The organism is Polaribacter sp., assembly GCF_024639685.1.
Taxonomy (GTDB): Bacteria; Bacteroidota; Bacteroidia; order Flavobacteriales; family Flavobacteriaceae; genus Polaribacter.
In genome coordinates, this window is record NZ_JAHEHX010000002.1 from 1 (window position 1) to 57,671 (window position 57,671).

General features: G+C 31.0%; 48 protein-coding genes, 1 tRNA gene and 1 riboswitch (1 of these 50 running past the window's edge). Of the genes, 16 read left to right on the top strand and 33 right to left on the bottom strand.

Annotated elements, in window-relative coordinates:
• Nucleotides 1-267 precede the first annotated feature (267 nt).
• From thrS to Q0L44_RS01325, 5 genes are all read left to right on the top strand, one after another.
• Nucleotides 268-2,211, top strand: coding sequence for a threonine--tRNA ligase (gene thrS, locus Q0L44_RS01305; RefSeq protein ID WP_296634208.1), 1,944 nt, complete (start codon nt 268-270; stop codon nt 2,209-2,211).
• Nucleotides 2,212-2,317: 106 nt separating this feature from the next.
• Nucleotides 2,318-2,836, top strand: a complete 519-nt coding sequence (gene infC, locus Q0L44_RS01310; protein WP_296634701.1) for a translation initiation factor IF-3 — start codon at nt 2,318-2,320, stop codon at nt 2,834-2,836.
• A gap of 96 nt (nt 2,837-2,932) precedes the next feature.
• Nucleotides 2,933-3,130 carry a 50S ribosomal protein L35 gene (gene rpmI / locus Q0L44_RS01315; protein ID WP_015480931.1) on the top strand — a complete coding sequence of 66 codons (198 nt, stop codon included), beginning with the start codon at nt 2,933-2,935 and terminating at the stop codon, nt 3,128-3,130.
• Between the two features lie 99 nt (nt 3,131-3,229).
• Nucleotides 3,230-3,574, top strand: a complete 345-nt coding sequence (rplT, locus tag Q0L44_RS01320) for a 50S ribosomal protein L20 (RefSeq protein ID WP_296634216.1) — start codon at nt 3,230-3,232, stop codon at nt 3,572-3,574.
• Nucleotides 3,575-3,655: 81 nt separating this feature from the next.
• Nucleotides 3,656-4,234 carry a hypothetical protein gene (locus tag Q0L44_RS01325; RefSeq protein ID WP_296634219.1) on the top strand — a complete coding sequence of 193 codons (579 nt, stop codon included), beginning with the start codon at nt 3,656-3,658 and terminating at the stop codon, nt 4,232-4,234.
• A gap of 87 nt (nt 4,235-4,321) precedes the next feature.
• Here the strand turns inward: Q0L44_RS01325 and prfA are convergent, their stop codons facing one another.
• The 3 genes from prfA to Q0L44_RS01340 form a co-directional block, all read right to left on the bottom strand.
• A complete protein-coding gene (prfA, locus tag Q0L44_RS01330; RefSeq protein ID WP_296634221.1) occupies nt 4,322-5,398 on the bottom strand; it encodes a peptide chain release factor 1 in 1,077 nt (358 codons plus the stop codon).
• A 903-nt stretch (nt 5,399-6,301) separates the two neighbouring features.
• The gene (locus tag Q0L44_RS01335) at nt 6,302-7,483 is read right to left on the bottom strand and encodes an AIR synthase related protein (RefSeq protein ID WP_296634224.1); all 1,182 of its coding nucleotides are present in this window, start codon (nt 7,481-7,483) and stop codon (nt 6,302-6,304) included.
• A 69-nt stretch (nt 7,484-7,552) separates the two neighbouring features.
• Nucleotides 7,553-9,736 carry a glutamine synthetase III gene (locus tag Q0L44_RS01340; RefSeq protein ID WP_296634226.1) on the bottom strand — a complete coding sequence of 728 codons (2,184 nt, stop codon included), beginning with the start codon at nt 9,734-9,736 and terminating at the stop codon, nt 7,553-7,555.
• Nucleotides 9,737-9,900: 164 nt separating this feature from the next.
• On the opposite strand from Q0L44_RS01340, the gene Q0L44_RS01345 reads away from it, so the two are divergent.
• The gene (locus tag Q0L44_RS01345; protein ID WP_296634228.1) at nt 9,901-10,926 is read left to right on the top strand and encodes a glutamine synthetase beta-grasp domain-containing protein; all 1,026 of its coding nucleotides are present in this window, start codon (nt 9,901-9,903) and stop codon (nt 10,924-10,926) included.
• A gap of 70 nt (nt 10,927-10,996) precedes the next feature.
• Here the strand turns inward: Q0L44_RS01345 and Q0L44_RS01350 are convergent, their stop codons facing one another.
• Nucleotides 10,997-11,536, bottom strand: coding sequence for a DUF4136 domain-containing protein (locus Q0L44_RS01350; RefSeq protein WP_296634230.1), 540 nt, complete (start codon nt 11,534-11,536; stop codon nt 10,997-10,999).
• A gap of 168 nt (nt 11,537-11,704) precedes the next feature.
• Here Q0L44_RS01350 and Q0L44_RS01355 point away from each other — a divergent pair, with 168 nt between their 5' ends.
• From Q0L44_RS01355 to pruA, 5 genes are all read left to right on the top strand, one after another.
• Nucleotides 11,705-15,136, top strand: coding sequence for a methylmalonyl-CoA mutase family protein (locus tag Q0L44_RS01355; protein ID WP_296634233.1), 3,432 nt, complete (start codon nt 11,705-11,707; stop codon nt 15,134-15,136).
• A gap of 19 nt (nt 15,137-15,155) precedes the next feature.
• Complete coding sequence (locus Q0L44_RS01360; RefSeq protein ID WP_296634234.1) at nt 15,156-15,596, top strand: FKBP-type peptidyl-prolyl cis-trans isomerase; 441 nt, start codon at nt 15,156-15,158, stop codon at nt 15,594-15,596.
• Nucleotides 15,597-15,728: 132 nt separating this feature from the next.
• A complete protein-coding gene (locus Q0L44_RS01365) occupies nt 15,729-16,616 on the top strand; it encodes a dienelactone hydrolase family protein (protein WP_296634237.1) in 888 nt (295 codons plus the stop codon).
• A 7-nt stretch (nt 16,617-16,623) separates the two neighbouring features.
• Nucleotides 16,624-17,445, top strand: coding sequence for a class I SAM-dependent methyltransferase (locus tag Q0L44_RS01370; protein ID WP_296634239.1), 822 nt, complete (start codon nt 16,624-16,626; stop codon nt 17,443-17,445).
• 139 nt (nt 17,446-17,584) lie between these two features.
• Nucleotides 17,585-19,210, top strand: a complete 1,626-nt coding sequence (gene pruA / locus Q0L44_RS01375; protein WP_296634243.1) for an L-glutamate gamma-semialdehyde dehydrogenase — start codon at nt 17,585-17,587, stop codon at nt 19,208-19,210.
• A gap of 51 nt (nt 19,211-19,261) precedes the next feature.
• Here the strand turns inward: pruA and Q0L44_RS01380 are convergent, their stop codons facing one another.
• A complete protein-coding gene (locus tag Q0L44_RS01380) occupies nt 19,262-22,591 on the bottom strand; it encodes a reprolysin-like metallopeptidase (RefSeq protein ID WP_296634247.1) in 3,330 nt (1,109 codons plus the stop codon).
• Nucleotides 22,592-22,658: 67 nt separating this feature from the next.
• Here Q0L44_RS01380 and lipB point away from each other — a divergent pair, with 67 nt between their 5' ends.
• Nucleotides 22,659-23,363: a lipoyl(octanoyl) transferase LipB gene (gene lipB / locus Q0L44_RS01385; RefSeq protein WP_296634250.1), complete on the top strand. Its 705-nt coding sequence runs from the start codon at nt 22,659-22,661 to the stop codon at nt 23,361-23,363.
• Between the two features lies 1 nt (nt 23,364).
• Here lipB and Q0L44_RS01390 read toward each other — a convergent pair whose 3' ends face one another.
• Both Q0L44_RS01390 and Q0L44_RS01395 read right to left on the bottom strand, forming a co-directional pair.
• Nucleotides 23,365-24,417, bottom strand: a complete 1,053-nt coding sequence (locus Q0L44_RS01390) for a nucleoid-associated protein (protein ID WP_296634252.1) — start codon at nt 24,415-24,417, stop codon at nt 23,365-23,367.
• A gap of 127 nt (nt 24,418-24,544) precedes the next feature.
• Nucleotides 24,545-25,144: a ribonuclease HII gene (locus Q0L44_RS01395; RefSeq protein ID WP_296634255.1), complete on the bottom strand. Its 600-nt coding sequence runs from the start codon at nt 25,142-25,144 to the stop codon at nt 24,545-24,547.
• A 153-nt stretch (nt 25,145-25,297) separates the two neighbouring features.
• Between Q0L44_RS01395 and Q0L44_RS01400 the strand changes: the two genes are divergently transcribed.
• Nucleotides 25,298-27,217 carry a putative porin gene (locus Q0L44_RS01400; protein WP_296634257.1) on the top strand — a complete coding sequence of 640 codons (1,920 nt, stop codon included), beginning with the start codon at nt 25,298-25,300 and terminating at the stop codon, nt 27,215-27,217.
• Nucleotides 27,218-27,224: 7 nt separating this feature from the next.
• Nucleotides 27,225-27,467 carry a hypothetical protein gene (locus Q0L44_RS01405; RefSeq protein WP_296634258.1) on the top strand — a complete coding sequence of 81 codons (243 nt, stop codon included), beginning with the start codon at nt 27,225-27,227 and terminating at the stop codon, nt 27,465-27,467.
• 7 nt (nt 27,468-27,474) lie between these two features.
• Here the strand turns inward: Q0L44_RS01405 and Q0L44_RS01410 are convergent, their stop codons facing one another.
• On the bottom strand, nt 27,475-28,944 hold the full coding sequence (locus Q0L44_RS01410; RefSeq protein ID WP_296634260.1) for a Na+/H+ antiporter NhaC family protein: 1,470 nt from the start codon (nt 28,942-28,944) through the stop codon (nt 27,475-27,477).
• Between the two features lie 83 nt (nt 28,945-29,027).
• Nucleotides 29,028-30,224: an aminotransferase class I/II-fold pyridoxal phosphate-dependent enzyme gene (locus Q0L44_RS01415; protein ID WP_296634262.1), complete on the bottom strand. Its 1,197-nt coding sequence runs from the start codon at nt 30,222-30,224 to the stop codon at nt 29,028-29,030.
• A gap of 158 nt (nt 30,225-30,382) precedes the next feature.
• Here Q0L44_RS01415 and Q0L44_RS01420 point away from each other — a divergent pair, with 158 nt between their 5' ends.
• The gene (locus Q0L44_RS01420; RefSeq protein ID WP_296634264.1) at nt 30,383-30,844 is read left to right on the top strand and encodes an Lrp/AsnC family transcriptional regulator; all 462 of its coding nucleotides are present in this window, start codon (nt 30,383-30,385) and stop codon (nt 30,842-30,844) included.
• Nucleotides 30,845-30,975: 131 nt separating this feature from the next.
• On the opposite strand, the gene Q0L44_RS01425 is transcribed toward Q0L44_RS01420, so the two are convergent.
• The 7 genes from Q0L44_RS01425 to Q0L44_RS01455 all read right to left on the bottom strand — a co-directional run bounded on the left by Q0L44_RS01425 (nt 30,976) and on the right by Q0L44_RS01455 (nt 37,176).
• Nucleotides 30,976-31,620, bottom strand: a complete 645-nt coding sequence (locus Q0L44_RS01425; RefSeq protein WP_296634266.1) for a YceI family protein — start codon at nt 31,618-31,620, stop codon at nt 30,976-30,978.
• Between the two features lie 93 nt (nt 31,621-31,713).
• Complete coding sequence (gene dtd / locus Q0L44_RS01430) at nt 31,714-32,169, bottom strand: D-aminoacyl-tRNA deacylase (RefSeq protein ID WP_296634268.1); 456 nt, start codon at nt 32,167-32,169, stop codon at nt 31,714-31,716.
• A gap of 5 nt (nt 32,170-32,174) precedes the next feature.
• A complete protein-coding gene (gene rsgA / locus Q0L44_RS01435; RefSeq protein ID WP_296634271.1) occupies nt 32,175-33,137 on the bottom strand; it encodes a ribosome small subunit-dependent GTPase A in 963 nt (320 codons plus the stop codon).
• A gap of 89 nt (nt 33,138-33,226) precedes the next feature.
• Nucleotides 33,227-34,309 carry a bifunctional 3-deoxy-7-phosphoheptulonate synthase/chorismate mutase type II gene (locus Q0L44_RS01440; RefSeq protein WP_296634273.1) on the bottom strand — a complete coding sequence of 361 codons (1,083 nt, stop codon included), beginning with the start codon at nt 34,307-34,309 and terminating at the stop codon, nt 33,227-33,229.
• A gap of 21 nt (nt 34,310-34,330) precedes the next feature.
• Complete coding sequence (locus Q0L44_RS01445) at nt 34,331-35,182, bottom strand: prephenate dehydrogenase (RefSeq protein WP_296634275.1); 852 nt, start codon at nt 35,180-35,182, stop codon at nt 34,331-34,333.
• A 30-nt stretch (nt 35,183-35,212) separates the two neighbouring features.
• Nucleotides 35,213-36,355, bottom strand: a complete 1,143-nt coding sequence (locus Q0L44_RS01450; protein ID WP_296634278.1) for an aminotransferase class I/II-fold pyridoxal phosphate-dependent enzyme — start codon at nt 36,353-36,355, stop codon at nt 35,213-35,215.
• Complete coding sequence (locus Q0L44_RS01455) at nt 36,352-37,176, bottom strand: prephenate dehydratase (RefSeq protein ID WP_296634280.1); 825 nt, start codon at nt 37,174-37,176, stop codon at nt 36,352-36,354. Before Q0L44_RS01455 ends, Q0L44_RS01450 begins: the two co-directional genes overlap by 4 nt.
• Before the next feature lie 349 nt (nt 37,177-37,525).
• On the opposite strand from Q0L44_RS01455, the gene Q0L44_RS01460 reads away from it, so the two are divergent.
• A complete protein-coding gene (locus Q0L44_RS01460; RefSeq protein ID WP_296634286.1) occupies nt 37,526-37,897 on the top strand; it encodes a DUF2237 domain-containing protein in 372 nt (123 codons plus the stop codon).
• Nucleotides 37,898-38,744: 847 nt separating this feature from the next.
• Here the strand turns inward: Q0L44_RS01460 and Q0L44_RS01465 are convergent.
• From Q0L44_RS01465 to cysD, 17 genes are all read right to left on the bottom strand, one after another.
• Entirely contained in the window at nt 38,745-39,893 is a 1,149-nt protein-coding gene (locus Q0L44_RS01465) for a hypothetical protein (protein WP_296634287.1), read from the bottom strand.
• Between the two features lie 191 nt (nt 39,894-40,084).
• Nucleotides 40,085-40,158, bottom strand: a tRNA-Asp gene (locus Q0L44_RS01470).
• 65 nt (nt 40,159-40,223) lie between these two features.
• Nucleotides 40,224-41,141: a DUF58 domain-containing protein gene (locus tag Q0L44_RS01475; RefSeq protein WP_296634289.1), complete on the bottom strand. Its 918-nt coding sequence runs from the start codon at nt 41,139-41,141 to the stop codon at nt 40,224-40,226.
• The gene (locus Q0L44_RS01480) at nt 41,141-43,699 is read right to left on the bottom strand and encodes a M1 family aminopeptidase (RefSeq protein WP_296634292.1); all 2,559 of its coding nucleotides are present in this window, start codon (nt 43,697-43,699) and stop codon (nt 41,141-41,143) included. The genes Q0L44_RS01475 and Q0L44_RS01480 overlap by 1 nt, the downstream gene beginning before the upstream one ends.
• A gap of 181 nt (nt 43,700-43,880) precedes the next feature.
• Nucleotides 43,881-44,198: a thioredoxin gene (trxA, locus tag Q0L44_RS01485; RefSeq protein ID WP_015480982.1), complete on the bottom strand. Its 318-nt coding sequence runs from the start codon at nt 44,196-44,198 to the stop codon at nt 43,881-43,883.
• Nucleotides 44,199-44,320: 122 nt separating this feature from the next.
• Nucleotides 44,321-45,274, bottom strand: a complete 954-nt coding sequence (gene metF, locus Q0L44_RS01490; protein WP_296634297.1) for a methylenetetrahydrofolate reductase [NAD(P)H] — start codon at nt 45,272-45,274, stop codon at nt 44,321-44,323.
• A gap of 193 nt (nt 45,275-45,467) precedes the next feature.
• On the bottom strand, nt 45,468-48,140 hold the full coding sequence (gene metH / locus Q0L44_RS01495) for a methionine synthase (protein ID WP_296634300.1): 2,673 nt from the start codon (nt 48,138-48,140) through the stop codon (nt 45,468-45,470).
• On the bottom strand, nt 48,140-49,144 hold the full coding sequence (locus tag Q0L44_RS01500) for a homocysteine S-methyltransferase family protein (protein ID WP_296634303.1): 1,005 nt from the start codon (nt 49,142-49,144) through the stop codon (nt 48,140-48,142). Before Q0L44_RS01500 ends, metH begins: the two co-directional genes overlap by 1 nt.
• 45 nt (nt 49,145-49,189) lie before the next feature.
• A riboswitch (SAM riboswitch) is annotated at nt 49,190-49,314 on the bottom strand.
• Nucleotides 49,315-49,376: 62 nt separating this feature from the next.
• Complete coding sequence (gene cysM, locus Q0L44_RS01505) at nt 49,377-50,264, bottom strand: cysteine synthase CysM (RefSeq protein WP_296634306.1); 888 nt, start codon at nt 50,262-50,264, stop codon at nt 49,377-49,379.
• Between the two features lies 1 nt (nt 50,265).
• Nucleotides 50,266-51,042 carry a serine O-acetyltransferase EpsC gene (epsC, locus tag Q0L44_RS01510; protein WP_296634308.1) on the bottom strand — a complete coding sequence of 259 codons (777 nt, stop codon included), beginning with the start codon at nt 51,040-51,042 and terminating at the stop codon, nt 50,266-50,268.
• A gap of 6 nt (nt 51,043-51,048) precedes the next feature.
• Nucleotides 51,049-51,378, bottom strand: coding sequence for a 2Fe-2S iron-sulfur cluster-binding protein (locus tag Q0L44_RS01515; protein WP_296634311.1), 330 nt, complete (start codon nt 51,376-51,378; stop codon nt 51,049-51,051).
• 57 nt (nt 51,379-51,435) lie between these two features.
• Entirely contained in the window at nt 51,436-52,491 is a 1,056-nt protein-coding gene (locus tag Q0L44_RS01520) for an NAD(P)/FAD-dependent oxidoreductase (RefSeq protein WP_296634314.1), read from the bottom strand.
• A 15-nt stretch (nt 52,492-52,506) separates the two neighbouring features.
• Entirely contained in the window at nt 52,507-53,082 is a 576-nt protein-coding gene (locus Q0L44_RS01525) for a bifunctional precorrin-2 dehydrogenase/sirohydrochlorin ferrochelatase (RefSeq protein WP_296634316.1), read from the bottom strand.
• A 9-nt stretch (nt 53,083-53,091) separates the two neighbouring features.
• Nucleotides 53,092-53,862 (bottom strand): uroporphyrinogen-III C-methyltransferase, encoded by a 771-nt coding sequence (gene cobA / locus Q0L44_RS01530; RefSeq protein ID WP_296634319.1) that lies wholly within the window; start codon nt 53,860-53,862, stop codon nt 53,092-53,094.
• A gap of 5 nt (nt 53,863-53,867) precedes the next feature.
• A complete protein-coding gene (locus Q0L44_RS01535) occupies nt 53,868-55,970 on the bottom strand; it encodes a HEPN domain-containing protein (RefSeq protein ID WP_296634321.1) in 2,103 nt (700 codons plus the stop codon).
• An 86-nt stretch (nt 55,971-56,056) separates the two neighbouring features.
• Nucleotides 56,057-57,304, bottom strand: a complete 1,248-nt coding sequence (locus Q0L44_RS01540) for a GTP-binding protein (RefSeq protein ID WP_296634324.1) — start codon at nt 57,302-57,304, stop codon at nt 56,057-56,059.
• Nucleotides 57,305-57,414: 110 nt separating this feature from the next.
• On the bottom strand, nt 57,415-57,671 hold the end of the coding sequence (gene cysD, locus Q0L44_RS01545) for a sulfate adenylyltransferase subunit CysD (protein ID WP_296634327.1). Its footprint extends 649 nt past the window's final position; only the last 257 of its 906 coding nucleotides appear in the window; its start codon lies off the right edge, out of view; it ends in the stop codon at nt 57,415-57,417.

The window sequence follows — 57,671 nt, forward strand, 5'->3', positions numbered from 1 at the left end:
AATATACAACTCATTTCTATTCTCACAACTATTTCATAATAAAAAATTAAACCTTTTTTAAAACATAACCACAAAACACTCTAAAAATGAAGCTTATAACATTAAAAAAAAATGAAAAATAATCGACTTTAAGAATTTACAGGCCACTTAGATTACTACGAGAAAGATATACCTAGTTTAATTGGCTTTATTTAGAATATAAGTATAGATATATATTGTATTAAAATTTGTTTTCTAATACCTTTGCAAATCAAATATTAAATATTCATGATTAAGATTACGTTACCAGACGGAAGTATTAAGGAGTTTAAGTTAAATAGCACTCCTTTTGATGTTGCTAAAAGCATTAGTGAAGGATTGGCTAGAAATATTATATCGGCAAGTTTTAATGGAACAACTATTGAAACCACAACTCCATTAACCACAGATGGTTCGTTAATCTTATACTCTTTTAATGACAATGAAGGTAAAAAAGCTTTCTGGCATTCATCTGCACACGTATTGGCTGAAGCAATTTTAAGTTTTTACCCAGATGCAAAACTAACTATTGGACCTGCTATTGATAATGGATTCTACTATGATTTGGATTTAGGAGAAAAAATAATATCAGAAAAAGATTTTCCAAGTATCGAAAAAAAGTTCCTAGAAATTGCAAGAGGGAAGCATGAATTTAAAATGAGAGAAGTATCTAAAACAGATGCTCTGTCATTATATAAGAAAGAAAACAACCCTTATAAAGTTGAGTTAATAGAAAATTTAACAGATGGGGATATTACTTTTTGTGATCATAGCAATTTTACAGATTTATGTAGAGGAGGACACATTCCGAATACAGGTGTCATTAAAGCAATCAAAATAATGAATGTTGCTGGCGCCTATTGGAGAGGTGATGAAAAAAACAATCAGTTAACTCGTGTTTACGGAATAAGCTTCCCAAAACAAAAAATGTTAACTGAATACTTAGAGCTATTAGAAGAAGCAAAAAAACGTGATCATCGAAAACTCGGTAAAGAATTAGAATTGTTTACCTTTTCTCAAAAAGTAGGTGCAGGTTTACCTTTATGGTTACCAAAAGGTGCTGCTTTACGTGAACGTTTACAGAACTTTTTAAAAGCGGCTCAGAAAAAAGCAGGATACGAAATGGTGATGACACCACATATTGGTCAAAAAGAATTATATGTTACTTCTGGTCATTATGAGAAATATGGTGAAGATAGTTTTCAGGCAATAAAAACACCTAAAATGGATGAGGAGTTTTTACTAAAACCAATGAATTGCCCTCATCATTGTGAAGTTTATAACTTTAAGCCATACTCATATAAAGATTTACCTAAACGTTTTGCAGAATTCGGTACTGTATATAGGTATGAACAAAGTGGAGAATTACATGGTTTAACTAGGGTAAGAGGTTTCACTCAAGATGATGCTCATATTTTTTGTACTCCAGAGCAATTAGATCAAGAATTCAAAGAGGTAATAGACTTAGTGCTTTATGTTTTTGGTTCTTTAGGTTTTGAAGATTTTACAGCTCAGGTTTCTATTAGAGATATGGAAAACCTAGATAAATATATAGGTGATGTTGAAACTTGGGAAATTGCAGAAAAGGCAATTATTTCTGCAGCAAAAGATAAGGGATTAGATTATGTAATTGAAGAAGGTGAAGCAGCTTTTTATGGACCTAAATTAGATTTTATGGTTAAAGATGCTTTGGGAAGAAGCTGGCAATTAGGTACTATTCAAGTTGATTACAATTTACCTAAGCGTTTTGATTTAACGTACACAGGATCTGACAATCAATCTCACAGACCAGTAATGATACATAGAGCACCATTTGGATCTATGGAACGTTTTATTGCTGTTTTGCTAGAGCATACAGGTGGTAACTTTCCTCTTTGGTTAACTCCAGATCAAGTTATAATACTGCCAATCAGCGATAAATATCAAAAATATACCGAAAAAGTTTTAGAATCGTTAGAAAATTCCGAAATTCGCGCCCTCGTAGATGACAGAAGTGAAAAAACTGGTCGAAAAATACGAGATGCTGAAGTTAGCAAAATACCTTTTATGGTTATTATTGGTGAAAAAGAAGAACAAGATGGAACAGTTTCTGTAAGAAAACACGGAGAAGGGGACATTGGAAATTTTACAATTGAAGCATTTAAATCTTTAATTAAAGAGGAAGAAAGTAAAACATTAAAGAAATTTAAGTAAATTTGAATTTCAACAAAAATAAAAACTGGAAAGCAGTTATACGTTAAATTTAAAATTATAAGTCATAGCAATTAGAAGAAGCAGGTCTAGAAGACCACTAAGAGTAATCAAAGAAGATCAACACAGAATTAACGACAAAATTAAATATGTTGATGAAGTTCGTGTGGTTGGAGAAAACATAGAAGTTGGTGTATATCCTTTAGATAAAGCTAAAGAGATGGCAAAACAACAAGAATTAGATTTAGTTGAAATTTCACCTAAAGCTAATCCTCCTGTTTGTAAAATTATTGATTACAAGAAGTTCTTGTATGAGCAGAAAAAACGTGAAAAAGCTTTAAAATCTAAAGCTACTAAAGTTACCATAAAGGAAATACGTTTTGGACCTCAAACTGATGAGCATGATTATGAGTTTAAAAAGAAACATGCTGTTAAGTTCTTACAAGATGGAGCTAAGTTAAAAGCATTTGTATTTTTTAAAGGTCGTTCTATCATCTTTAAAGAACAAGGGCAAATTTTATTATTAAAATTAGCTCAGGAATTAGAAGATTATGGTAAAGTAGAGCAATTACCAAAACTAGAGGGTAAACGTATGATTATGTTTATCGCTCCAAAAAAATCAAAATAAAAAGATTCTTGAATAATCAAAGATTTAAAGATTGAAGGTTTTTAAATCTTTATAATTTAAGAAAAACAATATTAAGCAAGTTAAAACGAAGGAGAGATGCCTAAAATGAAAACCAAATCTAGTGCTAAAAAACGATTTAAAGTTACAGGTACTGGTAAAATCAAAAGAAAGCACGCGTTTAAAAGTCACATCTTAACAAAGAAGTCTAAAAAACGTAAGTTAAAGCTAACTCATGATACTTTAGTTCACAAGTCTGATGAGCCTAGCATTAAGCAAATGTTAAACTTAAAATAACAAGTTTAACAAAGGGAATTTAAATATTAACCATGGAGTTAGGCCAAAATAATAAAGTATTCATAAATTGAATCGCCTACTACAAAACACATTGAAATTATGCCAAGATCAGTAAATTCAGTAGCCTCAAGAAATAGAAGAAAAAAAATCTTGAAGGCAGCAAAAGGTTACTTTGGACGTAGAAAAAACGTTTATACAGTAGCAAAAAATGCGGTAGAAAAAGGTATGTTATATGCATACAGAGACCGTAAAAACAATAAGAGAAACTTCCGTTCTTTATGGATTACGCGTATTAACGCAGCAGCTCGTTTAAATGGAATGTCTTACTCACAGTTTATGGGTAAAGTAAAAGCTAATAATATTGAACTAAACCGTAAAGTTTTAGCAGATTTAGCGGTAAACAATCCAGACGCTTTTAAGGCAGTTGTAGAGAAAATTAAATAAATAATAATACTTGCTTATATCTAAAAACCCAAACGTTAAGTTTGGGTTTTTTTATTAAATTTACATTCTAATAGATAAAAAATGAAAATTAAACAACTAACCCTACTATTCATAATTACTTCTCTTTCATTATATTCTCAAGAAAATACAAATGAATCTTCAATAGAAACACAATTTGATAAAGTTTACAAAAGTTCTACAACCTATCAAACCTACAAAGTTATTGCAAAGAGTAAGTATCTTAATTTAAAAACAAGTGTATTAGATTCTCTAAAAAGATTTACAGAAATTATTGATGAAAAAGAGCGCTCGTTAACTTCTGAAAAAGATAGCGTTCAACTACTTAAACGTAATTTGCTTAAAGTACAGAATGAATTAAAAGTTACATTACGCAAAGAGGATTCAATTTCTTTTTTAGGTATACAAGTAAGTAAGCTAGTCTATAATTTAATTATGTGGTTAATTGTTATTGTTTTAGGAGCTAGCTTAGCTTATTTTACTTTTAAATATTATAGAAGTCATGTATTAACAAGAGAAGCTGAAGATAATTTAGAAAATGTTGAATCAGAATTTGAAATACATCGTAAAAAATCATTAGAAAGGGAACAAAAACTAAGAAGGCAATTGCAAGACGAAATTAATAAACAAAAAACCAATTAGTTAACACAAATTAATTGATTTTAAGACTTTTTTAAAAAAACCTCGAAATTTATTTTCGAGGTTTTTTTATGACTATACAAGTTAATCTTAAATACCGTCTCCCAATTCTTTTAGTTTTTCGGTGTTCTCTGCTAACATTAACTCATCTATAATTTTTTGGATATCACCATTCATAATATTTGGTAAATCATACAAGGATAAGCCTATTCTGTGATCTGTAACTCTACCTTGCGCATAGTTATAAGTTCGTATTTTAGCACTTCTATCGCCTGAAGAAACCATAGAACCTCTTTTTAAAGCGTCTTCTGCTTGTTTTTTTGCTAATTCTAAATCATATAAACGAGATCTTAATACTTTAAAGGCCTTTTCTTTATTTTTATGTTGAGATTTTTGATCTTGACATTGCGCTACTAAACCAGTTGGAATGTGTGTTAGACGGACTGCTGAATAGGTTGTGTTTACAGATTGACCTCCTGGACCTGAAGAACAGAAAAAATCGATTCTTACATCTTTAGGATTAATCTCTACATCAAACTCCTCTGCTTCTGGGAAAACCATACAAGTTGCTGCAGAAGTATGCACTCTACCTTGTGTTTCTGTTTGTGGGACTCTTTGTACACGATGCACACCTGCTTCGAATTTTAAAATACCATAAACATCATCGCCATTAACCTCAAACTGAATTTCTTTAAAACCTCCATTTGTTCCTTCAGAATAATCAACAGTTGAAACCTTCCAGCCTTTACTTTCGCAGTATTTTGTGTACATTCTAAAAAGGTCTCCTGCAAAAATACTAGCCTCATCCCCACCAGTACCTGCACGTAATTCTACAACAGCGTTTTTAGTATCTTCTGGGTCTTTGGGTATTAATAAAAATTTAATTTCATCTTCTAACTGAGGTATTCTAGTATTGGCTTCATCAATTTCCATTTTGGCCATTTCTGTCATTTCAGGGTCAGAACCATCCGAAATAATTTCTTTGGCTTCTTCTATTGTATTCATTAAGGTTTCATATTCTTTCCCTTTTTTTACAACATCTCCTAAATCTTTGTATTCTTTCATTAATTGCGCATAACGCTTTTGATCCATAATAATTTCTGGCTGGATAATTAAATCTGAAACCTCATCATAACGTTGCTTAACAATTCTTAACTTGTCTACCATCTTCTACTCTTTTCTTGGGTTGCGAATTTACAATTTTTATCTTATTTATATTTTATTAAGGTTGTAGTATCTTTAAAAGTTACTGAAATACAAATTACAAACGATATACGTTTTTAAGACTTTAAAACAGTAAAGAAAACTGTAGTACCTTCACTTTCTTCACTCTCTATCCATATATCTCCTTTATATAATTTTATTACTTTCTAAACGATTGCTAAACCAATATATTTGCAAAAACAAATAAAAGATTCTTTTCATTTTCAGAATAAACATGGATTTTTTAACAGAATCAAAACCAACAAACCCAATTAACTTATTGTTTTTTATTTTAGGAATGCAATTAAACTTTGTTTGCCTTGTGGTTCTAAAATAGCTCTTAAGCCGAACTCACCGTTTTTTGGAAGAAGGCTAACATCTTCAACATAAAATGCTTCTCCTTTTTTATGAGCATCTAACCATTGTTGGATAAAATTAATTGTAACTTTTTGTAGATTTTCAATTTCTGGTTCAATACCATCTTTACACCATTCAAATGTATTTGAACATTCGCTATTGTCTAAGTCATATGAAAAAATATAACTCCTGTCCGCCCCTACAAAACGACCAATTTGCCCTAAAGAATTTTCTATTAATTCTGTTACATTAGTTAAATCTGCATTAATGTATTTTGTAGATATACTAATTAACAGATTTTGAAAACGAAGCTAGTAATCAATTATTTTATCTTTTTCTAATTGTAAGGTATTGTTATGTATCATTTCACTTTATCATTAAAAAGTTCTTTTAAAGGACTTTATCAATTGGTATAATTTTAACCAAAACAATAAATTTACCTAAAAATTAGGTTTTCTTATTGCTTTAAAAGTATTTGGTATCCTTTAAAATAGTTGATTAACGTTTTAATTAACTGTATATAAAGTTTCCAAATTCACTTTTGATGGTTAATTTTTTTGTAGGTGCCTCTTGCACACTACCTATAATCTTCGCATCTACGTTAAATGACTGTGAAATAGTAATAATTTGATCTGCAATTTCTGGAGAAACATAAAGTTCCATTCTATGACCACAGTTAAACACTTGATACATTTCTTTCCAATCTGTTTTAGATTGTTCTTGTATTAACTTAAATAATGGGGGAATGGTAAACATATTATCTTTAATAATATGTAAATTATCTATAAAATGTAATATTTTTGTTTGAGCACCACCAGAACAATGAATCATTCCGTGAACCTCATCTGAAGAAAATTGAGAAAGAACTTCTTTAATGATAGGTGCATAAGTTCGGGTTGGAGAAAGTACTAACTTACCAGCATCTATGGGTGACTCTTTAACCGCATCTGTTAATTTTGTACTTCCTGAATAGACTAAATCTTCAGGAACAGTTGCATCAAAACTTTCTGGAAATTTTTCTGCCAAATACTTATGGAAAACATCGTGTCTAGCAGAAGTTAAGCCATTAGACCCCATTCCTCCATTATACTCTGTTTCGTAAGTTGCTTGTCCAAAAGATGCTAAACCAACAATTACATCACCTGCCTTAATATTGGCATTGTCTATAACTTTTGTTCGTTTCATTCTTGCGGTTACAGTAGAATCTACTATTATTGTTCGAACTAAATCACCAACATCTGCAGTTTCACCTCCAGTTGAATGGATGGTTACTCCGAATTTCTCTAGATCATTGATTAATTCTTCTGTTCCGTTTATGATTGCTGACAAAACTTCTCCAGGAATTTTGCTTTTATTTCTTCCAATCGTAGAAGAAAGCATAATATTATCTGTAGCACCTACACACAATAAATCATCAATATTCATGATTAACGCATCTTGCGCAATGCCTTTCCAAACAGAAAGATCTCCTGTTTCTTTCCAATACATATAAGCCAAGGATGATTTTGTACCTGCACCATCTGCATGCATTATTAAACAATACTCATCATCATTTGTTAAATAATCTGGCACAATCTTACAAAACGCTTTTGGAAACAAACCTTTGTCTATATTCTTTATAGCATTGTGCACATCTTCTTTAGAAGCTGACACTCCTCTTTGCGCGTAACGTTTTGAAATTTCTTGACTCATTGTAATAAATTATGATGCAAATTTAACCTTTTACCAAAAAAAAATACCTAAATTATGAAATGTTTTCAATTATCTTGTAAACAGTAATTCTCTATATTTTGTTAACGGCCATAAATTATCATCTACCATGGTTTCTAACTTATCACAATGCAATCTAATTTCTGCAAAATATGGTTTTACTTTTTTGCTATAGGCTTGTGCAGATTTTAAGCCTTTTAAACCTTTTGCATTTCTGCGCTCTTCTATCATTTTAAGTGTAAGTGCATTTATTTCTGTAATATGATTAGAGATTGTCATGATTAATTCTATCTGCTCTTTAGCTATATTTTTAAATTCCTCGCCAAATATTTCTTTTAAATTCTTTGTATTTTCTAATAATGTATTTTGATAAATAATAGCAGTTGGTACAATGTGGTTTCTTGCGATATCTCCTAAAACCCTACTTTCTATCTGTAATCGTTTAGTGTATTCTTCGATATCAATTTCATACCTCGCCTCTAACTCTACCTTATTCATTACTTTCATTTCCTCAAACAAAGCTATAGTAGATTTTTCGATTTTTATTTGTAGCGCCTCTGGTGTTGTTTTGTTGTTACTTAAACCTCTCTTTTTCGCTTCTTTTTCCCAGTTACTTCCATATCCATCTCCTTCGAATCGGATATTTTTAGAGTCTTTAATATACTCTCTCAATACGTTAAAAATAGCCTCATCTTTTTTTAGCTTTTTATCATCTATTAAAGCATCTACCTCAATTTTAAATTCTTTTAATTGTTTTGCAACTATTGTATTTAAAACTGTCATAGGTATTGCTGAGTTTGCAGAAGATCCTACTGCTCTAAACTCGAATTTATTTCCTGTAAACGCGAATGCAGACGTTCTATTTCTATCTGTATTATCCAATAGTATTTCTGGGATCTTCCCTATAATATTTAATTTTAAATCAGTTTTTTCTTCTGGTGATAATTTTCCTTTAGTAACATTTTCTAATTCGTTTAACACGTTAGATAATTGGCTTCCTATAAATACTGATATAATTGCAGGCGGTGCTTCATTAGCTCCTAATCTGTGATCATTACTTGCAGATGCTATTGATGCTCTTAACAACTCTTCATTCTCATAAACCGCTTTTATTGTATTTATAAAAAAGGTTAAGAACTGTAAATTTTTCATTGGTGTTTTTCCTGGACTCAACAAGTTTGCTCCATCTGGAGTAGACAATGACCAATTATTATGCTTACCTGAACCATTGATTTCTGCGAACGGCTTTTCATGAAACAGTACTTTAAAATGATGGCGTTTAGAAACTTTTTCCATAACATCCATCAATAAAGAATTATGATCTACTGCTAAATTAGCTTCTTCAAAAATTGGCGCCAATTCAAACTGATTTGGAGCAACTTCATTGTGTCTTGTTTTTACAGGAATACCTAACAACATACATTCTTGCTCTAAATCTTGCATAAAACTCATGGCTCTTGCAGGTATTGTTCCAAAATAATGATCATCTAACTGCTGCCCTTTAGCAGGTATATGACCTAATAATGTTCTACCTGTTAAAACTAAATCGGGTCTTGAGTTCGCAAGTGCATCATCTATTAAAAAATATTCTTGCTCCCAACCTAAAGTGGCATTTACTTTAGATGCATTCTTATCGAAATATTTACATACAGCAGTCGCATGTGTGTCTATAGCTTGTAACGCCCTTAATAATGGCGTTTTATTATCTAGGGCTTCTCCAGTATATGAAACAAATATAGTAGGTATACATAATGTTGTTTCATAGATGAAAGCTGGTGAAGTTGGATCCCAAGCAGTATATCCTCTTGCTTCAAATGTATTACGAATACCTCCATTTGGAAAGCTAGATGCGTCTGGCTCTTGTTGAACTAGTTGTTCACCATCAAACTTTTCCATAGCTAAGCCTCCATTAATTGATTCAAAGAAAGCATCATGCTTTTCCGCAGTTGCACCTGTTAAAGGTTGAAACCAGTGCGTATAATGAGTAGCACCTTTAGAAATGGCCCAATCTTTCATACTAACTGCTACCTGATCTGCAATTTTACGATCTATCCTTGTTCCTTTCTCTATTGCATTAATCACACTATCATAAGCGGTTCTTGTTAAGTACTGTTGCATAGCATGTTTATTAAAAACATGCTGACCAAACAAGGTAGATCTTCGTTCTTTTTCTGTAATTGAAACTGGCTTTCTATTTAAGGTTTCCTGTAATGCAGCAAATCTAATTGTTGACATAATCTAAATTTTAAAGATCTATTTTTATAATAAAGCAAATATACCTCTTAAAAATTAGGGATAAAGTTTTTTTTAATTCATTTTTTAATTTTTACCCCCTTTTTTTTTGATATCAAATTAAAATATTTGATTTTTGCATAATTAACATCTTACACTCAAGAATTATGGCAAAAATTAAATTAGAATACATTTGGTTAGATGGATATTTTCCAACTCAAAATATGAGAAGTAAAACCAAGGTAGAAGAGCATGACGATTTTCAAGGAACTGTTGAAGAATTAGGTATGTGGTCTTTTGACGGTTCATCTACAAAACAAGCTTCAGGAGGTTCTTCTGACTGTTTATTAAAACCTGTTGCAATCTATCCAGATCCTGCAAGAATTAATGGTTATTTAGTAATGACAGAGGTTTTAAATGCAGATGGTACGCCACATGTTTCTAATGGTAGAGCTACAATTGAAGATGAAGATAACGATTTCTGGTTCGGCTTTGAGCAAGAATACTTTATCATGGATACAAAAACGCAATTACCTCTTGGTTTCCCAATTGGTGGTTATCCTGCACCTCAAGGAATGTATTACTGTTCTGTAGGTGGTAAAAATACACATGGAAGATTATTAGTAGAGAAACATGCAGATTTATGTATTGATGCTGGTTTAAACTTTGAAGGTATTAACCAAGAAGTTGCTTCAGGTCAGTGGGAATTTCAATTATTTGCAAAAGGAGCTAAGAAAGCAGGTGATGAAATTTGGATTGCTCGTTATTTATTAGACAGATTAACTGAACAGTATGGTTACTATATAGACTATCATCCAAAACCATTAGGTAAAGATATGGACTGGAATGGTTCTGGTATGCATGCAAATTTCTCTAATACCGTTTTAAGAACCTGTGGTTCTCAAGAAACTTATGAAAAGATATGTGAAGCCTTTAGACCAGTTGTAAAAGAGCATATTGCTGTTTATGGTGAGTTTAATGACCAACGTTTAACTGGTGATCATGAGACTGCTTCAATTAACGATTTCTCTTACGGAGTTTCTGATAGAGGAGCATCAATTAGAATACCTATTATTACAGTAGAAAAAGGATGGAAAGGTTGGTTAGAAGACAGAAGACCTGCTTCTAATGGAGACCCATATAAAATTGCTGGTAGAATTATTAAGACTGTTAAGTCTGCTAACATCAGCTAAATTAAAAGTTTATAAAAATGAAAAACTCCGAAATAAATTTTCGGAGTTTTTTTATGCAGAATAATTTCTATTATTCTTGACTTGGAGGATATCTAGAGATAATTTCTTTAACAAATAATCGAATTCTCTCTTCCTTCTTTTCTACATTTTGGATTTTTAATGCTCCTGTTCCTATCCCTTGCCAAATTAATTCTTTCTTGTCTTTATCTATAAAGTCTATAAAAAGTGTTCCTTCTGTATATTCAGAAACATTTACATTATTGTTCATTCCATTCCACATCCAAGGGTTCCAACCCCATCCAAAACCATACCCCATATTGTTCTGGTTTACATTAACTTTCCTTCTAGACTTTGTAAAAATACTAACCAACATATCTGGATTATCAGACTTGGTAAAACCTTGAGCTAACAATTCTGTTTCAATTGATCGTAAAACTCGTTTTTTATCTAAACTAGAAATAGCTGCTTTATCAATGCCTGTTTTGTAAAAAGCAAACGTTTTATATTTATTAAAATCTGCTTTAGTATCATAGTCTGTAACCACTTTTACAGTATTACAAGAACTCAATGCAACTACTAAAGCTAGCAATAAGGGTTTAAAATATTTCATAGATATATAGTTTTTAATAGTTTATAGTACTTAACTAAAAATCAATAAGCATGCCAAAGTACATCAAATTTTAAACTAACGTTAAAGCTATTTTAAAAATCATAAAGAATCATTTAATTTTTTAAGATTTTCGTAAATTGCAGCACTAAATTCAAAGATTTATTACGAATGGAACAAATACCTGCTTATAAACCTAAACATAAAGTAAGAATTGTAACTGCCGCTGCTCTTTTTGATGGGCATGATGCTGCAATAAATATAATGCGTAGAATTATTCAATCTACAGGTGTAGAAGTAATTCATTTAGGGCATGATAGGTCTGTAGAAGAAGTAGTGAATTGTGCTATTCAAGAAGATGTGAACGCTATTGCGATTACCTCTTATCAAGGTGGTCATAATGAGTATTTTAAATACATGTATGATCTTTTGAAAGAAAAAGGTGCAGGACACATCAAAATTTTTGGTGGTGGAGGTGGGGTAATTTTACCAGAAGAAATCGCTGAATTGATGGATTATGGAATTACCAGAATTTATTCACCTGATGATGGAAGAGAATTAGGCTTACAAGGAATGATTAATGACCTAGTTGAAAAATCTGATTTTGCAATTGGAAATGAATTAAATGTAACACAAGAAGAGTTAGCAAATAAAAAAATTGGCGCTATTGCAAGAGTAATTTCTTCTACAGAAAATTTTCCTGAAATAGCAAAAGATACTTTACAAAAAATACACGACAAAAATAAAACTTCTAAAACTCCGGTTTTGGGCATTACAGGTACTGGTGGTGCAGGTAAATCATCTTTAGTTGATGAATTGGTAAGACGATTTTTAATCGATTTCCCTGAAAAAAGAATTGGTTTAATTTCTGTAGATCCATCAAAAAGAAAAACAGGTGGTGCACTTTTAGGAGACAGAATTAGAATGAATGCCATTAATAATGAGCGTGTGTACATGCGTTCTTTGGCAACACGTCAATCTAACTTAGCCTTATCTAAATATGTGAATGAAGCAGTACAAGTTTTAAAAGCTGCAGAATTCGATTTAATTATTTTAGAAACTTCTGGTATTGGACAATCTGATACCGAAATTATAGAACATTCTGACACTTCTTTGTATGTAATGACTCCAGAATTTGGAGCAGCAACGCAATTAGAAAAGATTGATATGTTGGATTTTGCAGATTTAGTTGCTATCAACAAATTTGATAAAAGAGGTGCTTTAGATGCAATTCGTGATGTAAAAAAGCAATACATGCGTAATAATAATTTATGGGAGGTTCATATGGATGACATGCCTGTAATTGGAACTATTGCATCGCAATTTAATGATCCAGGAATGAATACGTTATACAAACGTATTATGGATAAATTAGTAGAAAAAACGAAAGCTGATTTACATTCTAAAATGGAAATTACAACAGCAATGTCTGAAAAGATATTTGTAATTCCACCAGCAAGAGTTCGTTATTTATCTGAAATAGCAGAAAATAACAGGTCTTATGATGATAAGGTTGATGAGCAAGTAGTAGTAGCTCAAAAATTATATGGAATTCATCAAACTATAGCGTCGATCACGAACACGTCTATTGCACTTACTAAAACTGGATTAGATTCTGATGAGATCCTGAAACAAGTTCAGGGTGACGATTTGCAATTTGTAAAATTGCTAATCGCACAATTCGAAAAAGTAAAAATGAACTTAAATCCATACCATTGGGAAATCATTTTAAACTGGCAAGAAAAGGTTCAGAAGTACAAAAATCCTATTTACTCTTTTAAAGTTAGGGATAAAGAAATAAAAATACAAACACATAGCGAATCGCTTTCTCATACACAAATTCCAAAAGTAGCTTTACCAAAATACCAAGCTTGGGGAGATTTATTACGTTGGAATTTACAAGAAAATGTTCCCGGAGAATTCCCATACACAGCAGGTTTATATCCTTTTAAAAGAACAGGCGAAGACCCTACAAGAATGTTTGCGGGAGAAGGTGGCCCAGAAAGAACCAACAGACGTTTTCATTATGTAAGTTTAGGTATGGATGCAAAAAGGCTTTCTACCGCTTTTGATTCGGTCACTTTATATGGAAATGATCCTGGTCGTAGACCAGATATTTACGGTAAAATTGGAAATGCAGGGGTTTCTATTTGCTGTTTAGATGACGCAAAGAAACTATATTCTGGTTTCGATTTAAGCCACAATATGACATCTGTTTCTATGACCATTAATGGACCTGCACCTATGTTATTAGGTTTCTTTATGAATGCAGCTATTGATCAGAATTGTGAGAAATACATCAAAGAACATAATTTAGGAGCTGATGTAGAAGCTAAATTCAAAGAGATTTATGATGATAAAGAAATTGAAAGACCTACCTATCAAGGAAATTTACCTGAAGGGAATAATGGTTTAGGGTTGATGCTTTTAGGTTTAACTGGGGATCTGGTTTTACCTTCTGATGTGTATCAACAAATTAAAAAAGATACTTTAACGCAAGTTAGAGGTACTGTACAAGCAGATATTTTAAAGGAAGATCAAGCACAAAATACATGTATCTTTTCTACAGAATTTGCGTTGCGTTTAATGGGAGATGTACAAGAATATTTTATTGAGAAACAAGTACGTAATTTTTACTCCGTTTCTATTTCTGGGTATCACATTGCAGAAGCTGGTGCCAATCCTATTACCCAATTGGCGTTAACATTATCTAACGGATTTACCTATTTAGAATACTATTTAAGTAGAGGAATGGATATTAATAAATTCGGACCCAACTTATCGTTCTTCTTTTCAAATGGTATAGATCCTGAATATTCAGTTATTGGAAGAGTTGCTCGTAAAATTTGGGCAAAAGCCATGAAAAATAAATATGGAGCTAACCCAAGAGCACAGATTTTGAAATATCATATTCAAACTTCTGGACGATCTTTACATGCACAAGAAATTGATTTTAATGATATTAGAACAACATTGCAAGCTTTATATGCTATTAATGATAACTGTAATTCGTTACATACAAATGCGTATGATGAGGCCATTACTACCCCTACAGAAGAATCTGTAAGAAGAGCTATGGCTATACAGTTAATCATCAATAAAGAATTAGGTTTATCTAAAAACGAAAACCCAATTCAAGGTGCTTTTATTATTGAAGAGTTAACAGATTTAGTAGAGGAAGCTGTATTGTTAGAGTTTGATAGAATTACAGAAAGAGGAGGCGTTTTAGGAGCTATGGAAACCATGTATCAGCGTTCTAAGATACAAGAAGAGAGTTTGTATTATGAAACTTTAAAGCATACAGGAGAATTCCCAATTATTGGCGTAAACACCTTCTTGAGTTCTAAAGGATCACCTACAGTGCAACCTGCAGAAGTAATTAGAGCTACTGAAGAAGAAAAGCAACAGCAAATAAAAACCAAGGAATTGTTGAATGAAGCAAATCCTAAAAAAGTAGCCTCACAAATTACTATTTTGCAAGAAGCTGCCATTAATAATGAGAACCTTTTTGACAAATTAATGGAGGCAACCAAAGTTTGTTCCTTAGGGCAAATTACAGAGGCTTTATTTAAAGTTGGTGGACAATATCGAAGGAATATGTAAGTAAATAATTTAAATGACCATGAAGAAAATAATATTAATCTTTTTACTAACCTTGACATTTTCTTGTTCTGATGAAGAGACAGACTTTACAGCACAAAATGAGATGGATATTAAAGAGTACATACAAGAAAATAATTTAACGACTCAAAAAACCAACTCTGGAATCTATTATATCATAAATACAGATGGATCTGGAAATGCACCTACTGTAAATTCTAATGTGACTATTGGCTATAAAGGTTATTTTTTAGACAATAGTATTTTTGATCAATCTATGAATGCTACATTTAATTTATCTGCAGTAATTCCTGGATTTTCGCAAAGTGTACAACTTTTAAAACCTGGTGGTTCAGGTACTTTTATTATCCCTTCTAGATTAGCATATGGGAACAAAGGTTCGAGTTCTATTCCTGGAGGAGCAGTATTGGTTTTTGATATTAATTTAATAAGCATTAATTAAATTAAACGAACTTATAAATTTAAAGCGATTAAGATAATTCTTGGTCGCTTTTTTTGTTTTAGAATTTCAGATTCATCAAAATTCTTTTCAAATGCTTACCTTAGACTTATTAAACTTGATAAATTAAAAGTTATGATCATCAAAAAAGAAGACATTAAACAAGAAGTATTTGATTTATATGATGATTATGCACATAACAAATTAACAAGAAAAGAGTTCTTAGCAAAGTTATCTTTGTATGCTGTTGGTGCAATTACACTTCCAGCTTTACTAAGTTTTATTACTCCAAATTATATTGATAGTATAGTAGTGCAACCTAATGACCCAAGATTAGATTCAAAAATGATTAATTACGAATCTCCAAAGGGTGGTCAAAAAATGAAAGGCCTGCTTTCTATTCCCAAAGATGATAATAAAAAACTACCAGGAATCTTGGTTGTGCATGAAAATAGAGGTTTAAATCCTTATATAAAAGATGTTGGTAGAAGAGCTGCTTTAGATAATTACATTACATTGGCTCCAGATGCTTTAGCACCTTTAGGTGGTTATCCTGGAAATGATGATGAAGGAAGAGCAATGCAAAGAAAAAGAGACAGAGATGAAATGATTGAAGATTTTATTGCTGGCTATAACTATTTAAAAAACCATAAAAATTGTAATGGTAAAATAGGTGTTGTTGGTTTTTGTTTTGGAGGGTATATTTCAAATATTCTGGCTGTAAGAATTCCAGAGTTAGCAGCTTCTGTGCCTTATTATGGCAGACAACCTGCAGCTGAAGATGCAGCAAAAGTTAAAGCACCTTTACTTTTACAATATGCTGGTTTAGATAAGAGAGTAAATGCTGGTTGGCCAGATTATGAAAAGATTTTAAAAGAAAATGAAGTCACATACACAGCTCATTTTTATCCTGATGTAAATCATGGTTTTCACAACAATACCGCTCCAAGATATGATGAAGCTGCTGGAGAATTATCTTGGACAAGAACAATGGATTTTTTCAAAACACATTTAAAAGAGTAAGTTTTAAATGAGCAAAAAACAATTAATTAGCAAAGAGCTAGAAAATTTTTACAACAAAGCTTCAGAAGAAACCCGCCTTGAAAAAGGCATGGGTATTTTTGAGTTTGAACGAATTAAAGTTCTAATAGCAAAACACATTTCCAAACCAAATTGCACCATTATTGATGTTGGAGGTGGAACAGGAAAATACAGTGAATGGCTTGCAAAACAAGGACATTCAGTTCATTTAATAGAACCAGTAGAAAAACACTTAAAACTCGCACAAAAGCGAGCAAATAAACTTAAAAATAAATTTTCTATTACTATTGGTGAAGCTAGAAATTTACCATTAAAAAAAGAAACTGCAGATATTGTAATCCTTCACGGACCTCTATATCATTTGCAAAGAAAAGAGGATAGAATAAGCGCAATTGAAGAAGCAAAACGTGTGCTTAAAAAAGGAGGTATTATTTTAGGATTTGCAATAAATGCTACTGCATCTACTGTTGTCGGTTTAATGAATGGGATGATCCATGCCAACTCATTTTTTGAAATGTGTAAAGAGGAATTAACTTCTGGTATTCATAATGCCCCTAAAGACTTTCCTTTCTTATTGGCCGATGCTTATTATCATAAACCACAGGATTTAAAATCAGAATTTTTAGAACATAATTTTAAAATTTTAAATCTCTTTGCTGTAGAGGGTATGATTTGGTTAGACAATGAATATTTTGCAAATATGTTAGATAAAAAGAAATCAAAAACTTTAAAAGCGCTACAAACACTCACAGAAAATGATGAATACCTATTACCATTTAGCCCTCATATGATGCTTGCAGCTGAGAAGTAAGTTCTTTTTGATAACATCATAACTTCTTATTCTTTAAAAACATCGTGTTTTAAATGTTATTAAATTGAAATAGATCTAAGAAATTCATTTCATTTAAAATTGGTAATTTTGCTATTAAATAATCAAATATAAAATAGAAATGGCAAGAGGATATTTTAATGTTCCAGTTGCAGTAAACGAACCTGTTAAAGGGTATGCACCTGGTTCTCCAGAAAGAGAGGAATTGTTAGCAACTTATAAAAAAATGTTTAATGGCAATGTAGATGTGCCTATGCATATTAATGGTAAAGAAGTAAGAACAGGTAATACTAAAAACATTACACCTCCTCATGACCACCAACATGTTGTTGGACAATATCATATAGCAGATCAAAGCCATGTAGATGACGCAATTTCTACAGCATTAGCAGCTAGAAAATCTTGGTCTTCAGTTTCTTGGACAGAAAGAGCATCTATTTTTTTAAAGGCAGCTGAATTATTAGCTGGCCCGTATAGAGCAAAAATGAATGCTGCTACTATGATTGCACAATCTAAAAATGTACATCAAGCAGAAATTGATGCGGCTTGTGAAATGATTGATTTCTTTCGATTTAATGTACAGTATATGATCGATATTTTTAAAGATCAGCCACAATCTGCTCCAGGAATCTGGAACAGAGTTGAATACAGGCCTTTAGAAGGTTTTGTATATGCAATTTCACCTTTTAACTTTACGTCTATTGCAGCGAATTTACCAGCAGCTGCGGCTTTAATGGGTAATGTTGTAGTTTGGAAACCATCTGATCATCAAGTATATTCTGCACAAGTTATCGTAGATTTATTTAAAGAAGCCGGTTTGCCTGATGGTGTAATTAATGTAGTTTATGGAGATCCTGTTATGATTTCTGATGCATGTTTATCTTCTCCAGATTTTTCTGGTTTACACTTTACAGGATCTACAACCGTATTTAAAAATCTTTGGAAACAAATTGGTAACAACATACATACGTATAAAACCTATCCAAGAATTGTAGGTGAAACTGGAGGTAAAGATTTTATATGGGCTCATAATTCTGCAAATCCTTTACAAGTTGCAACAGCAATTACTAGAGGATCTTTTGAATATCAAGGTCAAAAATGTTCTGCTGCTTCACGTGCATACATTCCTGCTTCTATTTGGAATGATGTTTTAAAACACTTAAAAAAGCAAACATCAGAATTAAAAATGGGTTCTCCAGAAAATCCAGATAATTTTGTAAATGCAGTAATTCATCAAGGTTCTTTTGATAAAATTGCAAAATATATTGATGCAGCAAAAGAAAACGAAAATGCAGAAATTATTATTGGTGGAGGACATGATAAATCTAAAGGATACTTTATTGAACCAACAGTAATATTAGCTAAAAATGCTACTTATGAAACAATGACAACTGAGTTATTTGGGCCAGTGATGACTGTTTATGTTTATGAAGATAACGAATGGGAAGCTTCTTTAAAATTAGTAGACAACTCTACTGAATATGCTTTAACAGGTGCAATTTTCTCTACGGATAGATATATTGTTGAGCAAGCCTCTAAAGCATTAGAAGATGCCGCAGGAAACTTTTATATTAACGACAAACCAACAGGTGCTGTTGTAGGTCAGCAACCTTTTGGAGGAGCAAGAGCTTCTGGTACAAATGACAAAGCTGGTTCTGCACAAAATCTATTAAGATGGACATCTGTGAGATTAATAAAAGAAACTTTTGTTACTCCACAAGATTACAAATATCCATTTTTAGGTTAGGAAAATGATAGAATTAAGAAAGCCCCATCAAATTGATGGGGCTTTTTTAATTTATTCAATAACTAATTTTCTAATGGTTTGTTTATTTCCATTATTAATTTTTAACAAATACAACCCTTTAGATAAGTTATTAAAAGAAATATCTTCTTTAAACAATATACTTGTATCTCTAAAAACTTTCTCTGCAACACTTCTTCCGCTTATATCAAACAATTCTATTTTCGTTTTAGCAGTGTCAAATGTTTCAAACATTAATGTAAAGTTTCCGTTATTTGGATTTGGAAATAAATTGAACTTATTAAAAGTTACATCATCTAAAGACGGTGTAGCTTCTTCTACTATTATGGTATAGTCTTCGGTTTCTCCATCATGACCATTAATACAAGAGGTTGGAAATTCATTTTCTTCTGGGTCAGAGTATTTACTGATAACTCGCATAACAGTTGAGCCTAATTTTGCATTTGAAGGTACCGTTATTTGTAAAGGGCTTAAATCTGTTGCAACATTGGTAACATTTGCTGCAAGGCCTAAATTATATTCTTCATCTGTATCGTTAAAAACACAATCACCATTCCAATCTATCCATGCTTTAACCAATACTTTATAATTTCCATCTGAATTTACATTTACAGTTAACTCATGGGTATCATCTTTTTTTACATTGGTAGAAATCTCTGTGTAATCAAAATAACCTTGTAGCACTAGATTATCATTATACTTCGAAGAAAATTTATTAATTGTGTTAAATTTTACTAAAGTTGTACTTGTAGCGTACTCAGTTGTTCCGATAGATTCACATAAGGTACAACTTTGCGTTGTAAAAGTATAAGCATCAGAAAAGCTTCCTTCTCCACAAGAATTTTTAGCTTTTACCCTCCAATAGAAAACTGATTCTTGCTCTAAAGCAGGACTATCAAATGAATTTGTATTAGAGCTACCTGAAGCAATAATATTTGAAAAGTTACTGGTAGTAGAAATTTCGATATCGTAAGAAGTGGCATTATCATCTTCTTGCCAAGTTAATACTGGTGCTATTAATGCATCTGTCTTATTATCTTCTGGAGTAGATAATGTTAAGGCACTAAACGGTGGTGAGTTTATATCTAAACTAAGTGCTAAATTTTGAACAACACTTCCACCAGTGGCAGAAACATTTATCGTATAATTAATCGGGTTTACGTCATTAAAATTTAAAATGGTTACAACAACATCACCATTTTCACTTACTGTTTCTGGAGTAAAAGATACTTGAGAATTTAATGGATTGCCTGCACTTGAAAAACTAACTGTTTCTGAATAATTATTTATAAAATCTAAGTTTAATGTATAACTAACCGTCTCTTCACTAACATTACAAGCACTTAAATCTCCAGTGGTGTTTGTAAAAATAAAGGTTGGTTCTGTAGAATTTACATTAATAACTCCTGAATTAATATTATAAAAAATATTACCGACAGCTTCAACCATTATTTTTGCATTGGTTGCTACTTCATTCGGAATTACAATATCTTGAGTACCGTCATTTGGAGTATTAGCAAGAAGAACAACTGGAAATGTTACTCCACCATCTTTAGAAAGTCTAATATTTACAAATTCGCAATTAATTGGCGCTATATCTGTAGTACTTTTTGTCCAACTAATGGTTTGTGTAGACCCTACATCCCAAGTAACATCTGAAGCCTGAGAAGTAACTGTAAAAGCAGCAACATCTGCAACTGTAATTTTAACATCATCTCTTGCTGTACTTCCTCCGCCAACATTATTATCCCTAACTGTGAAGGCAAAATTTAACTCTCTTGCTACTGAGGGAAGCACTTCCCAAGGAGAGGATCCAATACCCCCAACCCCACTATTTTCTGCTAATTCAGGGAAATGCCTATAAGCTACAGTTTTTGAAGGCAAAGACCTAAACATAGGGCCACCACTATTGGTTTCAGCAGGTGGCATTATTTCACCTATTTCGTTATCTATCTGCTCCCAATTATAGCTAAGTGTACCTAGACCATCTGCATCATCCGCCTCTCCAGTTAATTTAAATGGTGTTGATTTTGGAATAGTATAATCTGATCCTGCATTTGCAGTTGGTGTAGCATTATTGGTATCTGTTAATGTAGCACAGCTACCTGTAGTCTGGATAATGCTTTGCATTTGAGAAATACTAACTGTATGAAAATAATCATCACTATTACCTGAAGCATCACCAACACTTAAAACATTTGGATTACAAATACCAGCATAACCCATAATTGTAGACCCACTACCTGGTTCTACAGCTGTAGCATTAGTTCTATTACAATTATTATTCTGTGTATGTGTTGCTCCAAATTGGTGGCCAATTTCATGAACTACATAATCTATATCATAAGGATCGTTTACTGGAGAAGAAATCCCAGTAACACCTCTAGCCTTTTGTCCATCTCTACAAACAACCCCTAAACCTGCTAGACCACTACCTCCAATACTAAAGATATGACCAATATCATAATTTGCAGTTCCTATTTGTAAGTCACAAATACCTTGAACTTCATTTATCATAGTATTCGCAGTACCATCTGTAATTCCGTCTGTATTGGCATCTAGAAAAATAATGTTTGTATTATTTTCTACTAAAACCATTTTTACACCTAAATCTTTTTCAAAGACACCATTAATTCTTGTTAATGAGGTATTCATTGCAGAAAGGACGACTGCTTTTTTATCTTCATCAGTTGCAGACGAGGCAATTCCTTGTCTATTAATATGAAACTGAGCATATTCTCCACTACAAACAACTGCAAGTCTATATGTTCTTAATTTGCCATCATTTACTAGTCTATTAAATATTGGTTCTGAAGCAACTTGTTTCACATTGTCTTCTACCAAACATTGAAAATCTTGTTCTTCTTTAGGTAAATCCAATCTACTATAAACAATGTAATTGTTTTTATCCTTAGAGTAAGGATCTATGTATGTTGTAGCTTCATGTTTTGAAGAAATGACTGCATGTAAACCATCATAACCTATGCTTATCTTAGCAATAGCAGTTGAATCATCTAAACCTATTGCTGTGTATGATTTAATTTCGGGAAACCTTAATTGCAGTGCTGTTTCAAAATTAGACGTTTCTCGAACTAAAAAACGGTTCAAAACCCCACTTTTGTTAGGTAAGTAAATAAGGGTTTTATTTTGAGTTGAAGATTTTTTTAAGACTTTTTGAAAAGCAGTAAGTTTTAAATTTAATAATTGATAAGAAGTTGGAAAATACTCTTTTTGATAGACGTCTTTTTTTTGAAAAGAGTTCTTTGATTGTTCTGAAACACTCCAGAAATTTTGAGCTGAAAATTGATTTACAAAGAGTAATAGTAAAGTTAAAATTGTGAGATTACGTAATTTTTTTTGCATAAATTAAAATTTCAAAAAAGTATGTAACTATCAAATATAGGAATTATTTACCTTTGTATTCGAAATTATGAACAGAAACATACTACTTAAAGACCTTACTTTAAAAGACTATAAAGAAACTTGGGATTACCAAACTGAGTTATTACAAGAGATTGTAGATACAAAAATTTCGAACCGTAAAAATTCTGAAACAGTAACTACCAAAAATCATTTCTTGTTTGTAGAGCATCCACATGTATACACTTTGGGTAAAAGTGGAGATTTGAGTAATTTATTATTAAATGAAATTCAAATAAAAGAAAAAGGAGCTACATTCTATAAAATTAACAGAGGTGGAGATATCACATATCATGGACCAGGACAAATTGTTGGATACCCAATTTTAGATTTAGAAAACTTTTTTACAGATATTCATAAATACTTACGCTTGTTAGAAGAAACAATCATTTTAACTATTGCTGAATATGGTATTAAAAGCACTAGAAGTGAAGGTGAAACGGGTGTTTGGTTAGATGCAGGTACTCCTTTTGCCCGTAAAATATGTGCTATGGGAATACGTTCCTCTAGATGGGTTACTATGCACGGTTTTGCCTTAAATGCAAATGCAGATTTGGGTTATTTTGATAATATAATTCCTTGTGGAATTCGTGGTAAGGCTGTAACCTCTATGGAAGTTGAATTGAACAGGAAAGTGGATATAGAAGAAATAAAAAGTAAAATCTTAAAGCATTTTAAGGCTCTTTTCGAGGTTGAAAAGTTTATAGATTCTTAGCTTATTTTTCCTCGTTGAAATATACTTTATAATACTTCATTTTTTTATCTTCATCGTAACCTCTTTCTAAATATTCTGAGGCTGCATCTGGAGCATCAACATCTAATTTAATGCTGATATTGGTGTCTAACTTAATTTCAGTTTTAAGTTTATTTTTTTCTTTCTTTAAAACAACTCCAGAAACATCAAAATTATTTCTGATAAGAACATCATTTAAATTTTCATAATGCTTCTTGTAATCTTCAAATAAATCTTTGTGTTTCTCTTCTTCAAAGATTTCATCTTTAAAATTATGATAATCTAAAGCCTCATGTTCTTTAAAATAATCCACAGTGTTTGCCAAAAAATTACCTTGCTCTTGTTTTCCAAATTCAGGCTTAATAACTTCTTCAGAAAACTCTTTACATAACTCTAAATAGTTTTGAGTGTGTGAATTATAATCATCTGCAAGCTTAACTCCTAGAAAATTCTTAATCCAATATTGGGCATCATAATTATTATTATCTACAGAAAATACAACTGTACCTTCTGTATCAGAAGTATTCAAAATTAAACAACCTTTATCAATTTTTCTTGTAGATATTCCTTTTTGAACAACAACATCAAAACTCTCATTATCATCTAAATAAGTTTGAAAAAAATCTACTTTATTCTCGATTTTATACACACCAATAGCTTCTGTTAATACATCTTTATACTCAATACCTTCTATAAAAACTACAATAACATCGCCTGTTTTAATTTGTGCAGAATTAGATTGCTCATACAAATGATTTACCATGTTTTTAGAAAACTCTACAAATGCACTTTCGTCTTTAAAAATTTCTGTAGCATAATTATTTAGCTCATTTAGACGAACATCTGCATGATGAGAAAATCGATAACTTTGGGTAAGAGAACCAAAAGGTTTTAGAAGAAAATTCTTCATTAAATCATAACTTTCTTGATCAAAACGAATTAAATCCTCAGAAAAAACATTCTGGCCACTATTAAATTTATTAGCCACTTTATGTAAAATACATTTTGTTATTTCTGCTCTCGTTTTTTTAATCATCTCTAAAAATTTTGGAGGGTAAAAATAGAAAAAGTTTACGGCTAAAAATCTAATTGTTCATAAAAAATAATTCTAATAATTAATGATTTTAATGAATTGACTAAACAAATAAAACCTGAGATTTTAATTACAACTTTAATTTAAGTTGTTCAGGTAATAATTTAAATGTTTTACGATGATGAATGGTAGCTCCAAATTCTCGAATAGCTGCTCTATGTTCTTTAGTAGGGTATCCTTTATTTTTCTGCCAATTGTACATTGTAAATTCTTGATGAATCTTTTTCATATATGCATCTCGATAGGTTTTAGCTAATACTGAAGCTGCAGCTATACTTAAAAATTTAGCATCTCCTTTTACGATAGTTTCGTGAGGAATTTCTTTGTAGTTTCTAAACTTATTTCCATCAACAATAATAAATTTTGGGGGAATTTTTAAGCCATCAATAGCTCTATGCATACCTGTAATTGAGGCTTGTAACACATTTAATTCATCTACCTCATCTTGATATATGAACGATACTGCAAAAGCAATTGCTTGCTCTTCTATAATTGGTTTTAAAATCTCTCTATTTTTTTCTGACAATTGCTTGGAATCATTTAAAAGTGGATGAGAAAAATCTTTAGGCAAAATAACTGCAGCTGCAACCACGGGTCCAGACAAACAACCTCTACCTGCTTCATCTGTTCCAGCTTCTAGACGATAACCACTATAATTTGATTTTAACATGTTACAAAGAAAATAAATTTATAATTAACAGATATACCTATACTTATTAACTACAATTTTCGTTTAATTATTTTACATTTGCTTTTGTTGATTTTTGAAATGAAAAAAACGTTTGTACTTTCTTTTTTGATATTTATATTTTCACTGAGCAGCTTGCATAGTCAAAGAAAACTAGGTGCAGGTGCTAAGAGAGAACAAACTACTAGAATTGGTTTAAACGGAAAAGTTGATACTTTAAATACAAAAAGTTCTACCAAAGTTATTTTATCTGGAAAAACAAAATGGACTGATTATAAGATTATTTCTCATAACAGTGACACAACTTACATAGACACTACTCTTACTTTACAAAAAGAATATAAATTTAATTATTTACGAACTGATAATTTTGAGTTATTGCCTTTTCACAACCAAGGGCAAACCTTTAACAACTTAGGATATAGTTACAATAATATATTGCGTTTACCGGATTTTGGGTTTAGTGCAAAACAGGTAAGTTATTTAGAAGTTGATGACATCAACTATTTTGAAGTACCTACTACAACTACTGAAATAATGTATAGAACAGGCTTACAACAGGGCCAAGTTGTAGATGCTTTATTTACGCTCAACTTTTCAAAAAGATTAAACGTATCTCTATCCTACAAAGGGCTTCGCTCTTTAGGAGCCTACAGAAATGCCTTGGTAAGTAATGGTAATTTTAGAGGAACTTTTAATTATACTTCTAAAAACAAACAATATGAAGTTAGAGGGCATTTAGCAACTCAAGATTTTTATCACCAAGAAAACGGAGGATTAACCCCTTCATCTTTAGATAGCTTTATTAATGAAGATCCAAATTACGAACAAAGATCTCGATTAGATGTAAATTTAAATGATGCTTTTAGTCAATTTGATGCCTCTAGACTTTATATAGAGCACAGTTATAAACTATTAGCTAAAAGAGATACACTAACAGAAAAAGATTTTAGCAATCTTAAAATAGGGCATGTATTAACTAACGAGAATAAAAGCTATGATTTTAATCAAACAACAGCAACAACTTCCATATTTGGAGATACAAATGGAACAGGAGCTTCGGATAATAACGCACAAAGTAAACTCACAAATAACGAATTCAATTTAGAATTTAATTCAAAATATGTTTTAGGGCAGGTAAAAGCCAAAGTACATTTCACAGATTACAGTTATGGATATGACACAATACTAAATACAACTAGCGTCATAAACAACTACCAACTAAAATCTACTGCAGTTTCTTTTGGAGCAGACTGGAATGCTAAAATTAAAAACTTCAATTTAAATGCAGATGCATCCGTTACTCCTGGTTCAGGAATATTGTCTGGAAATTATATAAAAGGAACAGCTGTTTACAAAAAAGACAGTTTATTTGCTATTAAAGGTTCAGTATTACTTAGCTCAAAATCACCGAATTTTAACATGTTACTACACCAAAGTAGTTATGACAACTACAACTGGCAAAACCAGTATAGTAATATAAATACAAGAAATCTAGAGTTTTCAATAGCGTCTAAATGGTTAAATGGTTCTTTACACTTTACAAATATTGATAATTACACCTATTTTAATAAACAAAGTAGACCGACACAATTTGAAGATCAAATTGCTTATTTAAAAGTAAAGGTCAATAAAGAGTTTAAATTTTGGAAATTTGCATTAGACAATACACTCATGTATCAGAATATTAGTAGTGGGAGTTCCGTTTTTAGAGTACCTGAGTTGGTAACTAGAAACACATTTTATTATGCAGACAATTGGTTTAAAGGAGATGCAATGTTTGTAAATATTGGTTTTACTTTTAAATACTTTACAGCATACAATGCAAATGCATACAACCCTCTATTGGCTGAGTTTAGATTACAAGATGAGGAAACTATAGGATTCCCAACTTTTGATGTTTTTTTTAATGCAAGAGTAAGAAGAACTAGACTTTATTTAAAGGTAGATAATGTAACTTCTGGTTTTACGAAAAAGAACTATTTTTCTGCTCCTAATTATCCATATAGAGACTTTACAGTTCGTTTTGGGTTAGTTTGGAATTGGTTTATTTAAAATTAAAATGAGAACAAAACTTAAAAATAATTGGAAGTTTTTTTTAATAATAAGTCTAACGCTTGGGCTAGCTCCTTTTAACCCTCCCCACCTACTAGGTAAAATATCTTGGATTATGGGTGGTAATGCCCTCTCTAAAAAACACGGAATGGCATTAGATGATTGGTTTGATTTGTTTTTACACGGAACACCTTGGCTACTTCTTTTTACCGCAATTACACTTAATATTTTCAGTAAGATTAAAAAGTAACTTTTAATTACTTTTTCTTAAGTAATCTAATTTTTAAATTTAATGCAGCAAATAACAATGTTGTAAATGGACTTAACCAATTAAAAATGGCATATAAGAAGTACTCCCCTACTCCTACTCCTAAAACACTAGACTGATAAGCACCACAGGTGTTCCAAGGAATTAGCACTGAAGTTACAGTTCCAGAGTCTTCTAGGGTTCTACTTAAATTTTCCGGAGCTAAACCTTTGTCTTCATAAGCTTTTTTAAACATTTTACCAGGAATTACGAGTGCTAAATACTGATCTGATGCTACAATGTTTAAACCCAAACAACTTATCACTGTACTTGCAAACAAACCAAAAATAGAACTAGCAACCACTAATAAACTTTTTGTGATTTTAGATAATGCACCAATAGCATCCATAATTCCGCCAAACACCATTGCACAAATAATTAAAAATATTGTCCAAAGCATTCCTTTCATTCCTCCTGCCGCAAATAACTCGGTTAATTTTGCATCACTAGTTTCAATTTGAACATCACTTAAAATTGCTGTTGTTATTGTCTGAAATTTTGAATCTGATAGCCCTTCTAAAATTCCGCCTTGAAATATAAAAGCAAAAATAGAAGCTAAGACAACACCAGCCCCTAAAGCTAATAGAGGTTTTGTTTTTAGTAAGATCATAAAGACCACAATTACAGGCACAATGAATAGTAACGGTGTTATTGTAAAAGTTTGTGCTATTGTAACTAATAAATTACTAACATCTGCACTACCAGAAGTATCAATAGATGCATTTAGAATAGCAAAAACTACTAAAGTTATTATTATAGTTGGCACAGTGGTATAGGCCATATATTTTATATGAGTAAATAAATCTGTACCTGCCATAGCTGGAGCTAAATTTGTAGTATCTGATAAAGGAGACATTTTATCTCCAAAATAAGCCCCAGAGATTACAGCTCCTGCAATCATTCCTGATGGAATACCTAAAGCACTACCAATTCCAATTAAAGCAATACCTACTGTAGCAGATGTGGTCCAAGAACTTCCTGTTGCTATAGAAATTATTGCTGCTATTATTACAGATGCAGGCAAAAAGATATCAGGACTTAATACTTGTAAACCATAGTACACCATTGCAGGAATAATACCACTTACCAACCAAGATCCTGCAAGAGCACCCACTAAAAATAAAATTAAAATAGGCACAAAAACACTCTTCCAATTTTCCCAAACTTCTTGTACCATTATTGTAATCGAGATCTTATTAAGAAAACCAACAATAGCTGCAAAAAAGCCACCTAATAAAAGAATATATTGGTTGGTATATGCACCAAACCACTCTTGCCCTTCTACAAAAAAGATATTATAAGCAAGTAAACCCATTAAAATGAACACAGGAATTAAAGATTCTAATAAACTTAACTCTTTAGTCAAATTATTAACGGATGAATCGTACTCTAATTTACTATTGTTTTCTTTGTCTTGCATATCAAATTAATTGTATTGTAATGTTACGATATTACAGCTTGTTATGCAAATCAAATTGATGTACTTACTTTGCTAAAAAACAATCAAACACAAACTTCTTGCATACAAAATTTCATCATTTGATACGTACGCTCAATGTTATTATCTAGTCCAACAGAAAATCGAATTAACCCATCTGAAAGACCCATCTCTTTTTGTTCATTTTCAGGTATTTCTGATGACGTAGAACTTCCAGGAGCAGAAAATAGGGTTTTATAAAATCCTAAACTTACTGCCAAATAACCTAAGTTTTTCTTTTGCATTAACTCCATTAAAGCATTTGCTTTTTCTAAAGATCCAACATCTATAGTTAGCATACCACCAAATCCATATTCTGTATTCATCATCTCCTTAAATAATTGATGTGAAGAATGAGATTCTAGACCAGGATAAACAGTTTTTACTCCATCTTGTTGAAATTTTTTGGCTAAAAATAAAGCATTTTTACTATGTTGCTTCATACGAATATGAAGTGTTCTCATATTTTTTAAAATAAATGAGGCTCTAAGACTATCCAAAGTTGAACCTAGCAACATACAAGCACCATCGTTTACATTTCGTAAATCATTTATAAATTCTTGAGTTCCACAAACAACACCTCCAACAGTGTCTGAAGAACCATTAATGAATTTTGTTAAACTATGAATTACAATATCTGCCCCCAACTTTGCTGGAGAAATTGATAAAGGAGAGAAGGTATTATCTACCACCAATTTAAAATTGTGTTTTTTGGCTAAAGCTGATAAACCTTTGATATCTGCAACCTCTAAAAGCGGATTACTTACAGATTCGCAATATAAAACTTTGGTGTTTTTAGTAATTGCTGCCTCAACAACATCTAATTTTGTGATATCTACAAACGTAGTTTCTATACCTAATTTAGGTGTAAAGTTTTTTAAAAAAGCATAAGTACCTCCATAGATTGTTCTGCTTGAAACGATATTGTCATTTGCACTACATAATTGCAATAAAACAGGTGTTATAGCTCCCATTCCAGAAGCTGTAACATTTGCAGATTCTGTTCCTTCCATCGCTGCAAGAGCTTCGGCCAAATTTAAATTTGAAGGAGTAGAATGACGAGAGTATAAATAACATCCATCTGCATTACCCTCAAAAGTATCGGACATTGTTTTTGCTGATAAAAAAGTATACGTTGATGAGTCTGAAATTGAAGGATTTACACCTCCAAATTCACCAAATTTCTTTAAATCTTGTATACTGTCTGCTGGATTAAAACTCATAATAAAATGTTATTTTGTTAATACAAAACAACAATTATATAGTTCATTTATCAATATAAATTGTAAAATATAGATTATTATTTTACAATTTTTATATATTTAGAAATATATTCTGTATTTTAAAAATAAAATTAATTATTCAGAAAGAATTACAGCCTATGCATTTAGATCGTATCGATAAAAAACTTATTAATTTACTTCAGCAAAATAGCAAACAGACCACTAAGCAACTTTCTTTACAATTAGATTTATCTATAACAGCAGTTTATGAGAGAATAAAAAAATTAGAAAAAGAAAATGTGTTAGAGAAATACGTAGCAATTGTAAATAAAGGTAAAATAGGAAAATCTTTTTTAGTGTTTTGCCATGTTAGGTTAATTCAGCATACAAAAGAAAATATAACTACTTTTGAGAAAGAGATATTAAAGTTAGAGGAAGTTTCAGAATGCTTTCATGTAAGTGGAGACTATGATTATATATTAAAAATATTTGTAAAAGATATCGAGGAATATCGTCAATTTATGGTAAGTAAACTAACTGCAATAAAATATATTGGAAGTACACATAGTACTTTTGCTATAGAGAGTGTAAAAAACACTACAGCCATTTTTACAAAGTAAAAAACCCAAAACAAAAAGTTTTGGGTTTTGGAGTTATTATTGTTATTTGTTTGAGTGTGACCCATCACAATAACCGTCTTTATCAGATGTATTTCCACATCCACATTTTGGTCTTTCTAGTCTCATATTTTTTAAGCTTTTGTTTTTACTACAAATGACATTTCCATTAAATCATCTATAAATTTATCTTTTAAATTATCGAAGAAAGATTTAGATGCATATTTTACATTAAAATCTGCTCTATTTACCATAAACTTTTCACTAGAAAAAGTAGTAACCCCACCTACTGAAGAAATAGTAGCAGGTATCGTAATACTTTTAGTAACATCTTTAATCGTTAAATTTCCAGTAACATTTAATAAACCTTCATTGGCTTCAACACTAGTAATGATAAATTTAGAGGTAGGAAATGTAGCAATATTAAAGAAATCTGCACTTGTTAAGTGACCAACTAATTTTCCATTTCCTTCGTTATCTGCAGGAATATCTAATACCGTTATTGTAGACATGTCTACAACAAACTCTCCTCCTTTTAAATTACCATTTTCTAAAACAATTTCTCCTTTTAAAAGATTAACAATTCCGTTATGAGATCCTGTAGGTTTTGTTCCCTTCCAATTTAAAACTGAAGCAGTTGTGTCTACATTGTTTAAGAGTGTCTTTTTCCCTTCTACTTTAACTTCTTCTTTTGTTTCGATTGCCTTTTTACTACTTTCACTTTTACAAGCTGTTAGTACTAAAGCAACCATTATTAGTGATAAAAATACTTTTTTCATGCGATAAGATTTAAATTAATATTTATTTTCCATGGCAAATATATAACAATTTATTTTCCCTGGAAAATATTTTTAATAAAATTAAATTATTTTTTAAAATTCTCTGTTCTTAGAATCTATGATAATGGTAACAGGACCGTCATTTAATAAATGTAGTTTCATATCTGCTCCAAACTCGCCAGTTTGTACTTCTTTCTGTATTTCTACCTTTAAATCTGATACAAATTTTTCATAAAGTGGAATTGCAATATTAGGTTTAGACGCATTAATATAACTTGGTCTTTTCCCTTTTTTTACATTCGCAAATAACGTAAATTGACTAACTACAATTACATCAGCATTTACATCCTTAAGTGATAAATTCATAACATTATCTTCATCATTAAAGATTCTTAGATTGGCAGTTTTTCTAACTAGATACTCTATATCTTCTTGTACATCTGCATCTGTGATACCTAAAAGTACTAATAAACCTTTATTAATTGTTGCTACTTTTTTTCTATCTATAGTAACACTTGCTTCAGAAACTCTTTGAATAACTACTCTCATTACAATTAATCATCTTCCTCATTCCAAACATCTGTTCTAAAATGTTCTGTTTCTTCTTCTCCTTCTAAAATTTGTAAATAGCTTCTGTATCTAGACCAAGAAATTTCTTCTTCCTCCAAAGCTTCTTTAACAGCACAATGGGGTTCTTTTAAATGCAAACAATCATTAAACTTACAATATTGTTTTAAGGCAAAAAACTCAGGAAAGTAATCTCCAAGTTCATACTTATTCATATCTACTACTCCAAATCCTTTAATACCTGGAGTGTCTATAATTTTTGCATCAAAGCTTAAATCAAACATTTCTGCAAAGGTTGTAGTGTGCTGACCTTGTTTATGCTGCTCTGATATTTCTTGTGTTTTTAAGTCTAAATTTGGCGCAATTGCATTTACTAAGGTAGATTTACCCACTCCTGAATGCCCAACAAACATAGATGTTTTACCTTTCATTAATTCTTTTAAGGTAACTACATTAGTATTTTCTATAGCAGAGACTTCAATACATTTATAACCTATTGCTTCGTAAATATCTTTAAGATATAAAATTTCTGCACGTTCTTCTATGGCATAAGCATCAATCTTATTAAATACTAAAACAGTTTCTATCCTATACGCTCTTGTTGTAACTAAAAAGCGATCTATAAAAGCGGTTAACGTAGGTGGATTATTAATAGTGATTAATAAAAAAACCAAATCTAAGTTTGCAGCAATAATGTGCGTTTGTTTAGAAAGATTTACAGATTTACGAACTATAAAATTCTCTCTATCTAGAATTTTTTTAATGACACCTGTTTCTTCATCGCCTTTCTTTTCAAGGTCAAAAACTACTTTATCTCCAACAGCAATTGGGTTAGTACTTTTTATACCTTTTATTCTAAATTTTCCTTTAATTCTACATTGATGAAACTGGCCATCATTAGACTTTACAAAATACCAACTTCCTGTAGATTTATATACAATACCTGTCATTATTACAAAGATGCTGAATTAAAATTGATTTAAAAAATAAGCCACAAATTCAGAAAGAATTTGTGGCTTTAATTAAATATTTAAAAAAATTAAGCTTTAATAATTTTCTCTTGATGATTAATAGATTCTTGATGAATTGCCTTAAACATTCTTAATACAAATTCTTCACTCAATCCTTTTTCTTGTCCTTCTAGAATCATATTTCCTAAAATTTCATTCCATCTTTTAGATTGTAAAACAGCTACATTTTGCTCTTTCTTAAGCTCACCAATTTGATCTGCAACTTTCATACGCTTTGCTAACAAATCAATTAATTGACCATCTACCACATTAATTTGTGCACGTAAATTTTCTAGGGAATCTCTATAAGTAGAATCTGTTTCTGTTTGCTTTCTAATTTTTAAATCTTGCATAATTTGCTTTAATTTAGTTGGTGTAACCTGTTGTGCAGAGTCAGACCAAGCATTATCAGGATCAAAATGAGTTTCTATCATTAAGCCATCAAAATTTAAATCTAAAGCAGTTTGAGATACATCAAAAATCATTTCTCTATTACCTGTAATATGTGATGGGTCACAAATTAATGGCAAATCTGGAAATCTGTTTTTAAACTCAATTGCAATTTGCCATTCAGGAACGTTTCTGTATTTTGATTTTTCATAGGTTGAAAATCCTCTATGAATAGCACCTAAATTTTTAATATCTGCAGTGTATAATCTTTCTATTCCACCTAACCATAAAGCCAAATCTGGATTTATAGGATTCTTTACCAATACAATTTTATCTGTACCATGTAAAGCGTCTGCTAATTCTTGCATAATAAACGGAGAGACTGCAGTTCTTGCACCAATCCATAGTAAATCTACGTCATTTTCAATAGCCAACTTAACATGAGCGGCATTTGCTACTTCTGTACAGGTTTTCATACCTGTCTCTGCTTTTACTTTCTTTAACCATTTTAAACCTAAAGCTCCTACTCCTTCAAAATTTCCTGGTCTAGTTCTAGGCTTCCAAATTCCTGCTCTATAATAGTTTACATCAGAATCTTTTAATTGATGTGCAATTTTTAAAACCTGTTCTTCGGTTTCTGCACTACAAGGCCCTGCTATTACTAGTGGATGATCTAACTTCATATCATCCAACCATGTTCTTAATGCTACTGTATTCTTCATTTTTATATTAATTGTGGCTATTTATTTTATGCCGTTTAAAATTTGTTTTATATGATTTGTATTCTCCATTTCATTAAAAATCTCGGAAAAATTATCTTGTTGCATCAACTCTTTAAATCGTTTTAGATTATTGATGTATTCTTCTAACGTTTCTATTACGTTTTCTTTATTTTGTTTAAAAATTGGGGTCCACATTGCTGGACTGCTCTTTGCCAAACGAACTGTAGACTCAAAACCTGAACCTGCCATATCAAAAATATCACGTTCATTTTTTTCTTTGTTAATAACAGTTTTACCTAACATAAATGCGCTTATGTGAGATAGGTGCGAAACATACGCAATATGCTTATCATGAGAAACAGGATCCATATATCGAATACGCATTCCAATAGCATTAAAAAGTGCCAACGCTTTTTCTTGCAACTTAAAAGTTGTTTTTTCTACTTCACAAATAATATTCGTTTTCCCTTTGTATAAGCCAGGAATTGCAGCTGTTGGTCCAGATTTTTCTGTACCTGCAATAGGATGACATGCCAAAAAATTTCTTCTTTTTGGATGACGTTCAACGGCTTTACAAATTGCTTCTTTTGTAGAACCAGCATCTACAACTAATGTATTATCGCCTATTTTATCTAATATAGTTGGCAACAATTTTACAGTAACATCTACAGGAATTGAAACGATAACCAAATCTGCATTTTCTAAATCGTCCAAAGTAGCTTTTTTATCAATTAGATTCAATTCTAAAGCCTTGTTTAAGGTTTCGTCTTTTCTACTAATTCCGTGAATTACAATTTCTGGATTGTAGTTTTTTATGTCGATAGCAAAACTACCACCAATTAAACCAACCCCAATCATGTATACATGTTTCATTCTATTGCTAATTTATTAATGAAAAAATCATTAAAATCTACTAATTGCCTCTGTTATTACTACTTCTGATACACATAATGAAAAACGGATATAGTCTTCTCCTTGAGAACCGAAAATAGATCCTGGTGTTATAAATATGTCTTTATCATATAATACTGCATCTGTAATTTCTTCGGCTTTTTTACCTTCAGGTATTTTTGCCCAAACAAATAAACCTGTCGCATTTTTATCATATTTAGCATTTAATTTATCTGCTAATTGCCAAACCAATTTTCTGCGTTCTTCATAAATTTTATTTTGGGCTTGAAACCATTTATCTGATAATTGTAAAGCTTTAATTGCACCTTTTTGAATTCCGTAAAACATACCAGAATCCATATTTGATTTTACCTTTAGAACTTCGTTGATGTAAGTTGAATTTCCTAACAACATACCAACTCTCCAACCAGCCATATTAAAGGTTTTACTTAGCGAGTTTAACTCTAAAGCAATATCTTTTGCACCTGCTACTTGTAAAATACTTATTGGGTTATCATTTAAAATAAAACTATATGGATTATCATTAATGATTAATATGTTGTGCTTTTTACCAAAGGCAACAAGTTTTTTAAACGTTTCTAAAGTTGCATTGGTACCTGTTGGCATGTGAGGATAGTTGACCCACATTAATTTTACATCACTTAAATCTTCATTTTCTAAAGCATTAAAATCTGGTTGCCAATTTTGTTCTTCACCTAATTTGTAGAATAATGGTTCTGCACCTACTAATTTAGTAACTGATGTGTACGTTGGATAACCAGGATTGGGAATTAGAACTTTATCGCCTTCATTTAAAAAGGCCATAGAAATATGCATGATGCCTTCTTTACTGCCCATTAAAGGTAAGACCTCATTTTCTGGATTTGTATTTACAGCAAACTTACTATTATAAAATTCTGAAATTGCAGTTCTTAATTCTGGCAAACCTTGGTAAGATTGGTATTTATGTGCATTTGCATCACTCAAACTCTCAGAAATTGCTACTAAAACATTTTCTGGAGGTTGTAAATCTGGAGAACCAATACCCATATTAATAATAGGCTTACCTGATGCTGCTAAGTCTCTTACTTCTCTTAGTTTTTTAGAGAAATAATATTCTTGAACAGTATCTAATCTTTTTGCTGGTTGTATCATCTTCTACCATTTTTATATGTTCCTAAAACCTTAAATTCTTCAGCCATTATTTCTAATATAGATGCTGCTTTTTTGTATTCTTTATAATCCTCAAAAGTTATATCTACAAAAAAGGAATATTTCCAAGGAGTTTCTATAACTGGTAATGATTGTATTTTAGTTAGGTTCATTTTGCAATCGCTCAATACATTTAGAATTGCAGCTAAACTTCCTCTTTTATGATCTAGTTGAAATTTTAAAGATGCTTTATTTACATTTTCATTTAAAGCTGGCTGATCTGTTTGTAAAATAACAAAACGAGTTGAATTATCCTTTATCGTTTGAATTTCGTCTTCTATAATTTCTAAATCAAAAATCTCTGCTGCAATTTTAGGAGCAATTGCTGCAATACCTTTTAGGTTATGCTTAGCAATTCTTTTTGCTACTTCTGCTGTATCTACATCTTCAACCAGTTTAATATGAGGATGTTGTTTAAAAAATTCTTTGCACTGCAATAAAGCCATAGGATGAGACCAAACCTCTTTTATATCTTTTAAAGATTGATTTTTTAATGCCATTAAATGATGATGAATATTTAGATATTCTTCATCTATTATATGCAAGTTGCTATTGTCTATAAGCGCATAATTTGGAATAATTGAACCTGCAATTGTATTTTCTAAAGCCATGACTCCAACCTCTGCAGATTTATCTAACAAATTATCTACTAAAACATCAAAAGACATACACTCAGATAACTGAATTTCTTTACCATAAAAATCTATGGCTACTTTATGATGGTTTGAGCCCTCTGCTCCTTGTATTGCAACTATTTTTTTCAACTTAATATGATATCAAAAAAAAAGTCTCGAATTTAATTCGAGACTTTATATTTATTATGTTTTGTTTAGCAACATGATACAAAGTCTCTCCTCTTATTGTAAAAATAAAAGTAAATATAGAAACGAGTCCAAGTTGTCTTTAACATTTTTTTTGTGTTTAATTGGCAAATCTAAAGATTAAATTCAAATACACAAATATTATTAAAAGAATTCGATAATTTTTATCAATTATTCAATATTGATTCCAAAAATTACATGATTGCTAATTATCATATCATAAAAAACAATTTCAATCATAATTTTATCATCAATAAATAGTTTATCTTTAAACTTATCGTAAACTCATATTTTGGATTTAAACGTTTTAAGCGAACCTTTACAAATTTGTTGCACCACACCAATGACTGGATTCTATAGAGATGGATTTTGCAAAACAGGGCTACAAGATCATGGAACACATTCAGTATGTGCCATAGTGACAAAAGAGTTTTTAGAATATTCTGCAAGCAAAGGAAACGATTTAATGACACCTATACCACAATGGAATTTTCCAGGATTAAATCCTGGTGATAAATGGTGCTTATGCATTTCAAGATGGTTACAGGCAGAAAAAGCAGGTAAAGCTCCTTATATAGTTTTGGAAGCAACCCATATTAAATCTTTAAGTTATTGTTCTTTAGAACTGCTCAATAAGTATGAATTTCAAAACAGTAATACATAATGAGTTATCAAGAACTGCTTACTCCACTATTTCTTATAGTAAATTCAGGTTTGGCAATTTTAATTTGGATAGTTCAATTAATCGTTTACCCCAGTTTCTTGTTTTACAATAAAGAGAACTTGGTTCAATGGCATAATATTTATACAAAACGTATTGCTATACTTGTTGTTCCATTAATGTTAATACAGCTTGTGATAAGTATACTAAACACAATAGTATCATTTAGTATAATTAACCTAACAATTGGGCTGTTCGTTCTATTTCTCTGGGTTTTACACTTACAAGTTTTGCTCCAGTACACTTCAAAATTTCCGAAAATAATTTTAAAAAAAATCAATTAGAACAACTAGTTAAAAGAAATTGGATTAGAACTATAATTTGGTCATTGATTTTAACAATTAGTTTAATGTAAAAATTAATAAACTCATTGACAGATAAACGAAAAAAGCACTTCATAAATGAAGTGCTTTTCGCGGTCTAGACGGGAACCGAACCGATGTATTTTATTGCTATAACTAATTGATTTTGAATTCATTAAAAATATTATAATTTATTGTTATCCTCTTACAGGGGATAAAGTTATCCTCTTCAAGGGTACAATCAATTTAACCGAACCGAAGGTTCAAATATAATAATCAGAAATCAATAGAATAGGTTTTTTTACAAAATAAAGGTTATATACATTAATATACATCCTTTCACATATAATAAAATAGATACAAAAAAAAGAGTATAATCGAAAAAAACAACGAATAAAGAAGATTATAAATCTTGAAGTATTTATTTAACGAACCTTATGGATTTCTTTTCAAAAAAACGATTATGTAGTCAAAAATATTTTAATAAATTAAATTTTCCTGTAAAACGTTTTTCCTACTTTTAATCCATCTGGAGTAAAAAGTAGGTAACCACTTTGTTTAGAACATTGAATTCCACCCCAACTGTTTATATACCATTTCCCTCTTGAGGTACCGTTAAGTTTATTACTCATACTATAAGTTCCATCTTCAAAAAACTTGTATGCTCCTTGAACATTACCCAATTCACCCATTACCCAATCACCTATTAAATAATTCTCAAAATATTTTTTAGAAGATTTAGAGATTGAATTATCAATATCACCATCTAAATACGTACCATTATCTAACATATCATCAATTATTCCTTTATAATCAATTCCTACACTTTCATAAAAATTTACATTATAATCCATTCTATCTATCTTTTCATCTGGATATTTTTTCCCCCAATAATCTTTATAAGATAAATTTTCCCCAATAAGAAATTTATAAGTTTTTCGAAATGTTTCTTTCCTTGATAAAAGTTTCTTTTTTTTCCACCGTCCTTCTCTAAACATTTTTTGTGGAAAAAAATAATCTTTGTTGGGATATTGGTATTTGATACATAAAAAGTTAAAAAAAGAGTCACGAGATTGTTCAAGTGTTTGTGATGGAAATTTATCTCTGTAAGATTTAATAAATTGATTTATCGATATTCTTTTCCCATTACTTCTTGATTTATATAATATTAGATTTTTATCATTTAGTTCCTTTTCTATTTTTCTTTTAGCTGTATTATAAGGATAATTTTTAAATTTTTTAACCTTTTTCCTTTTCCCATTTTTAATTTCTATTCCATCATAATAATATTTTGGTTTATTTTTTTTTATCCAACTCTCAGTAAATTTAGTTGATTCTAATATTAAACTATCAGCTTCTTGTTTTGTGAAAAATTGAGAGTAAAATGAATATTTATTTACATAACCAAATTTCCAATCATCTGACTCACTAATAGTATCTATAGGAATTGAACCTAAAAGGTTAACTAAGGAATCAATATCAGATTCTTTAAATTTTACACCTCTTTTTAGTTCCATCCAATTATCAAACTGTTTATCTAAAAAAATCGTTTTTTCAATACTATTATTTTCTTTAGGATTATTCCCTCCACAAGAATATAGTGTTACGATAATTATTAGTAAAAGTAAATTTTTCATGTTGTTGAATTTCATAATAGTTCAAATATAATGATTTATAATAACTTTAAGGAAATAAGTGGTTTAACCAACCCAATGATACAAATATAACACTCTAAGAATTTTCGGTCACTTTGTCCCTACAACTATCCATATTGGGTATTAAAAAACCCTTAAAGTTTTTAACCTTAAGGGTTTATCTTTTAAAAAAGCGGTCTGGACGGGACTCGAACCCGCGACCTCCTGCGTGACAGGCAGGCATTCTAACCAGCTGAACTACCAAACCGTTGCTAATAGCGGGTGCAAATATAATACACATTTTTATATTTGCAAACATAAACTTAAAAATTATTAGAATTTTTTTCTTTGCAACAAATATGTGGTTAAAACATTATTAAAGCCTTTTAAGATGTCCAAAGGAACATAATCTATTTTAGATTGCAAACAACTGTATTTTAATTCATTAAAAAAATCATTTGATAATCTAGCATATTTTTCTTTGATATTTTCTGCATAAACATTAACTTCTAAACCTGTTTCTACATCAATAAATTTCTTAGGCACGTTATCAAAATTAAAATTAAATTCAGTTTTAGAATCATAAGTATGAAATAATACTACCTCATGTTTGTTATATTTTAAATGCCTTAATGCTTCAAAAAGCTCTTTATTAGGTTTATTTGTTTGAAACATATCTGTAAATAAGAAAACTAAAGACCTTCTATGAATTTTCTCGGCAATTTCATGCAAATATTGATACGTTTCAGTGGCTTTATTTGATGGAGCTGAAATTAGCTCTTCCAATTGATTCAGCAACATATTTCTATGTCTTTCACTACCTTTTTCTGGGGCGTAGTATTGGTAGCTGTCTGAATATATACTTAAACCAACTGCATCTCTTTGACGTTTTAGAATCTCCATTAAAGAAGCAGCAGCAATAGCAGAATACCCAACTTTATTTAAGTTATCTAGTGATTGTTTTTCTACAATTGGATAATGCATTGATGCTGAATTATCTATAATAATATGACATCGTAAATTAGTTTCTTCTTCGTATTTCTTGGTATAAAGCTTCTCTGTTTTTGCAAATAACTTCCAATCTATATGCCTTGTACTTTCTCCTTTGTTATACAATTTATGCTCTGAAAACTCTACTGAAAATCCATGAAATGGACTTTTATGTAAACCTGTTATAAAACCTTCTACCACTTGTTTTGCAAGAAGATCTAAGTTTTTAATTTCCGATGATTTTACTTCAGATAACTTCATTACTTTTTAATGTTTTGTGCTCTGGTTAAATCATCTGTAGTTTGATACAATTTCTTTAGTAAAATTGGGTTGTAATCTGGATTTTCATCTAAAAACTGTAGAAGTATTGCATAGGCTTCTTTCGAAGAATAATTTCCTATGGATGAAGCTAACCATCCTTTAGGAAAAAATATATCTCCTGTTAATTGAACTTCTTCTAGTTTATTTAAAATCTCTGGTAAAAACTCAATGGCGTTATTTTGTTTTAAAGGGTGATGAAAATAACTTAAACCACTTTGCACCCAAGATTCTTTTTCTCTATTCTCCTTTTCAAAAAGCGATTTCATAAATAAATTTCTAATAGTTACATCTTTTGAAACAGCTGGCAATAACCATTTAAATCTATCTAATTGATCTGGATTAGAAATATTTAATTCTTGTTGTGTTATAATTTCTTTTGACTTTGGGTGTTCTAAAACAGATAGCTGTAAAGCCAAAGAAATTAAATTATTCTCATTTAGAAATAATTGATCAATCTTTAAATCACCTTTCCAAATTTTATACAAATTCCCCTTTCCATCTTCAGAAGTAGTTATAGATTGATAGAGATTAAAAATTGTTTTCTTAATGTTTTTAGGTAAGTTTTGCTTCAATAAATTCATCAAGGTATTTTCGGTGGTAACTTGAATTTCATCTTTTTGTGCTTCAGTTAAGAAGGTCCAATAAATATTCTGAAGTCTTGCTGATAAATAATTTGTAATTAACTCATTTTTCTCAGATTTTAAAGCATCAAAAAACACCACAAAAGTGTCCTTAGGAGTCACATTACCCAATAACATGTTTTCATATAAGTTTATGAATTGATAACCTCTAGAAACCTCATCACTGATTGATTTATACTGACTAATTTTATCTTTATAAACAGGAAAAACTCCATAACCAAATCCGTTTATATTATATAAAACCTGCCCAGGTTTAAAATCTTTAGTAGCCTCTGTAATATCAAAAGAAGCACCCATATTTTTTATGTTAATATTCTTTACATATCCTCTAAAATCTTTTAATTGAATTTTAAAAGATTGTGTCCAAACTTTTTCTGACTCATCTTCTGCCTTTTGATGGATTATAAATTTGGTTACATTTCCTTTTTCGTTGGTTTCAATCTCTTCTGTAAAAATGGGTCTTCCAGAAGAGTTTACCCAAACTTCACTCCAGTTTTTAATATTTCCTGCCGATTTTTTATCTAAAATCGCTACCAGTTCTAACCAATCTGCATTTGAGTTTGCATACGTTTTTATGTATTCTTGAATACCTTCTTGAAATTGACTTTCGCCCAATAAATATTCCAATTGACGCATCATAATAGGTGCTTTATTATAGATGATTCTTCCATATAAAGATCCTGCATTTTTTAAATTGTCTAGTGGCTGACGAATTGGATTGGTGCCTTTAGTTCTGTCTTCTGAATACGCACTTGGGTAATGAGACATCATAAAACTAAGGTTATGATTAACTTCTGGATATACAGGATTTACAATTTTATCTGCCATAAAATTGGCAAATACTTCCTTCATCCAAACATCATTAAACCATTTCATGGTTACTAAATCTCCAAACCACATGTGTGATGTTTCATGTGCTATTAACTTTGCTCTCCTTAACTTTCTACTTTGAGTTGCATTTTTGTCTAAAAACAAAGAAGACTCTCTATACTGAATGGCACCTACATGCTCCATACCTCCATATTGAAAAGGTGGAATTGCAGCAAAATCCATTTTTTGAAAAGGGAATTTTACACTAGTATAATCCTCTAAAAAATCTATTGAATTTTGATGAATTTTAAAGATTTGACCTACACTTTCATCTATTTTTTCTTGATTATTTTCTCTATATAAAAAGCGCATATCAAAAGCACCAGGGTTTTGAGTAGTTTCAGAAAACTTACCTGACACAAAAGAGAATAGATAACTACTCATTTTATCTGTAGTTGCAAAAGTGTGCTCTACAAAACCATTAACCTCAATAGCACTTTCTTCAAACCCACCAGCCATAACTTTCCAATCTTTTGGAGCTGTAATTCGTAAATTATATTTGGCTTTTAAATCTGGCTGATCAAAAGAAGGGAATAAAGTACTTGCTCTGTCTGGAACTAAAAGTGTATATAAAAAATCATTATTTCTATTTAATGATGATTCTCCTGCATCAAATAAAATCTCTACTTCATTTAAGCCTAGAGTCAATTTTGTTTTATCTAATATTAAATGCTCTTTTTGATGATTAACAACAACTTCCTCACTATTTATTTTTACTGATTTTATTTTAGAAGTTGCTTCGTTAAAATCTAAATAAACATCGTTTTCTAATTCCTTTATAGTAAAAATGATTGTAGATTTAGATGCTATTGATTTTGTTTTCTCTGCAGGAATTTTAAAATGGAGATTGTAAACAATATCAGAAATTTGCTGTTTTCTGTATTTGGCTAAATCATAAGAAATCCCTTTTTCTAACCTTAGTTTTTCTTGTTTTTTATCACAAGAAAAAAGTAAGAAAACAGAAATTATAAGTAAGTAGTTTTTCATGAATCTAAACTTAATTTACAACTATTTAAATTTAACAGTAAGGTCCCACTAAAAAGCGGGGTTAATTCAAACAACTATTTTGATTTCATAGCTTCGCTATTTATCAAAATAGAGTTTTACTAAAATAAAAAAAGGTTTGACGTTAGCCAAACCTTTATAAGTTTATAAAATTGAATAACAACTATAAAGCTGCATCAATCTTATCTGTATATGTTTTTTTAGGTGCTACACCTACTTGCTTATCTACAACTTCACCATTTTTAAATACTAAAACTGTTGGTATGTTTCTTACTCCATATTTAGCTGCAAATTCTTGGTTTGCATCTACATCTACTTTACCAACTACTGCTTTACCATCATATTCTGCATGAATTTCATCAACTATTGGTCCTACCATTCTACATGGCCCACACCAAGCTGCCCAAAAATCTACTAATACTGGTTTATCTGATTGTAAAACTACTTCATCAAAAGTAGCGTCTGTTATTTCTAATGCCATTTTATATGTTTTTTGATTGTGTTTTCATTATTAATAAACAAAAATAAACATTTATTTTAGCTTGGTTTATTTAAAAAAATTACTTTTTACTATGAATCTATCAATTGAAACTATATAGCACTTTAAAATAATTCTTTTGCAATAGCCTGAATATTATCACTTTTACCCATAGAATAATAATGTAGAACTGGAACACCAGCTGCTAATAATTCTTTTGACTGTTGAACTGCAAACTCAATTCCAACCTGTCTAACCTGTTTATTTGTTTTGCAAACATCTACCTCTTTAATTAAATTTTCTGGTATATCTATTCTAAAAACCTGAGGTAATAGTTGCAAGTGTTTTTTAACTGCAATAGGCTTAATACCTGGTATAATAGGAATTGTTATACCTATATTTTTGGCAGCTTCTACAAACTCGAAATATTTTTTATTGTCGAAAAACATTTGGGTTACAACATAATCTGCACCTGCATCAACTTTTTCTTTTAACCTTTTTAAATCGGTCTGTAAAGAAGGTGCCTCTAAATGTTTCTCAGGATACCCTGCTACACCAATACAAAAATCAGCACAATTGTCTGATTCGATAACATCGTGTAAATATTTACCTTTATTTAAATTCTGAATTTGAGACACCAGTTCTTTTGCATATTGATGACCACCTTTTGAAGCTTCGAAATACTTTTGATGACTCATAGCATCACCTCTTAAAGCCATTACATTATCTATCCCTAAATAATGACAGTCTACCAGTAAATATTCTGTTTCTTCTTTAGTAAAACCACCACATAAAACGTGAGGAACAGTATCTACATCATATTTATGTTTAATGGCAGCACAGATACCTACAGTTCCAGGTCTCATTCTAGTAACTTTTCTGTCTAGTAAACCGTCTTTTTCTACATAAACATACTCTTCTCTAGAAGTTGTTACGTCAATAAAAGGTGGCTTAAACTCCATTAATGGATCTATATTTGCATATAAATCTTCAATACTTTTTCCCTTTTTAGGAGGAATAATTTCGAACGAGAATAACGTTTTCTCATTCGCTTTTTTAATATGTTCTGTTATCTTCATTTCCTGAAAGTGTTCAGTAATCTAGAAGAAATAAGCTATAAATAATGCAGTTACAGTTAACATTAAAAGTTGTAGAACAAATTTTAATTCTACATTATATTTTTTCATTTTAATTATTTTCTGCAAAAATCTTACTTCTTCTATTTATGTTTGTTAGTTTTAAAAAAAATAATTGTTAATTAATTGTATTGTTTTAATCAGCTATATTTGGATGTAACCATTTTCTTGCTTTTGTTTTAGTAACGCCTTTTCGATTTGCATAATCTGTAAGTTGGTCGTCTGTAATTTTACCTAAACCAAAGTACTTTGCTTCTTTATTTGCAAAATAGTAACCAGAAACTGCAGCTGCTGGCCACATTGCTTTGCTTTCGGTTAATTGTACTCCGATTTTATTTTCTACATCTAGCAAACTCCAAATGGTATCTTTTTCTAAATGATCTGGACAAGCAGGATAACCAGGTGCAGGTCTAATTCCTTTATAATTTTCTTTAATTAAATCATCATTAGTTAAAGTTTCATCTGATGCATAACCCCAATGTTTAGTTCTAACTTGCTTATGTAAATATTCTGCAAAAGCCTCTGCAAATCGATCTGCAATAGCTTGTGCCATAATTGCATTATAATCATCTTCTTTGGCTTTGTAACTTTCTGCTAATTCTTGAGCTCCGAAAATACCCACACAAAAAGCACCCATATAATCTGTTTTGTTCGATTCTTCTGGAGCTACAAAATCTGATAATGCAATATTTGGTATGCCTTCTCTCTTTTTTAATTGTTGACGTAAAGTTCTAAAAACAGCTACTTCATTTCCTTTTTTCTTAATGGAAATATCATCTTCATTAATGCTATTTGCCTCGAACAAACCAAAAATAGCTTTTGGTTTTAGCAATTGTTTTGCGCTGATTTCCTGAATCATTTCTTGAGCTTCATTGTATAAAACACTGGCTTGTTCTCCAACTATTTTATCCGATAAAATATCTGGGAATTTACCATGTAAATCCCAACTTCTAAAAAACGGACTCCAATCTATAAACGGCACTAATTCTTTTAAACTTAATTGCTCTAAAGTTTGAATACCCAACTCTTTTGGTCTAACTATTTCTGAGGTGTTCCAATCAACTTTATATTTACGTTTGCGAGCTTCATCAATAGAAATATATGATTTTTCTTTACCTCGTTTTAAAAACTTAGTTCTGAATTCATCATAATCTTTCTTCAATTTAGCCACATATGTATTAGATGTTTTCTTATTTAACAAATCACCAACCACAGTTACTGCTCTGGATGCATCATTTACATGAACAACTGCATTTTTGTATTGTGTATCAATTTTAACGGCTGTATGTGCTTTGGATGTTGTTGCTCCTCCTATCAATAGTGGTACATCTAAATTTTGACGTTCCATTTCTTTGGCTAAATACACCATTTCATCTAAAGAAGGTGTGATTAAACCACTTAAACCAATAGCGTCTACATTTTCTCTTTTTGCAGTTTCAATTATTTTTTCTGGTGGAACCATCACACCTAAATCTACAATTTCGTAGTTATTACAGCCTAAGACTACAGACACAATATTTTTACCAATATCGTGCACGTCACCTTTTACAGTTGCCATTAATATTTTACCCAAAGCTTGTTGCTCTTCACCTTTTTCTGCTTCTATAAAAGGGTTTAAATGACCAACAGCTTTTTTCATGACTCTTGCAGATTTTACGACTTGAGGTAAGAACATTTTTCCTGCTCCAAATAAATCTCCAACTACATTCATACCAATCATTAAATGGCCTTCTATTACTTCTATTGGTTTTGTAGCTTCTTGTCTGGCCTGCTCCACATCTTCAATAATAAAAGCATCAATACCTTTTACTAAAGCATGGGTAATTCTTTCTTGTAATGGATTTTCTCTCCAAGATAAATCTACCGTTTTTTCTTTACTAGTTCCTTTTACAGTTTCTGCAAAATCTAACAAACGCTCTGTTGCATCATCTCTTCTATCTAAAATTACATCTTCTATATGTTCTAATAAATCCTTTGGAATATCATCATACACCTCTAATAGTGCAGGGTTTACAATACCCATATTCATCCCAGCTTGAATTGAATAGTACAAAAATACAGAGTGCATTGCCTCACGAACTGTATTGTTTCCTCTAAAAGAAAAAGATACGTTACTCACACCTCCACTTACAGAAACACTTTCTAAATTTTGACGAACCCATCTTGTAGCTTCTATAAAATCTACAGCATTTTTTCTATGTTCATCCATACCTGTTGCAACAGGGAATATGTTTAAATCGAAGATGATATCCTCAGAAGGGAATCCTACTTTGTTTACCAGAATATCGTAAGATCTCTTCGCGATCTCAATTCTCCGCTCATAATTATCTGCTTGTCCAACTTCATCAAAAGCCATAACAATTACAGCTGCTCCATAACGTTTTATTTGCGTTGCTTCCCAAATAAATTTCTCTTCACCTTCTTTTAAAGAAATGGAATTTACCACACATTTACCTTGTACAACTTGCAAACCAGCTTCAATGATTTCCCATTTAGAGCTGTCTATCATCATTGGCACTCTACAAATATCTGGCTCAGCAGCAATTAGATTTAAGAATCTAACCATGGCTTCTTTACCATCAATTAAACCATCATCCATATTGATATCGACGATTTGTGCTCCTCCATCTACTTGATGACGAGCTATATCTAGTGCTTCATCAAATTTTTCTTCTTTAATTAAACGCAAAAACTTACGAGAACCTGCAACATTAGTGCGTTCTCCAACATTTATAAAATTGCTGTTTTCATTTAAAATCAGAGGTTCTAAACCTGACAATCGCATGTATTTTGTCTGTTTCACTTTCATTAATCTACCCCTTCTAAAACTTTACGCGGTTTGTATTTGGCAGCAATATTTGCGATAACTCGTATATGTTCTGGAGATGTACCACAACAACCACCAATAATATTTATTAAATTTTTCTTTAAATATTCTTCTATTTGTTCTCCCATTTCCTCTGGAGTTTCATCATACTCTCCAAAAGCATTAGGCAAACCAGCATTGGGATGCGCAGAAATTGCAAAATCAGTTTTATTGGCAATAGCCTCTAAATGAGGTTGTAATAAATTGGCTCCTAAAGCACAATTAAACCCTACAGATAAAAGCGGAATATGGGAAACAGAAATTAAAAATGCTTCTGCAGTTTGCCCTGATAAAGTTCTACCAGAAGCATCTGTAATTGTACCACTTAACATGACAGGAATTTCTGTTTTTCTTTCCTCTTTGACCTGCTCAATAGCAAACAATGCTGCTTTTGCATTTAAGGTATCAAACACCGTTTCTACCAATAAAATATCTGCGCCTCCATCTAATAATGCTTCTACCTGCTGTTTATAAGCAATTCTTAATTCATCAAAAGTTACAGCTCTATAACCAGGATCATTCACATCTGGGGACATACTTGCAGTTCTGTTTGTAGGCCCAATAGAACCTGCTACAAAACGTGGCTTGTGTGGTTCTTTTGCTGTAAATTCTTCTGCAACTTCCTTGGCTATTTTAGCTGATTGATAATTTAGCTCGTAAACTAAATCTTCCATCTGATAATCAGCCATAGCAATTGTAGTACCTGAAAAAGTATTGGTTTCTATTATATCTGCGCCTGCTTCAAAATATTTACCATGAATTGTCTTTATGGCTTCTGGCTGAGTTAAAGAAAGTAAATCATTATTGCCTTGAAGTGGAGTTGGATAGTCTTTAAAGCGTGCTCCTCTAAAATCCTCTTCTGTAAATTTATAGGCTTGTAGCATGGTACCCATAGCACCATCTAAAACTAAAATTCTTTCTTGTAAAGCTTTGTAAATATTTAACATATCTATTTATTATATAATATGTCATCAGGAAAAGTGTAACTTTCTCTGTTATCTGTCAATAGCTATTTGATAAAATATCAAAATAGATTGTAGAATGTAGCACCTTTCTCATTTTTGAGAGGTTGCCAAAGCTTCATTGGGTCTAATCCCTCTGCCTTTCGTGATAACGTATTAATAAGTTTATGAACTAAATTAAAAACAAAGTAACGAACTTTTTTCTATTTTTTATAGTTTATTCGTAAATATCTGAAGACAAGTATCTATCTCCTCTATCACAAACAATAGCAACAACCACTCCTTTATCTATTGAATTGGCTATTTTAATTGCAGTAGCTACAGAACCTCCACTACTCATTCCAGAAAAAATACCTTCTTCTCTAGCTAAACGAATGGTCATGGCTTTTGCTTCTTCTTCACTTACCTCTAAAACTTGGTCTATTTTTTTCGCATTAAAAATAGCTGGCAAGTATTCTTTTTTCCACTTTCTAATTCCAGGAATTCTTGCTCCATCTTTTGGTTGTGCTCCAATTATGGTTATTTCACCATTCTTTTCTTTTAAAAAGTCTGAAACACCAGTAATTGTTCCTGTTGTACCCATTGCCGAGACAAAATGAGTTACTTTACCTTCTGTATCTCTCCAAATTTCTGGGCCTGTGGTTTTATAATGTGCTTTAGGATTATCGAAATTATCAAACTGATTTAATCTAAAATAACCCTTTTTATATTTTAAGCTTAAGGCATGGTCTATAGCACCTTCCATACCTTTATCTGCAGGAGTTAAAATAACCTCAGCGCCGTAAGCTCTCATTGTTTTTACTCTTTCTATGGTAGAATTTTCTGGCATGGTAATTACCATATTTACACCTAAAACTTTTGCCATTAATGCTAATGCAATACCTGTATTACCACTTGTAGCTTCTACTAAAGTATCTCCCTTCTTTATATTTTTTCTTTTGATGGCTTCAGAAATCATATAATAAGCAGCTCTATCTTTTACACTACCTCCAGGATTGTTACCTTCTAATTTTAAAAGTAAAGTAACTCCTTCTTTTTTAAAAACACTTTGTGCTTCTACCAAAGGTGTATTACCTACAAAATCTATGATACTTTGTGTTTGCATTTTAAATTCTTTTTTGAAAAATATTATTTTCTTTTTGCACTGTAACTACTGAGTTTAGTGGTATTGATTCTGTAACACAAACATTTGCACCAATTACAGAATTTGCGCCAATGATTACATCTCCTCCAAGAATTGTTGCGTTTGCGTAAATGATAACATTATCTTCAATGGTTGGATGTCTTTTAGTAAATGCCAAACTCTTTTCTACTTGAATTCCACCCAAAGTAACTCCCTGAAAAATCTGAACATTATTTTTAATAATAGTGGTTTCTCCAATTACAATTCCAGTTGCATGATCTATAAAAAACGACTCGCCTATTTCTGCTCCTGGATGAATATCAGTACCAGTTGTACTATGAGCAAATTCGCTCATCATTCTTGGTAAAATTGAAATCTCTAACTGTAATAATTGATGACTTAATCTATATACAGCAATTGCATAAAAACCTGGATAAGCTAGGTAGATTTCTTCTAAACTCTTTGCAGCAGGATCATTTTTATTGGCTGCTTCTGCATCTAAATCTAACTTCTTTCTTATAACCGTAAATGAACTTTGAAAAGCATTCCATAATTCCTCTCCTTTATCTACAGATAATCTATCTAAAATTAATAAGAACTTTCTTTTAGTATCAGAACCATTTTCAGAAAGATGATTTTCATCAAATAAATCATTAATCAACTGTTTTGTAAAAACCTTAACTGCATCTCTTAAGCACATGTTGTAATTTTTAAAATCAGTCGATTTTTTATGTTCTATTATTTGTTCTGTTTGTTTCATAAAAGTTTAACTTTCTGGTGCTAATTCTACCTCTAAACCATTTAATTCCGGTGTAATTTGTATTTGACAACCCAATCTGCTATTATCTTCCACATAAAAAGCTTCAGCTAGCATTGCATCTTCATCATCTGTCATTTCTGGCATTTCGTGATCAGACTTTACATAACATTGGCAGGATGAACACATAGCCATCCCTCCACAAATACCAATAGTACCTTCTTCTGCTAATTCATAAGAACGAACTACCTCCATTAAATTCATAGACATATCTGTTGGTGCAACAATATCATGCGTTTTACCTTCTCTATCTGTAATTTTTATATTGATGTCTTGCATCTTTTTATTTAATTATTTGAATGGTCTGCAAATTTAAGGAAATCTAACAACAAACTATTAGTCAATTGCCTTTATTACTGCTTTTGGCGCTTCTTTCTTTGTACCATCGAAACCTTCTACACCACCAACGGTAGTATATTTTATTACGTATTTTTTATCTGGATAAATTCTTTTATAGGCGCTTTGACACATTAATGTTGCTTCATGAAAACCACATAAAATCAGTTTTAATTTACCTGGATAAGTGTTTACATCTCCAATTGCATAAATTCCTGGAATGTTGGTTTGATAATCTAGAGCGTTATTTACTTTAATTGCATTTTTCTCTATTTCTAAGCCCCAATTTGCAATAGGTCCTAATTTTGGTGATAATCCAAAAAGCGGAATAAAATGATCTGCATCAATAATAAAGCCATCTTCACCTTTCTTTTCTACAACTACACCAGTTACTTTATCATCGCCTAAAACCCCTTTTACTTCTGCTGGAGTTATAATATTTATTTTACCTAAATTTTTTAATTCTTGTGCTTTTTCTACAGAATCTAAAGCGCCTCTAAATTCATTTCTTCTATGAATTAAAGTTACTTCTGATGCCACATCAGATAAGAAAATTGCCCAGTCTAAAGCAGAATCTCCTCCACCAGAAATTACTACCTTTTTATCTCTGTATAATTCTGGTTCTTTAATGATATACTCAACACCTTTGTCTTCAAAATTTGCTAGGTTTTCAATTAATGGTTTTCTAGGCTCAAAAGACCCAAGACCACCAGCAATAGCAACTATTTTCGCATGATGCTTTGTGCCTTTATTTGTGGTTACAAAAAAGGTTCCATCTTCTAATTTGTCGATTGTTTCTGCCCTTTCTCCAAAGGTGAAACCAGGTTTAAATTGTTTAGTTTGCTCTAACAATTTTGTTGTTAAATCGCCTGCTAGAATCTCTGGATAAGCAGGAATATCATAAATAGGTTTCTTAGGATAAATTTCTGAACATTGACCTCCAGGTTGTGGTAAAGCATCAATTAAATGACATTTTAGTTTTAATAAACCTGCTTCAAAAATTGTGAATAATCCTGTTGGACCTGCTCCAATTATTAATATATCTGTTGTAATCATCTTTCTTATTCTTATTTATTTTTCAACCAAACTTTTTGTGAATTCGTTTAGTTTTTCTACTTTTTCTTCAAAGTCTCCTTTGATGGTTTTTCTATATTCATTTAAATTTTTTACTAAATCATCTATGTTTTCTGGAATTACTTCCTCAAAAAACTGACGTAATCTTTTGGCTGTTGTTGGCGATTTTCCATTGGTAGAAATTGCCACTTTTACATTTCCTTTAGTTACGATTCCACCCATATAAAAATCACAATAGGGAGGATTATCTGCAACATTAACCAACTTTGCTTCTGCTCTACAATCTTTCCAAACTTGAACATTTACTTCAGGAATATCTGTTGTTGCAACCACTATATGTCTACCTTCTAAATATTTTTTTTTATAAACATCCTTCACTAAAGTAACACAGCCTTTTTTAGCCAATTCAATTGTACCATCTCTAAACATTGGTGAAACCATTAAAACTTTTGCATCTGGACTTGACTTTAACAAAAATGTTAATTTTTCTTCTGCCACAAAACCACCACCAACTATTAAAACGTTTAGGTTTTTAGTTTTTAAAAAAACGGGATATAAGTTATTTCTTTCCATTTCTAATATCTAAACAGCTATAGACTTTGTGTTTTCTTGTTGTACACTTTGTAAAATTGCTCTGTGATTTACAACATTACCCAAAACAATAATTGCAGGATTACACAACTCTTGCTCTTTAACCACATTTAAAATGGTATTAACTGAACCAATACCCACTTTTTCTCTAGAAGTTGTTCCTTCTTGAATGACAGCTACAGGTAAATCTTGTTTTCCTTCTTTTTGAAATAATGCTACTATTTGAGGTAGTTTACTCATACCCATTAAAACCACAACTGTTGCATTTGATTTTGCTGCTAATTTTACATCACCAGAAATTTTATGCTCTTTTGTAGTACCAGTAATTACCCAAAAACTTTCTGCACTTCCTCTTTTTGTTAATGGAATATTTTGATAAGCAGGTACTGCTAAAGACGAAGAAATACCAGGAACAACAGCAACTTCTATTTGATGACTTGCAGCGAATTCTATTTCTTCTGCACCTCTTCCAAAGATAAAAGGATCACCACCTTTTAAACGAACTACATGTCCATGAGAATTTGCTCTAGCAACAATTAAATCGTTGATTTGTTCTTGTTGATATTTATAGCAACCACGTCTTTTACCCACAAAAATCAATTCTGCCTTTTTATTTACATACTCCAATAATTCTTTATTAACTAAAGCATCATACAGAACAACATTTGCAGATTTTAAAGCTTTAATTGCTTTTAATGTAATTAAATCTACATCTCCTGGACCAGCTCCAACAACAGTTAATTTCGGTGTTATTAAACTCATTATTTCTAATTATTAACTTCAGCTTTGGCTACAAATTCTTCTCTAAAAATTCTAACTTTTTCTAAAAACACCTCAGCATCTTTAATATATTTCTTGGCAAATTCTTCTTTAGGAGCATATTTATTTACCTGATAAATTAAATCAGAAAATGAACCTTGTATATTAATTTTGTTTGAAGCAATATAGAATTCATCAAACTGCTTAATAATAGTTGCTTGTGAGTTTGTTTTAATATTTTCTGCCAATAACATTGCTTTAGCTGAATTCACTAAAGAACTATATGCATGATAAATAGCACTTGAATACACAGAATTCACAAATGATTCTTTGGCTTTATCAATCTTTTCTTCGCTTTCTAAAAATAGTGTTGCAATTAAATCAATCACAACTCCTGCACATTCTCCAATTCCAATTTCCTTTTTATAAACGTCATTATTTCCCCAGTCAATAAAATCTTCTTGTGTTAAATTGCTAGTGTCTTGCAAGTCATTCAAGAAATTATAAAAATACTTTTCACCTTTTTGTTTGTAATAGTCTACAAACTGCAAGCCATTTGCATTTGCTTCAAAATCATCTAAAATTCTACGCATTGCTTCTGGTCCTCTTCTGCTTGGCACTTTTACTACTTTATCTGCAAAAACACCTTGACCATTTCCTAAATTTCCACCACCTAAAAGCACTTGTAATGCAGGTGCAACTAATTTCTCTGGAGTTCTAACAGACATGCCTTGAAAACCAATATTAGCCATATTGTGTTGCCCACAAGCATTCATACAACCACTTATCTTAATAACTAAATCTTCGTTTTCTAAATATTGAGGATATTCTTTTGCGATTACTTTTTCTAATTCTTCAGAAATCCCTGTACTACTTGCAATACCTAAATTACAAGTATCTGTACCTGGACAAGCAGTAATATCTACAGCCTTATTATAACCTGCTTCTACAAAGTCTAATTTCTTTAATTCTTGATAAAAGAAAGGCAACAAATCTGTTTTTACAAATGGAATTAAAATATTTTGACGTAAAGACAATCTAATTTCGCTTGCTGCATATTTCTCCACCAAATCTGCTAACAACCTAGCTTTATCTGTATAAAAATCACCTAGTAAAACTTTAATTCCGATTGCAACAAAACCTTGTTGTTTCTGTGGAATTAAGTTTGTAGACTTCCATAAATCAAACGCTTTTTGGTCTTTAATTTCAACTTTTGGAGCATCAACAGTAACAGGTTTTGAAACCTTATAAGCATCAGCATCAATCTTTACAGATTTAAATTCGATTGCTTTTTGTTCTTCTAAAATTAATTCTCTAAAAGCATCTAATCTTATCTCTTTTAATAAGAATTTCATTCTAGCTTTGGCTCTACTTTTACGTTCTCCATATCTATCAAAAATTCTTAAAACACCCTCCATTAGAGGAATAATTTTATCACTAGCAACAAATTCGTACAATAAATCTGCATGCCTTGGTTGAGATCCTAAACCTCCACCAATCATCACTTTAAAACCACGAATTCCGTTTTCTATTTTAGCGATAAAACCTAAATCATGCATGTAAGATAAACCTGTATCTTCATCAGAAGCAGAAAATGAAACCTTGAATTTACGACCCATTTCTTGACAAATTGGGTTTCTTAAAAAGAATCTAAAAAGTGCATCTGCATAAGGTGAAACATCAAAAGGTTCATTAATATCAATTCCTGCAGTTTCTGATGCTGTTACGTTTCTCACTGTATTACCACAAGCTTCTCTTAGAGTTACATTATCTCTTTCTAATTCTGCCCATAATTGTGGAGTTCTATTCAAATCTACATAATGAATTTGAATGTCTTGACGTGTTGTAATATGTAATTTACCTCTAGAATATTCATCTGAAACATCTGCAATTCTCTTTAATTGATGACTTTTAACTTTACCATAAGGTAATTTAATACGAATCATCTGAACTCCCTGCTGACGCTGACCATACACGCCTCTTGCTAAACGTAAACTTCTAAATTTTTCTTCATCAATTTGTAAATTATTGAATGCTGCAATTTTATCTGCTAATTCTATAATATCTTTTTCTACAATTGGATTTTCTATTTCTGTTCTAAAACTTTGCATGGCACTTTTGTTTAAATTATAGTAGCATAAAGTTGAAAAGCTACTCTAATCAACTTTAGTTCTCTTAAACTTCTTCTTTTCTTTTCTTATTTTATAAAACCTACACCTACTGTGTTATTCGTTTTTGGATTGATTAGAATAAATGATCCATTAGATTTGTTCTTTTTGTAACTGTCAACCAATAAAGGTTTGCTCAGCTTTAGTTGTATATCTCCAATTTGATTTAATTCTAATGCATCAGGATTTTCTTCTATGCCAGAAAAATCTGTTTTAATAATACTAGACAAATTGGTTACTTTGGCTTGCCCATCATTTACACCATGTTTGATATAGTATTTTTGAGAAATTTGCAATGGATCTTTATCCATCCAACAAATGGTAGCATCTAATTGTTTGGTAATTGTGGGCTCTTCTGTAACTTTAACTAACATATCTCCTCTGCTAACATTTACATTATCTTCTAACGTAATTGTTACAGCACTTCCGCTTTTTGCTTTGGCATATTCTTTATCAAAAAAGTGAATGCTCTTTATTTTAGACTTTGTTTTTGATGGTAAAACAACAACCTCTTCACCTATTTCTAAATCGCCTCCGTAAACTTTACCTGCATAACCTCTAAAATCATGAAATTCGTTTGTTTTTGGTCTGATTACTGTTTGCACAGGAAAACGTGTTTGAGATTCATCTTTAATATCTTTAGTATCTAAACTTTCTAAATGATGCATTAAGGTTTGACCTTGATACCAAGACATATTTTCTGATGGTTCAACAACATTATCACCTTTTAAAGCAGACAAAGGAATAAAGTTTAAACTCTGACCTTTGTATTCGCTTTTACTAACTAGATATTCAATTTCTCCTTTAATAATATTGTATTTTTCTTCAGAATAATCAACCAAATCCATTTTATTAATGGCAATTACAACATCTTTAATCCTTAATAAATTATTGATGAAAAAATGTCTGTAGGTTTGTTCTACAACTCCATTTCTAGCATCAATTAAAACAATAGAAGCTTGAGCTGTAGAAGCACCTGTAACCATATTTCTTGTATATTCTATATGACCTGGAGTATCTGCAATAATGAAACTCTTACTTGGCGTAGAAAAGTAAATATGAGCAACATCAATTGTAATACCTTGCTCACGCTCTGCAACCAAACCATCTGTAGCCAAAGAGAAATCTAAATAATCAAAACCTCTTTGTTTACTTTTTTCTTCTATAGCTTCTAACTTATCATCTGTAAGAGATTTTGTATCGTATAAAATTCTACCAATTAAGGTACTTTTACCATCATCTACACTACCTGCTGTTGCTATTTTTAATACTTTCATTTTTTTTAGCTGTTAGCTATTAGCTTTTTACTTTTAGCTTAATTTGTATTCTTTTTTTTGGCTATTGACTAAAAGTCAAAAGCTAAGGCCTAAATTTTCTAAAGAAAATTTTAGAAATATCCTTGTTGTTTTCTTTTTTCCATAGCTGCTTCAGAACGTTTATCATCAATTCTTGCACCTCTTTCTGAAATGGAGGAATTTCTAATTTCCTCAACCACTTTTGTGATGTCTTTAGCTTCTGATAAAACTGCTGCTGTACAACTCATGTCACCCACTGTTCTAAACCTTACCATTCTTTCTACTACTTTTTCTTCTTCATCTCTATAAACCACTTCATCTGCTGCAGACCAGATCATACCATCTCTTA

Coding starts and splice junctions, on each gene's coding strand:
- pruA (WP_296634243.1), top strand. CDS start 17,585: ATGGCAAGAGGATATTTTAATGTTCCAGTTGCAGTAAACGAACCTGTT.
- Q0L44_RS01520 (WP_296634314.1), bottom strand. CDS start 52,491: ATGATTACAACAGATATATTAATAATTGGAGCAGGTCCAACAGGATTA.
- Q0L44_RS01515 (WP_296634311.1), bottom strand. CDS start 51,378: ATGCAAGACATCAATATAAAAATTACAGATAGAGAAGGTAAAACGCAT.
- cobA (WP_296634319.1), bottom strand. CDS start 53,862: ATGAGTTTAATAACACCGAAATTAACTGTTGTTGGAGCTGGTCCAGGA.
- Q0L44_RS01360 (WP_296634234.1), top strand. CDS start 15,156: ATGAAGAAAATAATATTAATCTTTTTACTAACCTTGACATTTTCTTGT.
- rpmI (WP_015480931.1), top strand. CDS start 2,933: ATGCCTAAAATGAAAACCAAATCTAGTGCTAAAAAACGATTTAAAGTT.
- Q0L44_RS01395 (WP_296634255.1), bottom strand. CDS start 25,144: ATGTTAAAATCAAATTATAGTGGTTATCGTCTAGAAGCTGGAACAGAT.
- cysM (WP_296634306.1), bottom strand. CDS start 50,264: ATGCAAACACAAAGTATCATAGATTTTGTAGGTAATACACCTTTGGTA.
- thrS (WP_296634208.1), top strand. CDS start 268: ATGATTAAGATTACGTTACCAGACGGAAGTATTAAGGAGTTTAAGTTA.
- Q0L44_RS01415 (WP_296634262.1), bottom strand. CDS start 30,224: ATGAGTTTTAATCCAGCAGACAGTATACAAGATTTAAAGAAATTTGGT.
- Q0L44_RS01480 (WP_296634292.1), bottom strand. CDS start 43,699: ATGAAAAACTACTTACTTATAATTTCTGTTTTCTTACTTTTTTCTTGT.
- Q0L44_RS01340 (WP_296634226.1), bottom strand. CDS start 9,736: ATGTCAACAATTAGATTTGCTGCATTACAGGAAACCTTAAATAGAAAG.
- Q0L44_RS01420 (WP_296634264.1), top strand. CDS start 30,383: ATGCATTTAGATCGTATCGATAAAAAACTTATTAATTTACTTCAGCAA.
- trxA (WP_015480982.1), bottom strand. CDS start 44,198: ATGGCATTAGAAATAACAGACGCTACTTTTGATGAAGTAGTTTTACAA.
- Q0L44_RS01450 (WP_296634278.1), bottom strand. CDS start 36,355: ATGATACAACCAGCAAAAAGATTAGATACTGTTCAAGAATATTATTTC.
- prfA (WP_296634221.1), bottom strand. CDS start 5,398: ATGGTAGACAAGTTAAGAATTGTTAAGCAACGTTATGATGAGGTTTCA.
- Q0L44_RS01355 (WP_296634233.1), top strand. CDS start 11,705: ATGGAACAAATACCTGCTTATAAACCTAAACATAAAGTAAGAATTGTA.
- Q0L44_RS01325 (WP_296634219.1), top strand. CDS start 3,656: ATGAAAATTAAACAACTAACCCTACTATTCATAATTACTTCTCTTTCA.
- Q0L44_RS01410 (WP_296634260.1), bottom strand. CDS start 28,944: ATGCAAGACAAAGAAAACAATAGTAAATTAGAGTACGATTCATCCGTT.
- Q0L44_RS01500 (WP_296634303.1), bottom strand. CDS start 49,144: ATGTTAAATATTTACAAAGCTTTACAAGAAAGAATTTTAGTTTTAGAT.
- Q0L44_RS01390 (WP_296634252.1), bottom strand. CDS start 24,417: ATGATTAAAAAAACGAGAGCAGAAATAACAAAATGTATTTTACATAAA.
- Q0L44_RS01540 (WP_296634324.1), bottom strand. CDS start 57,304: ATGAAAGTATTAAAAATAGCAACAGCAGGTAGTGTAGATGATGGTAAA.
- Q0L44_RS01440 (WP_296634273.1), bottom strand. CDS start 34,309: ATGAAGAATACAGTAGCATTAAGAACATGGTTGGATGATATGAAGTTA.
- Q0L44_RS01405 (WP_296634258.1), top strand. CDS start 27,225: ATGAGAACAAAACTTAAAAATAATTGGAAGTTTTTTTTAATAATAAGT.
- Q0L44_RS01350 (WP_296634230.1), bottom strand. CDS start 11,536: ATGAAATATTTTAAACCCTTATTGCTAGCTTTAGTAGTTGCATTGAGT.
- Q0L44_RS01465 (WP_296634287.1), bottom strand. CDS start 39,893: ATGAAAAATTTACTTTTACTAATAATTATCGTAACACTATATTCTTGT.
- metF (WP_296634297.1), bottom strand. CDS start 45,274: ATGAAGATAACAGAACATATTAAAAAAGCGAATGAGAAAACGTTATTC.
- Q0L44_RS01525 (WP_296634316.1), bottom strand. CDS start 53,082: ATGGAAAGAAATAACTTATATCCCGTTTTTTTAAAAACTAAAAACCTA.
- Q0L44_RS01365 (WP_296634237.1), top strand. CDS start 15,729: ATGATCATCAAAAAAGAAGACATTAAACAAGAAGTATTTGATTTATAT.
- rplT (WP_296634216.1), top strand. CDS start 3,230: ATGCCAAGATCAGTAAATTCAGTAGCCTCAAGAAATAGAAGAAAAAAA.
- Q0L44_RS01535 (WP_296634321.1), bottom strand. CDS start 55,970: ATGCAAAGTTTTAGAACAGAAATAGAAAATCCAATTGTAGAAAAAGAT.
- Q0L44_RS01425 (WP_296634266.1), bottom strand. CDS start 31,620: ATGAAAAAAGTATTTTTATCACTAATAATGGTTGCTTTAGTACTAACA.
- rsgA (WP_296634271.1), bottom strand. CDS start 33,137: ATGACAGGTATTGTATATAAATCTACAGGAAGTTGGTATTTTGTAAAG.
- Q0L44_RS01380 (WP_296634247.1), bottom strand. CDS start 22,591: ATGCAAAAAAAATTACGTAATCTCACAATTTTAACTTTACTATTACTC.
- Q0L44_RS01475 (WP_296634289.1), bottom strand. CDS start 41,141: ATGAAGTTATCTGAAGTAAAATCATCGGAAATTAAAAACTTAGATCTT.
- Q0L44_RS01335 (WP_296634224.1), bottom strand. CDS start 7,483: ATGAGTCAAGAAATTTCAAAACGTTACGCGCAAAGAGGAGTGTCAGCT.
- Q0L44_RS01445 (WP_296634275.1), bottom strand. CDS start 35,182: ATGAAACATGTATACATGATTGGGGTTGGTTTAATTGGTGGTAGTTTT.
- epsC (WP_296634308.1), bottom strand. CDS start 51,042: ATGAAACAAACAGAACAAATAATAGAACATAAAAAATCGACTGATTTT.
- metH (WP_296634300.1), bottom strand. CDS start 48,140: ATGAAAGTGAAACAGACAAAATACATGCGATTGTCAGGTTTAGAACCT.
- Q0L44_RS01345 (WP_296634228.1), top strand. CDS start 9,901: ATGGCAAAAATTAAATTAGAATACATTTGGTTAGATGGATATTTTCCA.
- Q0L44_RS01370 (WP_296634239.1), top strand. CDS start 16,624: ATGAGCAAAAAACAATTAATTAGCAAAGAGCTAGAAAATTTTTACAAC.
- lipB (WP_296634250.1), top strand. CDS start 22,659: ATGAACAGAAACATACTACTTAAAGACCTTACTTTAAAAGACTATAAA.
- dtd (WP_296634268.1), bottom strand. CDS start 32,169: ATGAGAGTAGTTATTCAAAGAGTTTCTGAAGCAAGTGTTACTATAGAT.